Origin of the sequence: Burkholderia sp. WSM2230 (assembly GCF_000472445.1) — a bacterium.
Classification (GTDB): domain Bacteria; phylum Pseudomonadota; class Gammaproteobacteria; order Burkholderiales; family Burkholderiaceae; genus Paraburkholderia.
Genome location: NZ_AXAJ01000023.1, coordinates 1 through 57,384, shown reverse-complemented (window position 1 = coordinate 57,384; position 57,384 = coordinate 1). Strand labels below are relative to the sequence as shown.

Below are 57,384 nucleotides of genomic sequence, written 5' to 3'. Positions count from 1 at the left end.
GCGATGCCCCGCGCGCCGAGCAAGCCGTAGAGGCGCTGATCGCTTCGGCCGATCCGTTGCTGAACGATCTGCATGCGGTGACGGCGGTCTACGAACAGGAAAGCCGGCGGATCGCCCGCATGCAGAAGCGGGAACAGCAACAACTGATCGAGCGGATCAAATCGATCGCGAAGGAAGCGCATATCGTGTCCTTCAACGGTCAGATCGTGGCGAGCCGCACCAACGTGACGGGCCGCGAGTTCGCGGTGGTTGCGGGTGTGATGACCTCGATTACGAAGGAACTGGAGGCTGTGGTGAGCGCTTTCGTGAAGAAGACCGCGTCTGTCTGATCCGCGGGTCGCGGCACACGTCCCGGGCCGCTTCGTATTTTCCGTCAGGCTGAACTGCACGGTCTGCCCATACCATCCTAACCGCGGCTATGCTTGGCGTTTTCGCAAACGTCGGGTCGTGTGCGCACGCACATGATGGTCGCCGTAGGCGCCGCGCTATTCGTCGTGGTGCCGCTGCAAGCCGGTTTTTCGCAGGACAACATGAGTGGTGTGCTGCAAGGGCTCGTGTCGGGCATCGGCTCGAAGTTGAGTTGATGCCGCCGCCGAAAACCCGCATGCGTCCGGCGATGAAGCTCGCGTCGTTGGCTGTGATCGCGCCGGTCCCGCCCACGCCCGGATTATTCGCCTGCAGGTAGGCGGCCGCGATCTGAAGGCCGCCGGTCGCATCCACCACGGTTTCATCATCGTGAGCTCCATATGTTGGTAATGAGCGGGTTACGCCGGGGTTCGGCGTCGCCGCTGCTTTCTGACGAAGCCCGGATCTGCTATTCGGGATACGGCTCGCGTATGAGGCACATCCCTGGATAAACGTGATTTTTTCGAATGTTTGTCCCGCAAATTATTCGCTTGTGGCTTGCAACCGGCACGACAAAAATTCCGTCCATGCACTTTCGCATGAAGCCGGAAACGTCCGGTCATGCGTTTTCCGCACGCAAAAAGATGAAGGAGACGACATGCGAACCGACCGGAACTATGTCAACGGCCGCTTCCTCGAACCGGCCGCCGACGCGGGTTCATCCGACAGTCACGAACTGATCGCCGTCCATAATCCGGCGACCGAAGCGCTGATTGCGCACGTCACGGCAGCGACTCCCGCCGAAGCCCTCGCCGCAGTGGATGCCGCCGCGCTCGCCCAAAAGGCCTGGCGCAAGCTGCCGTCTGTCGAGCGCGGCGCCCGGCTTCACGAGTTGGCCGACGCGCTCACCGAATGCGCGCCGGCCATCGGCGCGGCGCTTGCGCTGGAATCGGGCAAGAGTCTCGCTGATGCGACGAACGAAGCCCTCTACGCCGCACAGATCACCCGCTACCACGCCGAGTGGGCGCGCCGCATCGAAGGCGAGGTGATTCCGAGCGATACGCCCGACGAAAACCTGGTTCTGCATCGTGAACCGATCGGCGTGGTCGCATGCCTGATTCCATTCAACTATCCGGTCTATACGTTCATGCGCAAGGTGGCGCCTGCGCTGATCGCCGGCAACACGGTGGTCGTGCGTCCGAGCAACAACACACCGACCTCGGCATTCGAAATTGCAAAGGCGGTGGAGAAGGCCGGTCTGCCGGCGGGCGTCGTCAACATTCTCGCCATGAACCACGCGACCGCCGAAGCGCTATGCACGCATCCCAAGGTCGGCATGATCACGCTCACGGGCAGCGTAGCGGCGGGCCGCAAGGTGCTCGAGTACTGCAAGGCGAATATCGCGAAACCGTCGCTCGAGCTCGGCGGCAAGACGCCCGCCATCATCGAGGCGGATGCCGACCTGGAAAAGGCCGCGCGCGAACTGGTTGCCTCCAAAACGACGCACTGCGGCCAGCTTTGCACGGCAATCGAACGCGTCTATGTGCACGAAAGCGTGCATGACCGCTTCCTCACGCTGCTCAGGCGCGCGATGGGCGCCGTCGAATTCGGCGACCGCAGCGAGCAGCCTTCGTTGATGGGCCCGCTCGTCAATGAAGCGTCGCGGCAGTCGATTCACGCGATGGTCGAGCGCGCGATCGTGGCCGGCGCGACGCTGGAGACGGGCGGCAAGTTGCCGGCATCGGCGCAACGCAAGGGCTTTTTCTATCCGGCGACGCTGCTGTCGAACTGCCGCCAGGATATGGAGATCGTGCAGGAAGAGACCTTCGGGCCCGTCATGCCGGTCATCAAATATCGCACGCTCGACGAAGCACTCGAGATGGCCAACGACCACCAGTTCGGTTTGTCGTCAGTGCTGTACACCGAGAACTACCGCAGCGCGATGAAGGTCGCCAACGGCATCGAAGCAGGCGAACTGTATGTGAACCGCACGCCGGCCGACCCATATCAGGGCTTTCACGCGGGCTGGAAACGCTCGGGTCTCGGCGGCGATGACGGCAAGCACGGCATGCTCGAATTCACGCAGACCCGTCTTGTCGTCATGAAGTACTGATGTCCCGCGGCGCGCGCCGCGCCGTGCTTGACTGTCTGCAAGGCGCGGCGTGTGTTGGCCTTGCATTCGTCGACCTGCAGCGAAACCGCTGCCATTCATAACAAAACATATTGGAGACCCACGGCCCGCTCATGCGGCGCCGCGTCTCTCAGGAGGCACACATGTCATATCACCCTGCTCGATCCGCTTCGAACCCGGCAGCGCTCGCATTAGACGCCACCCAAGACGAAGCCCAAGCCGCGCTGCAAGCTACCAGAGCGCGCCGCTACACTCAATTGATGTTGCTGGTCCTCGCGGCCGGCGCGATCTATCCGATTCTGTATCTGCGGCAGGTTTATCAGCCGACGATGCTCGAAGTATTCCACATCACCGACAGCCAGCTTGGCTATCTGTACTCGTCGCTCGGCACGATTTTCCTGCTGAGTTACCTGCCGAGCGGCTGGCTCGCGGATCGCATTGCGCCGCGCATGCTGATCTGTTTTTCGCTTATCGCAACCGGCGTGCTCGGGCTCTGGTATTCGACCGCGCCTTCGTTTCAGATGCTGATGCTGATCTTTGGCGGCTGGGGCCTGTCGACCGGCTTGACGTTCTGGGCTGCCGTCATCAAACGGGTGTCGATGATCGCCGGCGCCGACGAACAGGGCCGCTTCTTCGGTTTGCTCGACGGCGGCCGCGGTCTTATCGAGGCGATGCTCGCAACGGTCGCGATCACGCTATTCGCGTGGGCGACGCAGACGAAAGGCGAGTCCGTCGCCGCGGGCTTCCGCATGGTCGTCTATATGTACGCGTTTCTGTGCATCGCGCTGGGTGTCGTGCTCGCGCTCGTCAAAGACCCGCAAGGCGAACAAGGCGCCCGCGCCGCGCATGCCGGGAGCAACGCAAATCGCCGCGGCAACGTGTTCGCCGATCTGGTCACGCTCGCGAAAATCCCGGAGCTGTGGCTGGTGGCGGCCATCGTGTTCTGCGGCTACCAGGTCTTCTGGGCAACGTACAGTTTTTCCGCCTATCTGCATGAAGGCGAGATCGGCCTGACCGTCGTGATGGCCGGCACGATCACCACGCTCAAACTGTGGATGCGGCCTATCGGCGGGATCGGCGGCGGCTTTCTTGGCGATCGTTACTCGAAAGTGTCCGTGCTGGTCATCGCGCTCTTCCTCGCTGCGCTGTCGCTGCTTGGACTGGTGGCCGCGCCGCGTATTGCAAGCCACGTGCTGCTCGTATTCCTCGTGCTGTTCATCGGCATTCTGACCTACGCGATTCGCGGGCTGTACTGGTCGCTGCTGGACCGCTGCAACGTCCCGGTTTCGACGATGGGCCTCGCCATCGGTCTTATCTCCGTGCTCGGCTATTCCCCCGATGTGTTTCTGCCGCTCATCAACGGTTATCTGACGCAGACGTTCCCGGGCGTATTCGGCTATCAGCTGTACTTCGGCTATGTGGCAGCAATGGCGGCGCTGGGCGGCTTTGCCGGGCTCGCGTTGAGAAGCATGCTTAACAGGAAAGAGGTTGCATAAATGAAAGTTGTCTCTCTCGAAACGCATGTGGTTGCCGTGCCGCCGCCGCATCTGGGTGGTATGTACTGGATCTTCGTGAGGCTGAAGACCGAATGCGGCATTGAGGGCGTCGGCGAAATCTATTCGGCGACGTTCCATCCGAAAGCGATGACGCATATCGTCGACGATGTGTTTGCCCGCTATCTGTTCGACAAGGATCCGCATCATGTCGAGCGCCTGTGGCGCGAAGCCTATTCGAGCGGCTTCACGCAACGCCCGGACCTGACGATGATGGGCGTGGTGAGCGGCCTCGAAATGGCATGCTGGGACATCATCGGCAAGGCGGCCGGCAAGCCGGTGTACGAGTTGCTGGGCGGCATGGTCAATCCGCGCTTGCGTTCGTACACCTATCTATATCCGAAGAACGCCCGCGGCGAATACGACTACGACGATCCCGACCTTGCCGCCGAATGCGCCGCTGAAAACGTCAAGCGCGGCTTTACCGCGGTCAAATTCGATCCGGCGGGACCCTACACGGCGTACTCGGGGCACCAGCTGTCGCTGGAAGTGCTCGAGCGCTGCGAGACGTTTTGCCGACGCGTGCGTGAAGCCGTAGGCAGCAAGGCTGATCTGCTGTTCGGCACGCATGGTCAAATGGTGCCTTCATCGGCGATCCGGCTTGCGAAGCGCCTCGAAAAATACGACCCATTGTGGTTCGAAGAGCCGGTGCCGCCAGGTCAGGAAGACGCCATGGCGCAGGTCGCGCGGCATACGAGCATTCCGGTCGCGGCCGGCGAGCGCCTGACCACCAAGTACGAATTTTTCAGGCTGCTGCAAGCGGGCGCCGCGTCGATTCTGCAATTGAACGTGGCGCGCGTCGGGGGCCTGCTCGAAGCGAAGAAAGTGGCGGCGCTCGCCGAGGTGTACTACGCGCAGATCGCGCCACATCTGTATAACGGTCCGATCGGTGCGGCCGCAAGCATCCAACTGGCGGCATGCACGCCGAACTTCCTGATTCAGGAAAGCATCGGCACATGGGACGGTTTTCATGCAGCGGTGCTCAAGAAGCCGCTTCAGTGGGAGGACGGCTACATCATTCCGTCGCGCGAGCCCGGCTTGGGCGTCGAGTTGGACATGGAAGTCGTCGCGCAGCACACGCCTTATACGGGCGAGCGTCTGCATCTGCAAATGGCCGCGCAACCCGCCGACGTGAAAGACCTGACCCCGGCCAGGGGTTGAGCATGCATTCAGCGTCTTTTCAGCATTCAACCGATTGAGCGCCGTCTGGCGACATAGAGCATGAACTACGATTACATCATCGTCGGCGCGGGTTCGGCGGGCTGCATTCTTGCCAATCGCCTGTCGGCGAGCGGCCAATACTCGGTGCTGCTGCTCGAGGCGGGCGGCAAGGACAGTTCGTTCTGGTTCAGGATTCCGGTGGGTTTCACGAAGACCTACTACAACGAAACCTATAACTGGATGTATTACAGCGAGCCGGAAAAGGAGCTCGACAACCGGCCTATCTACTGTCCGCGCGGCAAGGTGCAGGGCGGCTCGGGCTCGATCAACGCGATGATCTATGTGCGCGGTCAGCCGGGCGACTTCGACGATTGGGCGGCGGCCGGCAATTCCGGCTGGGCGTTTCGCGACGTATTGCCGTATTTCCGCAAGCTCGAATCGCATCCGCTCGGCAATACGCCGTACCACGGCGCTGACGGCCCAATCCGCATTTCGCCGATGAAAGACGCGGTGCATCCGATTTGCCACGTGTTTCTGAAAGGCTGCGATCAGGCCGGCTATCAACGCAGCGACGACTTCAACGGAGCGCAGTTCGAAGGCGCCGGCATTTACGACGTAAATACGCGCAATGGCCAGCGCTCGTCCAGCAGCTTCGAGTATCTGCATCCGGCGCTCACGCGCAAGAACCTCACAGTTGAACGCAACGTGCTGGTCAATCGTGTGCTTTTCGAAGGCAAGCGTCGCGCGATGGGCGTGAGCGTCACGCAGAACGGCGCCGCGCGGCGTTTCCTGGCCAACCGCGAGGTGATTTTGTGCGCGGGCGCGGTGGATTCGCCGAAGCTGCTGCAACTGTCGGGCGTGGGCGACCGTGCGCTGCTCGCGAAACACGGCATCGCGACGGTCCGTGAACTGCACGCCGTCGGTCAGAATCTGCAGGACCATCTGTGCGTAAGTTTCTACTACCGCGCGAATGTGAAGACGCTGAATGACGAAATGCGGCCGCTTCTCGGCAAGCTCAAACTCGGGCTGCAATATCTGCTCACACGCAAGGGGCCGCTTGCGATGAGCGTCAATCAGTCGGGTGGTTTCTTTAAAGGCAGCGAGCACGAGACGCGGCCCAACCTGCAGCTTTACTTCAATCCGCTGTCGTATCGCATTCCCAGGAGCAACAAGGCGAATCTCGAACCGGAGCCGTATTCGGGTTTCCTGCTCGCCTTCAACCCTTGCCGGCCGACGAGCCGCGGTTCGATCGAGATTGCGTCGAATCGCGCGGAGGACGCCGCGAAGATTCGCCTGAACGCGCTCAGCACTCAGAAGGATATCGACGAGGTGATTCAGGGTTGCGAGCTGGTGCGCAAGGTGATGGCGTCGCCAGCGCTGAAAGAGATCACGGTCGAGGAAATCTCGCCGGGGCCGCAGGTCGCAACCCGCGAAGGCTTTCTCAAGTATTTCCGCGAGCAGTCCGGTTCGATCTATCACCTGTGCGGCTCGTGCGCGATGGGCGACGATCCGCGCACGTCGGTCGTGGATGCGCGTTTGCGCGTGCATGGTATGGCCGGATTGCGCGTCGTCGACGCGTCGATCTTTCCGAATATCACGTCGGGCAACATCAATGCGCCGACGATGATGGTCGCGGAGAAGGGCGCCGACATGATCCTCGAAGACGCGGCCGCGCACGCCGCGCGCGAGCCTGAGCAGGCGGAGCTGGCTAGCGCCGCTTGAGTGTTCCCGGCGCTCGGTTCAAGGTAGCAAGGACCGCGCGCCGATGCGATCCGCCCGGCGCGTTTTCTTGCGTGCGCAATATCGCGGAACGCGCAGGGCGCTGCGCGTTTTACTACACGTCGCCGAGCGGCACGGCCTCCGAGCCTTCGAAAGAGCGCTCGCCCAGCCAGATTTCCTGTTGAAGCCACGCGCGAAATAGCGCCACATGCGGCAGATCATCCTGCCCGGCCCGCGTGACGAGCCAGTACGACTGGTGGCCGTCGACGTGCACGTTGAGCACCTGCACGAGCCGACCCTCGGCGATTTCGCGCGCGACCATGTGACGGTCGGCAATCGTGACGCCGAGCCCGTCGATGGCGGCACGAATCGCGTGATCGAGCAGATCGAATTCATAACCGCCGCTCGTATCGACATTGTCGATTCCAGCGGCCTTCAGCCAGTGCTGCCACGTGAGGTAGCGCTGATCCGCGCTCGCCAGCACGTGCAGCAGCGTGAATTCGTTCAGATCGATCGACGCGCGGCCGGCCTGGCGCGCGAGCAGCGACGGCGCACAGACGGCGACGTGCCGCTCGTTCATCAACAGACGATTGTCGAAGCCTTCCCACTCGCCGTTGCCGAAGCGGATCGCGCAATCGAGCACGCCGGATTCCGCAAGCTGGTCGTCGATGCGGGTAGACAGGCTCAGTTCGAGGTGCGGATGCGCGTCGCGCAAGCGGCCGAGACGCGGCATCAGCCAGCGGCTCGTGAAGGTGGGCGGCGCGTTGATGCGCAGACGGTTGCGATGCGTCTTTTCCTGGAGGCTGCGCACGGTGAGCTCGATACGGTCGAACGATTGCTGCAGCGCCTGCAGGAGCACGCGCCCCGCAGCCGACAGTTCCAGATGGTGATGATGGCGTTGCAGCAGCGTCTCGCCGATCTGTGCCTCCAGCTGGCGCACCTGCCGGCTGACCGCGCTTTGCGTGACGTTCAGCAATTCCGCGGCGCGCGTGAAGCTGCCTGTGCGGCCAGCCACTTCGAAGGCTTTGAGCGCATTCAGCGCGGGCATTTTGCGTTTCAAGATGTGGGCGCGGGAGAGGGGAGCGCGATGCGCGAAGTGCCCGGTATTTTAGCGCTGCGGCGCGGCCGGCGATGCGCGCGCCGCGGGGTTTTTAGCGGTTTGGGGGTGACGCGCACGGCAACGCGCCGAAAAGTCGACAGCCTTCGGCGAACAGCTTCCCGCAAGCTCGGTTTGCTCTTTTAGTTTGCTTTGGCGCCGGGGCGAAGCGCCGATGTCCGGGCCCGCGCGAGACGTGGAAATCTGAAGCTTCGCAATTGCGTCAAATCTGCCCTCGCGCCCACCGAAAAATCAGTCCGCCGTGCGCCGGTCCGCCAACGCCCTCTCGCAGTCCGACAGAACCTGGCGGACGAGCCGCGCTTGCGGATCGAGTTCGTCAGTGTCGAGAATTTCCTCGACGGCGTCGCGCGCCCAGTCGGTGTCGACAAAACGTGCGTGCCGGCGCGCGATTTCCAGCGCCGTCGCCGATAGTTTTGCAATGGAGAGCCAGTCGGCCTCGCGCGCGCGCCGGTCGAGCCACTTGTGCGCGGCCTGCACGTGGAACGCCGCGTCCGGCCAGTCCTCGTTGAGGTAATAAGCGCCGAGGCTGCCGCACGTGAGCCAGCACAACAGCTCCAGGCGGTCCCGCGGACTCAGGTGGTGGCGTACATCACTCATGGCGACGCTCGCTGCGGTAAAGAGCTTTCCGGGGGAGGCGGCGCGCGGCCGTCCTCCGCATGGATTAACAATATCACGCAGAATTCATCAGCGGCAATTCCCGGGCGTACCCTGGCGCACGCGGCGAGCCGCGCCACGGCGCGCGGGCGCGGCGCCGCTGCCAGCGGGCGCTCGCCGGGCGAGACTCGGCAAAAACCTGCAAAAAGTCAGACCTGAACGAGCCGCGGAATCTGCACGTCCGGATTGACGTCGGCCTCGTAATCGACACCCGCGATCTCAAACCCGAACAGCCGCAGGAAATCCGTCTTGTACCCGGCGAAATCCGTAAGTTCGTAGATGTTGTCGTTCGTCACCTGATTCCACAGCGCTTCCACGCGCTGCTGCACCTCGGGGTCCAGTTCCTTGTAGTCCGCACGCAAGCGGCCTTCGTCGTCGATATGCGGCGCCGCGCCGTACAGGCTGTCCTTGAAGAGCCCATAGACCTGCTCGATGCAGCCTTCGTGCGTGCCTTTCTCCTTCATCACCTTGAAGAGCAGCGAGAGGTAGAGCGGCATCATCGGAATCGCGGAACTCGCCTGCGTGACGACCGCCTTCAGCACCGAAACGCGCGCGTCGCCGCCCTTGGGTGCGAGCTTGGCGCGAATGCCCAGCACTTTCTGGTCGAGGTCCTTCTTGGCCGCGCCGATTGAGCCGTTCCAGTAGATGTCGTGCGTGATCTTCTCGCCGAGGTAGGTGAACGCAGTGGTCTTCGCGCCGTCCGCGAGCACGCCGGCTTCCAGCAGAGCGTCGATCCACATCTGCCAGTCTTCGCCGCCCATCACCGCGACCGTGTGGTCGATTTCGGTTTGCGTGGCCGGTTCGAGCACCGTTTCCTTGATCACTTCCTTGTCGGTGTCGATGCCGCGCAACGTGACGGCGCGGCCCACCGGCTTGAGCGTCGAGGTGAACACCTCGCCGGTTTTCGGATGCGTGCGCTTGGGCGCGGCAAGGCTGTACACCACGAGGTCGACCTGGCCCAGATCGCGCTTGATGATCTCGATGGTGCGCGCCTTGACTTCGTCGGAAAACGCGTCGCCGTTGATGCTGGTCGCGTACAAACCTTCGGCGGTGGCGAATTTCTCGAATGCCGCGCTGTTGTACCAGCCGGCCGTGCCGGCCTTGGTTTCGCTGCCGCCGCGCTCGAAGAACACGCCGAGCGTGTCCGCGCCGCAGCCGAACGCCGCGCTGATGCGCGCGGCGAGGCCGTAGCCGGTGGATGCGCCGATCACGAGCACTTTCTTCGGACCGTTGGCGATAGGACCGCGTGCCTTGACGTAGTCGATCTGTTCCTTGACGTTGGCCTCGCAGCCCGTCGGATGGGTGGAGACGCAGATAAAGCCACGCACGCGCGGTTTGATGATCATGAAGCACCTCTTGTCGGAATTGGCGACATTATAGTGGCCCGCGCCGGCTGCTGGCGCGGCGCGCGGGATCGGCAGTAAGGAGGAGCGGCAGGGCGCAGCGACGAGCAAAACGAGCAGCAACGAGCGGCGAGCGCGCTGCCGGCCGCGCAAAAATCGGCTCGCGCCGCACATCTTGGTACGATTCAGCCTTTTCCCGCAGACGGTAGCCAGTGTGAAGCGCCTTATCTCCCTGATTCTCGAGACACTCGACCGAGGTCTGACCCGCGCGAACCCGCTCGTGGCCGGGGCGCTGTGGCACTTGCGCCATCCGACGCGGCGCGGCCTCTTGAAGGCGTGCGCGGCGCTGCCGTTGCTAGTCGTGCTGTATGTGCTGATCCTGATTCCGTTCACGCCGGGTATCGGCGATATCCGCAAGGCAAAGGTCGAGCAGCCGGCGCGGATTCTCTCGGCGGACGGCAAGCTGCTTGCCGAATTCAAGCCGTCCAACCGCGAGTGGGTCAAGCTCAGGGACATCTCCCCGAACGTGGTCAACGCGCTGATCGCCACCGAAGATCACCGCTTCTATCAGCATTTCGGGCTCGACTGGCGGCGCACCGCATCCGCCGCGCTGCATACGTTTTCCGGCGAGCGGCAGGGCGGCTCGACGATCACGCAGCAGCTCGCGCGCAATCTGTATCCCGACGAAATCGGCCGCGCCCCGACGCTCACCCGCAAGCTGAAGGAAGCGATCACGGCCTTCAAGATCGAGGCGCTCTACACCAAGGACGAGATTCTCGAAACCTACCTGAACACGGTGCCGTTTCTATACAACGCCTACGGGATCGAGATGGCGGCACGCACCTATTTCGACAAGTCCGCGTCGGAGCTGAACGTGCTCGAAAGCGCGACGCTCGCGGGCATGCTGAAGGGCAACAGCTATTACAACCCGGTGCTCAACCCGGAGCGCGCGTTGCAGCGGCGCAATACGGTGCTCGGGCAGATGGTGAAGTTCGGCAAGCTCACGCCCGCCGCTTACGAGACGCTGCGGAAAAAGCCGTTGCGCATCGACTTCGAGCGGCAAACCGAGCCGCCTGGACCCGCGCCGCATTTCGCGCAGCAACTGCGCAAGTGGCTTGCGGCGTGGGCCGACCGCAACGACTACAACATCTATTCGGACGGCCTCGTGGTGCGCACCACCATCGATTCGCGTCTGCAGACCATGGCGACCCAGGCAGTGATCCTGCAGGGCAACCAGTTGCAAGGCATCGCGAATGCGGCGTGGGGCAGCCGCGCCGGTTGTTCCAACGGCAAGGAACTGCTCGCGACGTTCCTGCGCGAAACGCCCGACTACCGCGCCGCGAAAGACGCCGGCCTTTCCGACGACGACGCGCTCAAGCGCGTATCGGCAAACCGCAGTCTCGTGCAGTCGGTGTGCGAATCGAAAACGCGCGTGCAGGCCGATTTTCTGGCAATGGATCCGCGCAACGGCCAGATCAAGGCCTGGGTGGGCAGCCGCGATTTCAGCCAGGATCCGTTCGATCACGTGCAGCAGGCGCGGCGTCAGCCTGGCTCGACGTTCAAGCCGTTCGTCTACGCGGCGGCCTTCGAGGCGGGCGCGAAACCGGGCGACACGCTGCTTGACCAGCCCGTCGCCATTCAACTCGCGGGCGGCGAAGTCTGGCGTCCGAGCGACGAGGACGACCCGACCGAGCGGCCCATCACGTTGCGCGACGGCCTCGCGTATTCGCGCAACCGCATCACCGCGCAACTGATGCAAACTGTCGGCCCCAACAAGGTCGCGCGGCTCGCCCGCGCGATGGGCGTGCGCGACAGCCCGCTCGAGACGGTGCCGTCGCTCGCACTGGGCACGAGCCCCGTCACGTTGAAGGAAATGGTGTCGGCATATGGCACGATCGCCAACCTGGGCGGCTACGTCGAACCGGTGATGGTCACGCGTATCGAGGACCGCAACGGCGAAGTGCTGGCCGACTTCGCGCCCGCGTCGCCGCAGCAGGAACTGCCCGCCGACGCCGCGCGCACGCTGGTCGACGTGATGCGCGACGTGGTCAATCGCGGCACCGGGTCGGCGATACGGGGCCGCTTCGGCGTGCGCGGCGACGTGGCCGGCAAAACCGGGACGACACAGGGCAATGCGGACGGCTGGTTCATCCTGATTCATCCGCAGCTCGTGGCCGGCGCGTGGGTCGGATTCAACGACAGCCGCGTGACCCTGCGCAGCGACTACTGGGGGCAGGGGGCGCATAGCGCACTGCCTATCGTCGGCGATTTCTTTCAGCGCGCGCAGCGCTCGAAACTCGTCGACACGCGTGTGAAGTTCGCCACCGAGCAGCAGCCGGGCTGGTTTGCCGAGCGCTCCGAGCGGCTGCGCGCCTGGTTCCAGCAGTTGTTTCCGTCGAGCTCGCCGCCGGTCAAGCCGCAGGCGCCGATCACGGCGCGCAATACGACGCGGCGTGAGCCTGTCGCCGCTGCTTCGTCTGCGGCGCAAGCCGGAGCTGAGGCGGCGTCGGCTGGCGGGGCGTCCGCAGCGGCGGCTGCGGCGAGCGCGCCGGGCACTTCGGCCGAAGAATCGCGGGCGCTGCCGCCGCTGCTTACGGCGCCCGGCAGCGCTTCAGGTTCGGCTGCGCTCAGCGAGCCGGTCCACGGCGAGGCGCGCGGCGCCGGCACGGCAGCTTCGGCGCCGACGCCCACGCCCGATGACGTAGTGCCGCCCGATGCCGCGGGCGCCGAAAGTCAGCCGGGCGGCGCGGGCACGTCGCCTTGAGGGGGCTGCGCGAATCTTGAGCGTGATTCGAGCGTGATTCGAGCGTGATTCAAACGTGCTTCGAGCGTGATTCAAACGTGCTTCGAAGGAGGCGACCGGGCCTCGAGCAGCCTTCAAGCGGGCTTGGAGCGCCCGCTGAACGTCAAACACGTCCCCGCCACTCGATACTCCGCCACACGCGGCGGCGCGACGTCGTTGCGCTGCGCCGCGCCCGCCGAGGTTTCGACCGATGCGTCGTGATGCAGCAGCAGGGCGGGCCGCGGCCCCCGACCAGTCCCGCGCCTCCCAGACACAGAAGGCCCGCGCCGAAACCGCCCGTGCTGTCCTTGATCCAGCCCATCACGTAAGGTCCGAAGAATCCCGCCAGGTTGCCGAGCGAGTTGATTGCGGCGATGCCGCCCGCCGCCGCTGCACCCGGGACAAACGCGGCGGGCAGCGTCCAGATAACGGGCAGGCAGCCGAAAGTGCCGAAGCCCTTGTTCATCTGCAGCGCCGCGAAGCCGACGTTCACACGGTCCAGGAGGCGATGAAATAACAGACGATCAGGAACGGCACGAGCCTAACCGTTACACGTTTCATGGTACGTGCTTCGAGCTCCATCGATGTCTCCTCCAGTTCATGGTCCGGATGGGTTCAGAAGTTGCCGTTATAGCCTGGTCGCTCGACCACGATTCGGGAAGTGCCTTAAACAGTTCATGCGCGCCAATGCGTGCCTGCGCTATGCGCCGATGCGCGGAGATTGTTCAGGCATAGACAACAGTGTTTTCGAGCCGTGAGGCTGATCTCGCGCGGCAGATTCCGGATAATTCGCTCTGGAAAATAGCGAATCAACCCAACGAGTCCGACCGCACTCAGCGGTCATGGAACGATCGGAACACTCAGGTGCATCATGTTGAATAAGCTTCGCGATCGGGCGCGCATCGCCATTGCGGTGCTCGCGACGGGCGGCGTTCTTGCCGGCTGCGCATCGTCGACGCATGTCGTCGCGACCGATAAACCCGGCACCTACACGGTCGCCGCAAGTGCAACGGGCGGCCGCATGGCATGGGCTCGCGCGCATGGAGAGGCGCTGAACGAGGCGCGCGATTACTGCGAGCGCCTCGGTATGCAGAGCAGCATCAATGAAGAGTCGGTGAGCGGCGTAGCGATGCTGACCACGCACGCTTCTACGGTGAGCTTCGAATGCCATCCGAAGTTCTAGTGCGGAGCGAAACCAGAAAAGGCGAAGAGGGCACGCTTACTTGCGGTCAAAAGTCACGAGCTTGTTGTCGTTCGTGTCCGCCACGAAAATGGCGAGAAGCCGGGCCGGTTCAGTATCGCTCGCGTTTTCGCTGACGGTGTGATGCGCGCCCGGCTTTTCGCTCCAGTGCTCGCCCGCATGAAACACGTGCGCCTCGCCACCGTCGACAGCGCTGCGTATCGCCCCTGACAACACGTACGCCACCACGAACGCCTGCCCATGCCGGTGCGGCGACGACTTGCCGCCCGGCGCGTACTCGACCACGAGCGCGGTCATCTTCTTGCCGGGCACGTTTGCAATGGCTTCGGCAAAGGCGGGCGTAATGGTCTCGTGCGCGGCGGCTGCGTCCGCGGCCTTTACGGATTGCGATGTCAGGAGCATGCCAGCACCGGCAAGCGTTGCGGCGGCAATCAGTGTGCGCGGTTTCATTGTGCGATCTCCGAGTCGATGTCCTGATAGTGTCCGGCGCGCGTGGTGGATGTGGTGGATGTGGTGGATGTGGCGGATGTGGCGTGCATGGCGCTCGCATTGGATGCCAGGTTCGCCCAGTCGGCCGCGACCGCCGACAATTCGTCGCGCGCCCGTTCGAGCGCTTCGGCTCGCGCTTCCTGGTTTGCGAACTGCAACGGCTGTGCATCGACGAAAGTCGGTGTGCGCACGCCGAGAAAACCGAACGCGGCTTTGAGGGCGGGCGTGAGCGCATCCATTGACTCGTACGGCGAGCCCGGGCGCAGGTCCGCACCACGGCTCGTGATGAACAGCAGTTTCTTTCCCGCGAGTTGGCCGACGATGCTGCCGTCGTCCGCATGCGTATAGGTGACGCCAGTACGCGTAATGCAGTCGACGAACGCCTTGAACGTGGACGGCATCGACCAGTTGTACATGGGCATCGCGAATACCAGTGCGTCGGCGGCGAGCACGCGCTTGCACAGTGCATCGGAGGCCGCGAGCCGCGCCTTCATGGCCGGCGTGCGCTCGTGCGGCGCGGCGTATGTCGCAATCGCGAATGCTTCGTCGACGTGCGGCGGCGTATCGACGGAGACATCCAGATAGTCGACTTCGAGGTCCGCGTGCGCGGCGCGCAGACGCTCCAGAAAATAGCGGCTCAATGCGCGCGAGTTGGACCGCTCGCGTTTTGCGCTGGCGTCGACATGCATCAGCTTCATTGTCGGTTTCCTTTCGAGGTGGATGAGTGATGCCAGATTAGTCCGCGGAGTGGCTTTGTGGAATGACCGGTTTTAATGAATTTGGGGTAGCCAGTTGGGGGTGGCATGTTCGGACATCGGTTAAGAGCCGCTACAATGTATTTGGGTGATAATTTATCTTATGTCAAATCCAGGATCCGAACACTCTCACGAACCCCCACGGCTTGCACAAGCGCCCAAAGCTGCCAACTTTCGCCGCCGACCTTTGTCAATCGTTCTCGCGCGCGGCAAAAACTCCGTCTTCGTGAAAAATAATCCAGAACTGAAGTTATCCATCGCACGCCAATTCGGCCGATTGAAACCTTGAAAACAACGATCCACGCTCGCAAAACAAACTTCGAAATACCAAACCCAGAACCATTCATTACGCAACACCCGGCTCGTGTGAATAAACCGCGCTGACACTCCTCGGGAAAGCCCGGAGCCATTTCCCGTCAGAAAAGAATTTGACGGCATCACCGACTCGTATATGCTGGATAACAGGCGATCGTGAAACCCGCGTCGAAATGAAACACGCATCATCTTTCGCGACGCAGCGAATCCACTTCGCAGCGGATAAACACGATCATCCCGACAGGCTGCTTCTTTAAACGCCCCGTGCAATTAAGACAGCCGGTTCAACATGTTCAACGTCGCTAGTCGAGTGTCATCGTGAGAGTCCGTGGCCCTTTGGTGAGATGGAACCGCAGTCAGGCGAGCTGTCCTCGCGCTGACGGCGCCATCGCCATCGCCAACGGCAGCAGCGGCAGCCTTGCGTTCCGCCGCTTTCTGTCCGTCTTCACAATCCTTTCCCGCCGTTCAGTTCGACGTCACAACTCCGTTTCGGCGCGCGCCTTCATCGCGGTGCGCACAGACGAAGTCGCTTCGCTGTTGCCCTAGCGCCTCCCTACTGTTTGCCGTTCGATCCTTCCGTCTGCCAGAACGTGCTCGCCTGAAGCGCGGGTTGGCGCGCGTGCGGCTTTGCGTGACGTCGATCCGTCTCGCACGCGTGCGCCCTGCGGGCCACCGCGGCGGGCGGCGTCGAACGGCGCATCGGATCATCACGCGCGGCGCGTTCCGTTGACGGCGATCTCCTGCCCTGCTTCGATGGCTTGATGCGGCGCCTGCGGCCGCGCACTGCGCGCTAGTGCGGCGCGCGGTCTGGATCAATGCCTTGCCGCATTCGCGGCTGGATAAACACGTCTATTCGTTATGCGAAATAAACCTCTGGCAGGCATGCGCTTTCAGCCGCGATTTTTCGTGCGTTCGGCGATGCCTGCCGCGAATGGATGCGCGCGCAGGCCTGACATATCGCGGCATCCGCTACTGCTCAAAGCTAACGGTAGCGCAACAAATAGAGAGAAAGATCATGCATGACATCGACGATTTTCTGAAGAAGAACCACGTCACCGAAATCGAGGCGATCATTCCCGACATGGCGGGAATCGCGCGCGGCAAGATCATCCCGCGCAGCAAGTTCGAATCGGGCGAATCCATGCGCTTGCCGCAGGCGGTGATGATCCAGACCGTCACCGGCGACTACCCCGACGACGGCACGCTGACCGGCGTCACGGATCCGGACATGGTGTGCGTTCCCGACTCCACCACGATCCGCATGATCCCCTGGGCCGTCGACCCCACTGCTCAGGTGATTCACGATTGCGTGCACTTCGACGGCACGCCTGTCGCGATCTCTCCACGCCGCGTATTGCGCCGCGTGCTGGAGCTGTACCGTGCGAAGGGCTGGAAGCCCGTCATTGCACCTGAGCTCGAGTTCTATCTGGTCGATATGAACAAGGACCCGGACCTGCCCTTGCAACCGCCGATTGGCCGCACCGGGCGTCCCGAGACGGGACGTCAGTCGTATTCAATAGAAGCCGTCAACGAGTTCGATCCGCTCTTTGAAGACATCTACGAATACTGCGAGGTGCAGGAACTGGAGGTCGATACGCTGATTCACGAAGTGGGCGCCGCGCAGATGGAAATCAACTTCATGCATGGCGATCCGCTGAAACTCGCGGACAGCGTGTTCCTCTTCAAGCGCACCGTACGTGAAGCCGCACTGCGTCACAAGATGTACGCGACTTTCATGGCCAAGCCAATGGAAGGCGAGCCTGGCTCGGCCATGCACATGCATCAGAGCCTCGTCGACGAAGAAACTGGTCACAACCTTTTCACCGCCGCGGACGGCAAACCGACGTCGCTTTTCACGAGCTATATAGCCGGCCTGCAGAAATACACCCCTGCGTTGATGCCGATTTTCGCGCCGTATATCAACTCGTATCGGCGGCTGTCGCGCTTCATGGCGGCACCGATCAACGTGGCGTGGGGCTACGACAACCGAACGGTGGGTTTTCGCATTCCGCATTCGGGGCCTGCGGCGCGGCGCATAGAAAACCGCATTCCGGGCGTGGATTGCAACCCCTATCTGGCGATTGCAGCGACGCTCGCGGCGGGCTATCTGGGCATCACGCAACGACTCGACGCGACCGAACCGCTGCTCAGCGACGGCTATGAACTGCCGTATCAGTTGCCGCGCAATCTTGAAGAAGGCCTGACGTTGATGAGCGCATGCGAGCCCATTGCCGAAGTACTCGGCGAAAAGTTCGTGAGAGCCTACCTCGCATTGAAAGAGACCGAATATGAAGCGTTTTTCCGCGTGATCAGTTCGTGGGAACGCCGGCATTTGCTGCTGCACGTCTAATGCAAACAAAGCAAACCTGGAGAGCACAATGAGCTACAGAACCGAAGAAGTCGCCTACGTGCAGCCGGCACAGTCTGCCGCGAGGTTGCACGTCGAACAGCAACGCAGTACCGCTGAGTTCCGCGCGCTCGACGCCGCGCATCACATTCATCCGTTTTCGGATATGGGCGCGCTCAACCGCAGCGGCAGCCGCGTAATCGTCAAAGCGCACGGTGTTTACCTGTGGGACTCGGAAGGCAACAAGATTATCGACGGCATGGCCGGCCTGTGGTGTGTGAACGTCGGATACGGACGCAAGGAACTCGCCGATGCCGCCTACCTGCAGATGCAGGAATTGCCGTACTACAACACGTTCTTCAAGACCACTCACCCGCCGATCATCGAATTGTCGGCGCTGCTTGCCGAACTCGCGCCGGAGCCGTTCAATCACTTCTTCTATTGCAACAGCGGTTCGGAAGGCAACGACACCGTGTTGCGCATCGTCCATCAGTATTGGGCCACGCAGCGCAAGCATTCGAAGAAGGTCGTGATTTCGCGCAGGAACGGCTACCACGGCTCGACGATCGCGGGGGCCACGCTTGGCGGTATGGGCTATATGCATGAGCAGATGCCCTCGAAAGTCGAGAACATTGTCCACATCGACCAGCCGTATTTCTTCGGCGAAGCTGCAAGCCATCAGACGCCCGAAGAATTCGCGCTGGCTCGCGCACAGCAACTTGAAGCGAAGATCCTCGAAACAGGCGCTGAAAACGTAGCCGCGTTCATTGGCGAACCGTTCCAGGGCGCGGGCGGCGTGATCTTTCCGGCGCCGACCTACTGGCCGGAAATTCAGCGTATCTGCCGCAAATACGATGTGTTGCTGGTCGCGGACGAAGTAATCGGCGGCTTTGGCCGAACAGGAGAATGGTTCGCTCATCAGCACTTTGGCTTCGAGCCCGATCTGATGACGCTCGCGAAGGGGCTCACCAGCGGCTATGTGCCGATGGGCGCCGTCGGCGTGCATGATCGCATCGCGACGGCGATTATCGACAACGGCGAATTCAATCACGGTCTCACCTACTCCGGGCATCCAGTCGCGGCGGCCGTGGCGGTGGCAAACCTCAGGTTGCTGCGCGACGAGAAGATCGTCGAGCGCGTCAAGATGGATACGGGGCCCTACTTCCAGAAGCAACTGCGCGACACCTTCGCGAATCATCCGATCGTGGGCGAGATTGCCGGCGCCGGACTCGTGGCCGGAATACAACTCGCGGAACAGCCGTCGGCGGGCAAACGCTTTGCGAACGGCGGTGATGTGGGCGCCCTCTGCCGCGACTTCTGCTTCAATGGCAATCTCATCATGCGCGCAAGCGGCGACCGTATGCTGCTGTCGCCGCCACTTGTCATCAGCAGGCAGGAAATCGACGAGATTGTCGCGAAGGCAAAAAGCGCCATTGACGCCACTGCACGACAACTCGGCATGGCATAACGGTGTGCCCGATCCGGCACGCGCGCAGCGGTGGTTCGCGCGCATTGCCGGTTGTCCTGCAAACGCCTGCTTCATGTCATGATGGCAAAGGTTCGGCTTTACCGAAGTTTAACTTCGCAATTGGCAGGTTTATACGATACGGATATTGCCGCAGACTGGGACCATCTTCAACACGGACATCGTCCGCAAAAGGACCCGATCATGCGAGCCTATCCGCGTAACAGCAAAGAAGCAGCAGCACGTATCGTCGCACTTGCCCTCACTTCAGACGGCTACGTATGCAGCTCGGAGGAACGGGCGCTCGAGAAGCTGAACATAGCCGGCGAACTTGGCCTCGCGCCCGCGCAATTCGCACAGATCGTACAGGCGCTTTGCGAGGATCGCTCGATCGCGCAGCTATCGTGCGTGCCTCCCATGGGCTGCCTCGACACTGCGCTGCTCACCACGCTGATCGACGAGATCGACGATCCCGCGCTGCGCCGCAAGGTCATTCGCCTGTGCGTCGCGGTGACGGTAGCCGACGACTACCTGGCGGACGGCGAAATCGCCCTGCTCGCCGCAGTGTTCGACGCATGGGGACATGAACTGAGACCCGCCGCGAGCCGCCATGGACTGCCGTCGCGTGTATTGCGTGACTATGAGCGCGCAGTGGCCACCACCTGAGACGCCAGCGCGTGATGCTGGCCACGGCGCGAGCGGATGGCGTGAATCTCTTCGATCACGCCCTCCGCGCGACCCAACGGACGCAAGCCGCGCAGCAGCGATAGATCGTCCGCCCCGAGTTCCGCGAGTGGAAACACGCCGAGGCCGCGCGCGGCGAAGACCGCCATCAGCGCGCTGTCCTCGAACTCGCCGACAACGCGCGGCCGGATGCCCTGCGAATCGAACCAGCGGTCAAGCCGCGCGCGCAACGCGGCATGACGCGTAGGCAGAAGCACCGGAATCTCGGCAAGACAGTGCGGAAAGCCCGCTCTCGCGGATTTGCGGACGATTTCCGCCGGACCATACCAGTCGACCGGCGCGCCCACGAGCCGCTGGCTCACCACGCGCAGATCGGAATTGTGCGGCGCGGGCTGACAGGCGAGCACCAGATCGAGCCGATGTAGCGCGAGCTCGGACAATAGCTGTGCGGGCTCGCCCTCGTGACACAGGAGCCTGAGCGACGGCGTGCCCAGCACAGGCGCGAGAAGCGCGTGAGCCGCGAGCTTGGAGATGCCGTCGGAGAGACCCACGGCAAGCCGGGCAACACCTTCGCCGCTCGCCTCGTTCATGTCGTCGAGCAGCGCCTCGCCGAGCTGAAAAATCTGTTCCGCGCGGCTGAACGCCGTCTCGCCGGCTTCGGTCATCGTCACGCCGCGGCCGGCCGGCTTCAGCAGCTGACGCCCAATGGATTTTTCAAGCTCGCGCACCTGCGCGCTGATTGTCTGAACCGCCATATCGAGCCGCTCGGCCGCGCGCGCAAAGCCGCCCTCCTTCACGACGATCCAGAAATAATACAAGTGGCGATAGTTGAGCATGGTGTGATCGACAGAAATTGAGGTTCGAAAAAACCGATCTGTCGCTCAGCTTAACACTGGTTTATCCGATTCATGCGCCGGGCGATCATGATCGCTATTCCATCGTTTATCTCATCCACTCGCTCCGAACTCATGGACACTCTGCTCGCACTCGTTGCCGACCCCACCGCATGGGTAGCGCTCCTCACGCTTGTCGTGATGGAGATCGTGCTGGGCATCGACAACCTCATCTTCATCTCGATCCTCAGTAACAAGCTGCCGCAAGCGCAGCGCGCGCGCACACAGCGCCTCGGCATCATGCTCGCACTGGTGTTGCGGCTGGGGCTTCTCGGTACGGTCGCGTGGATCGCGCAGTTGACCGCGCCCGCGATCACGCTGTTCGGCCACGCATTCTCATGGCGCGACCTGATTCTGCTGGGCGGCGGTCTCTTCCTTGTATGGAAGGCGACGCGTGAAATGCACCAGCACGTGGCGCACGCGCATGGAAACGCGGAACGCAGCAGCGCCGGCAGCACCGTGCAATTGACGGTGGCGGGCGCGATCGGCCAGATTCTGCTGCTGGATATCGTGTTCTCGGTCGACAGCATCATCACGGCTGTCGGCATGACAGATCACATGCCGATCATGTTCCTTGCTGTCATCAGCGCGGTCATGGCGATGCTGTTCGCCGCGCGCCCGCTGTCGCAATTCATCGACCGTAATCCGACTATCGTGACGCTGGCGCTGAGCTTCCTGCTCGTGATCGGCATGACGCTGATCGCCGAGGGCTTCGGAACGCATGTGCCGAAGGCTTATATCTATGTGGCCATGGCGTTCTCCGCGTTTGTCGAAGCGATGAACATGCTGACCCGGCGCAGGATATCCTCCAGGCCCCACCGGGCGATGGAGAGCGGGAACAGCGAAGCAGACAACGCATAAGCCGTCGCGAAGGACACGAAATCCACGTGCGCGCGCTCTTCGAAACGCTCGCAACCCTGCGCGAGTCTGAACGCACGAGCGGCGCACCGGCGAAGCTGACGAATCCGGCGCAGCCGGACACGCGTCGCCGCACCGCGCGCAAAGACAACCCCAGTGTTGCGCGGGTCGATCACCCAGCGTGAGCGTCACGCTTGAATTAGTACGGTATCCGGATTATTTTTCGCTTCGTTGCGTTTCGCCGTTCGCCGCTGTCGCGCGCTGTCGCCCGCCATCGGCCGTCGCATCGTCCGCCGCCGCATCGCCGTTTTTCGCCGTCAGCACCGCGGGCATCGACGGATTTTCCGGCTGCGTGTAGCGCTCCTGTACGGCCGCCTTGATCCGCGCGAGGCTTTCGGCTGCATCGAGCGAAGCGTCCTGCTCGATCTGCCGCGCCTGCGCCGCGAGGTCCGGGTCGCCGATCTCCTTTTCGAACCAGCGCGAATAGTCGCCCCGCTCGCGGTGATACTGCCACGTCGGCGCATCGACACCTTCTGCAATCTCGACGAACAGCACGAGATTATGAGCACGCAGATTCAGTACGTGCTCGGGCCCGCGGAAATAGAAACTGCGCTCCGGAATCAGCAGCCCTTCTGCGTATTTGCGCCGGTGCCTGAGCCGATGCTTGCTGCCCGGCTCGAGCCGGATCACGCCTTCAGGCGCCGGCGAGTCGAGGCGCCATAACAACGCCTGGCCCGTTTCCAGCGCGGTTTCCTGAAGCTGCGGCTCTGGCTTTCCTGCGGCTTTCGCGAGTTCCTGCACGGCCTTGCCGGCGCTCGGGCCCATCGCGAGCAGCAGGTTCACCTGGCGCAGGAACGTGCCGTCCAGTTGCTGCGGAGACACGGTGATTGCGAGCGCTGTCTCCAGGGTCTGCGGAATGGTCTGGCTCGCACCCGCCCATCCGGCCGGAAACAGATGATGCGCCTCGTCGAACACGAGCCAATGCGGCCGCCCGGTTCGCATCCGCAACTGCTGCACCTCGAGCAGCAACGAAGCGCAGAACGCCGGCCGCTCGGCCAACGGCACGCGCAGCAGATTGACGGCCACCGCCGAACGCGGAGGACGCAGCAGCAGTTGCACGACTTCGTCGATGAGCGGCGCAGTGTGCGCATCGCCGACCACGATTGTGTCGTCGTCATTCTGATAGTCGCCTTCGGGGTCGATGATGCACAACTGCAGATGCATTCCCGCAAGGCGTTCGAGCAGACCCGCGCACGCGGTCGACTTGCCGCATCCAGATTCGCCCGCGAGCAGCACGACCGAACCGTGCGCGGCGCAGTACAGCTCCGCGGGTTCGCCGGCGTCGCCGGATTCGCGAGCATGCCCGATCAGCACGCGGCTGCGCTGCGCCCTGCTCGCACGTTCGCGCAGATCGTCCTTGACCAGCGCGTCGACCAGTTCCGCGACACCCGCGCCCGCTGCCTGGCTCGTGACCATATCGGCGTGTTCCTTGAGCGCCGGCAGCGCATTGGCGACCGCCACCGAAAAGCCGCACGCATCGAGCAGCGCATGGTCGTTTTCCGCGTCGCCTACGCCCGCCACATTGAACGGCGACAGCGCAAGTTCGTCGAGCGCCTCGCGCAAACCGCTTGCTTTAGATATGCCCGGCGACACGATCATCACCGCCTCGCCGTTGAAGATGATCTGCAGACCGAGGCCCAGATCGCGAATGACTGCGAGCGCGATCTGCTCGGCGGGCTTCATCGTCGCGACCAGCGTCTCGCTGACGCTGAAGTGGCGCAGGCCGCGGCTTCGCAATTCGTCGACGAACGCCGGCGGCGGCGGCGGAGCCAGCAGGCGCCGCGTGCCCGTGGACGGCGTGTACAACACGCCGCCGTTTTCCGCGACGACTCGCGAAAACAGATCGAGCCGCGGACAGATCTCGAGCAGGTCGTCCATCTCGCGGCCGCTCACGAGGATCGGCTGGCGGCCCGAGGCGCGCAGGCGTTCGAGCGCGTCCCACGTCGCATCGGCGACGCGTCCGTCGGACGCGAGGGTGTTGTCGTAGTCGGTCGCAAGGGCAAAAAATCGCATGGAAAGCGCTCCGTGGTCCCCGTTCGTTTCTCTGGTTTCGCCGTGTTTCAGCCGGCCTGCAGCGGTTGCGCGTCGCGCACCATCGCTTCGTAAATGTGGATGTATTGATCGACCATGCGCTCCACCGTGAAGCGGCGCTCGAAGGCCGCCCGGCACGCGGCGCGGCTGATACTGTCGAGCTTCGCCAGCGCGTCCACGGCTTCGTCGACGGAATCAACCAGGAAGCCCGTCACGCCATGTTCGACAATTTCACGCGCCGCGCCGTGATCGAATGCGATCACCGGCGTGCCGCACGCGAGCGCCTCGATCATCACGAGGCCAAACGGCTCCGGCCAGTCGATCGGAAACAGCAACGCGCGCGCTTGTCCGAGGAAATCGTTCTTGCAGGCATCGTCCACTTCGCCGCAATACTCGACATGCGGCATCTGGAAGAGGCCCGCGATCTCCTCTTCGAAATAGGCGCGGTCGCCATTGTCGATTTTCGCGGCGATGCGGATCGGCAGACCCGCGCGCCGGGCAATGTCGATCGCGCGGTCGGGCCGCTTGACGGGCGCGATCCGGCCGAGAAAGGCCACGTAATCGCCGGGCTTTTCGTGAAAGCGCAGCAGATCCGCGGGCAGGCCGTGATGAACGGTGGCGCGCCAGTCGAGCCACGGCAGCGGCGCACGCTGCGCGTTCGAGATCGACACCAGCGGCATGTCGGCGAACTGCCGGTAAAGCGTGCTCAGGCCCGGCACGTCGAGCCGCCAGTGCAAGGTGGTCAGCGATGCGCAGCGCAAACGCCGGGCGAACGGAAAGCTCGCGTAGTCGGTATGAAAATGCACGACGTCGAATTCGTCCGCGCGCTGCACCACTTCCTCGAGCATCGCGAAATGGAACGCCTGCGGATCGGCGCTGTCTTCAATCAGGCGAATCGCGCAGTCGCTGCCCGAGACGAGCCGCGCTCGCGTGCGTGAGTCGCCGCTCGCAAAGAGCGTCACGTCGTGGCCTCGCGCGACGAGACCGTCCACGAGCCATGCGACCACTCTTTCGACGCCGCCATACGCCACCGGCGGCACCCTCTCGTACAGCGGCGAAACCTGCGCGATACGCATGCCGTGCTCCGTTCGACGAACCGATGCGAGACGCGCCGCATGGTGCATGCCCGCCAATGTCGCGCGTGAGCCGCGGCAGTTTTCGCGGATGGAAAAATGTACAGGCCGGCAATGAAATTAAGCGTACCGCTCTCTGCGTGGTGAGCGGGCGCCATCGGCTTGCACGGAGCGCTAACTGATCGGGCCGCTGTAGCCGTCGGCGGGCGCCGCCGGCTCCGCGCCCTCGGCGCGCTCGACGTGTTCGTCGATCCACGCCGTCGCGCGCTCGCGCGCGAATTCGAGCGCCTCGTGCTCGTCGACGAAATCGCGATGAAACTCCATGTCGTGCGTGTCGTCGCCCGAACTCACGCTGCCTGGCGTGACCTCGATCCTTGCATGCGCGACGATCGTGCCGCCGTCGACGCCAGCCGTCAGATGAACGATGCACCCTCCGTATTCGAAATCCATGATGCCCTCCCGCGTGTCGTGGTTATGCCGCGCGTTGTGCCGGTTGCGGCTAGCTGCTGCCGGGCGCGTTGCCGGCCCCCTCGGGGCTGTCATCGCCGATGTCTTCCGCGGCGCGGCGCCCCTTGCTCGATTGATCGACGGCGGGCGGCGGCGCCGCCTCGCCCGCTTCGCCTTCGGCTTCGATTTGCGCCTGAGCGCGCGCCCAGTAATCGTCGGCTCGTCCTTCCGGCGAGCCGTCGCTTTCCCACAATTCGTATGCGCGCTTGCGGATGCGGTCCTCTACGGTGGGTTCGCCCGGCAGGCCGTCCATGGCAATCTCCAAACGTTCGTTGTCAGTCGAAAGGCGCGCACGCGATGCGCCGCCGCGCCGTCAGGCGAGCAAAGCGCGTTCCTATGGGCAGTACGTGCGGCGCGTGGGTGTATGAGCGTGTGTTTGCGTGAAGCGGCACGGCAGGCACAAAGACGCGGTTGCGTTCGCCCCCTCAAATCCGCCAATCTGGCCGCGTTCGCGCACGAGAATGTGCGGGTTTGCCCGCAGCCGGCGCGTCACAGGGCAAAATACGGGTTTTGCGCGTGCATCGCGCCGCTTGTGACGGGCCGGTCCGCCGCCGCTGCCGGCGCCGCCGGCTTTCGCCAAAGAAGCATCGCCCTCGGGCGCCGTTGCTGTTTTCGCCTGGCGCGCCCGCTCCCGGACACAGGACAGCTCGTCCTTTAACAGAGCATCTCAGGAGCATTTATGAACGATTCGAACCCATCCTTCCTCGGCAGGATCACGCTGGCCGTCAGCGCGTTTTTCCGCATTCTCGCCGACGGCGACTTCGCCGCCGCGGTATTGCGCGTGCGTGACGGCGGCGCGCCTGTGCAAACCGCGACGCAAACCGCGACGCAAATGCCAGCGCCCTCGCCCTCGCCTGCAGCCGCACCGAAGGCTGCGCCCGCGCCCGCACTGAAAGAAGCCAGCCCGGACGCCGCATTGCAACTGCTGGGTCTGCTGCAACGCGACGCGCGCTTCATCGACTTCGTCGAGGAAGACATCAAGCGTTTCAGCGACGCCGATATCGGCGCCGCCGCGCGCCTCGTGCACGAAGGCTGCCGCGCGACGCTGCGCGAGCACTTCACGATCCGCCCGGTGCGCGACGAAGCCGAAGGCAGCCGCGTCACGCTGCCGGAAGGTTTCGATGCGAGCGCGATCCGCCTGACGGGCAACGTCGTCGGCAAGGCGCCGTTTGTCGGCAGCATCAGTCACCGTGGCTGGCGCGTCGACGAAGTGCGTCTGCCGAAGCTCGCGGAAAGCCATAACGCAAAAGTGATCGCGCCGGCCGAGGTGGAACTATGAGCGGCGCGCGTTATTCGATCGGCATCGACCTGGGCACGACGCACTGCGCGCTGTCCTATGTCGATACCACCGCGAGCGACGGCGAAAAGACCACGCTGACGGTGCTACCCATCGCGCAGTTGACGGGCCCCGGCGCAATCGCCGATCTCGATCTGCTGCCCTCGTTCCTGTATCTGCCGCACCCCGACGAACTGGGTTCCGGCGATCTCTATCTGCCGTGGACCGGCGAGCGGGACTTCGCGGTCGGCGAATTCGCGCGCAGCCGCGGCGCGGCGACGCCGATCCGGCTCGTCTCCAGCGCGAAAAGCTGGCTGTGCCATCCGGGCGTGGACCGGCGCGCGGCGATCCTGCCGAACGATGCGCCGCCCGAAGTCGCGCGCGTCTCGCCGCTCGAAAGCTCGGTGCGCTATCTCACGCACATGCGCGAGGCGTGGGACCACGCGCATCCCGACGCGCCGTTTCGCGAGCAGGACATCACGGTGACGATTCCTGCCTCGTTCGACCCGGCCGCGCGCGAGCTGACCGCCGAAGCCGCCGAGGCCGCCGGCTATGGCCGCATGACGCTGCTCGAAGAACCGCAAGCCGCGCTCTATAGCTGGATTCAGAAGAGCGGCGGCCAATGGCGCAAACAGGTCAAGGTCGGCGACATCATCCTCGTGGTCGACGTGGGCGGCGGCACGACCGACCTCTCGCTGATCGCGGTGGTGGAGCGCGAGGGCAATCTCGAACTGCATCGCGTGGCGGTCGGCGAACACATTCTGCTCGGTGGCGACAACATGGACCTCGCGCTCGCGCACGTGGTCGCGCGCAAACTGGCGGCGCAAGGCACCCAGGCCGACGCGTGGCAACTGCGCGCGCTCACCTACGCATGCCGCACGGCGAAGGAAACGCTGCTCAGCGACCCGACCACCGATACCGTGCCGCTCGTCGTGCCGAGCCGCGGCTCGAAGCTGATCGGCGGATCGATTCGCACCGAACTCACGCGCGCCGAGTTGACGCAGACGATTCTCGAGGGCTTTTTCCCGCAGGTGGAGAGCGCCGCGCGGCCGGTGAGCCGCACGCGCGCGGGCCTCACGCAGCTCGGCTTGCCGTATGCGCAGGACGCGGGCATCACGCGGCATCTGGCGGCGTTTCTCGGCAAGCAGGTCGGCGCGCTCGCGGACTTGGAAGGACTGCGCCCCGGCACGACCGAGGCCCCGGCGCGCGAGGCGAGCTTCCTGCATCCCACGGCGGTGTTGTTCAACGGCGGCGTGTTCAAGTCGACGCTGCTCGTCGAGCGGATCATGGGCACGCTCAACGGCTGGCTCGCCGCGGAAGGCGCGGCGCCGGCGCGCCTGCTCGAAGGCGCGGATCTGGATCTGGCCGTCGCGCGCGGCGCCGCCTATTACGGCTACGTGCGGCGTGGCCAGGGCGTGAGGATTCGCGGCGGCACCGCGCGGGCCTACTACATTGCGATCGAATCGGCGATGCCGGCCGTGCCCGGAATGGAGCCGCCCATTCAGGCGCTGTGCGTCGCGCCGTTCGGCATGGAAGAAGGCACCGAGGCGGAATTGCCCGCGCAGGAGTTTGGGCTGGTGGTCGGCGAGCCGGTGCATTTCCGCTTCTTCGGCTCGTCGGTGCGTCGTCAGGATCAGGTCGGCACGCTGCTCGACTTCTGGGGACCCGACGAACTTCAGGAACTCGAAGAAATTCAGGCGACCCTGCCCGCGTCGGGCCGCACGGCCGGCGAGGTCGTCCCCGTGAAGCTGCACGCGCGCGTGACCGAAGCGGGCACGCTCGAACTGGAAGCCGTGCCCCGCGGCACGGATGAGCGCTGGAAAGTCGAATTCGACGTGCGCGGCAACGTCAATGCATGACTGACATGAAGCGGTACAGCGTCGGCATCGACCTCGGCACGAGCAACACGGTGCTTGCGTATGCAGAGGCCGGCTCGCGCGAAGTTCGCGTGTTCGGGATCGAACAGCTTGTTAGTCCCGGCGAGGTTGCCGCGCGGCCGCTTCTGCCCTCGGTGCGCTATCACCCGGCGCCGGGCGAGCTCGAGCCATCTGATCTGCAGTTGCCGTGGAGCGCGGCGCCAGCTGCTGCTCGACGCCCCGCGAACGCTGACGAAGCAAGCGGTTTGGGGCAAAACGCCGGTCGGTCGGGCGCGGGTGAGCGAGCGGACAAGCACGCAAGTGAGCAGGCCGCTGCTGGCGCAGGCGGCTCCACCGCCCCTCTCCGAGGTGCTGACGACGCGCCACCCGTCGTAATCGGGAGACTTGCGCGCGTGCTTGGCGCGCAAGTGCCGGGGCGCCTCGTGACGAGCGCGAAAAGCTGGCTCTCGCATGCGTCCGTCGACCGCGTCGCGCCGATCCTGCCTTGGGGCGCCGCCGACGAGGTCCATAAAGTCTCCCCAGTCGAAGCCAGCGCGAGCTACCTCGCGCATGTGCGGGCGGCATGGAACCAGCGCTTTCCGGAGGCGCCGCTCGAACATCAGGACATAGTGCTGACGGTCCCGGCCTCGTTCGACGAAGGCGCGCGGGCTCTCACCGTTGAGGCGGCGCGCATGGCCGGGCTGCCCGCGCTGCGGCTGCTCGAAGAACCGCAGGCGGCGTTCTACGACTGGCTCTTTCATCATCGCGAACGGCTTGCCGAAGAACTCGCTCACACGCGTCTCGTGCTGATCTGCGACGTCGGCGGCGGCACCACGGACCTCACGCTCATCGAAGTGAGCATGGCCGATGGCGAGCCGCAACTCACGCGTATCGGCGTGGGCAACCATCTGATGCTCGGCGGCGACAACATGGACCTCGCGCTCGCGCATCTGGTCGAAGCGCGGCTGTCGGGCGGCGGCGAGCGCGCGCGTTTGTCGGCGGCTAGCCTGTCGCAACTGGTCGAGCGCTGCCGCGGCGCGAAGGAGCAGTTGCTCGGAGCGGACGCGCCCGAGTCCGCGTCGATCACACTGCTTGGCGCGGGCTCGAAGCTGATCGGCGGCGCGCGCACCGCCCAGATCACGCGCGAAGAAGTGGAGCGCGTCATCGTCGACGGATTCTTTCCGGACGTGGCATCGCACGAACGGCCTGGGCGGCCGCGCGGCGCGATCGTCGAGTTCGGCCTGCCCTATGCGACGGATGCCGCCGTCACGCGCCATATCGCGGCTTTTCTGAACCGCTTCGACGCGCAGTCGCGCAAGGCGCTGGGTTGGAACGACGGCGACGCCAGCGCGGGCGTTGCCGTGCGTAGTCATGATGCCGACGCTCCCGCCGTTGCGAACGCTGTCTCGACCGCCGGCGCGGCGAGCGACGAGCCGTCCCCGCTTCCCGTACCCGACACGCTGCTTCTGAACGGCGGCGTGTTCCGCGCACAGCCGTTGCAGCAGCGACTCGCCGACACCTTGGGCGCGTGGCGCGGCGAGCCGCTTAACGTGCTGCACAACGACAATCCCGACGTCGCGGTCGCGCGCGGAGCAGTTGCCTACGGCCTCGCGCGCGCGGGCGGCGCGCCGCGAATCGGCGGGGGCTCGCCGCGCAGCTATTTCCTCGTGCTCGACGATACTGCGCAGGTCAAGCGTGAAGCGCGCGGAGCGCACGAACCGCATGAAGCGCCGCCCGCGCAACGCGGCATCTGCCTGCTGCCGCGCGGCACCGAGGAAGGCCACGAAATTCTGATCGCGGACCGCACGTTCGCGCTGCGGCTCGGGCATCCCGTGCGTTTTCACCTCGTGTCGTCGAGCGCGGACACGGCGTATGCGCCCGGCGAACTCGCGGACCTTGCAAGCGGCGACTTTGTGCGCCTGCCGCCCATCGCGACCATCGTTGCGCCGCGTGGCGCGGGCAGTGCCCGCGAGCGAGCGGTGCGCATCGCGACCTCGCTCACCGAGGTCGGCACGCTCGAAGTGCACTGCATCGACCGGGACAATCCCGCCGAGCGTTGGCTGCTCGAATTTCAGCTGCGCAGCGAGCACGCCCAGGTGAACCTCGCGGATGATGCGGCGACCGTGCGGCATCCGCGGCTCGACCAAGCCATCGAGCAGATCGACCGCTCGTTCGGTGCGCGCTCGCAAAACGTCGATAAAAAAGAAATCAAACGCCTGCGCTCGCAGCTCGAACATCTGCTCGGGCCACGCGAGACGTGGAACAGCGCGCTTTTGCGCGAGCTGTTCGGCGCGCTGTGGGAACGCGCCAAGCGGCGCCGCCGCTCGGCGGATCATGAGCGGCTCTGGCTGAATCTGGCCGGCTATTGTGTGCGCCCGGGCTTTGGCTATCCGCTCGACGAATGGCGCGTCGAGCAACTGTGGTCGCTATTCGACGACGGTATTCAGTACGTCCAGGAAAGCCAGGTCTGGTCCGAATGGTGGACGCTGTGGCGCCGCGCCGCGGGCGGCCTCGACGAAAGCGCCCAACTGCGCGTGCTCGACGCGATGACCTATCTGCAAACGGCGGCGCAGTCGCGTCACAAGCTGCCGTTCGACGTGTCGAAAACCGGCATCGCCGATATCGTTCGCCTGAGCGCGTCGCTCGAGCGTATTCCGGTGGAACGCAAGGTCGAGCTCGGTGAATCCGTGCTCGCGCGTTTGCTGAAGCCTAACGAGAACCATCAGAGCTGGTGGGCTGTCGGGCGAATCGGCGCGCGCCAGCCGTTTTATGGCAGCGCGCATAACGTCGTGCCGCCCGAGGTCGCCAGCCGGTGGCTCGACGCGATTCTTGCGCTCGACTGGAAGAAAGTCGATCCGGCCGCGTTTTCCGCCGTGCAGATCGCGCGCATGACAGGCGACCGTTCGCGCGATCTGCCGGACGACACGCGCCATGCTGTCATACGCAGGCTGGAAACGACGAACGCGCCGCGCGCGTGGATTGCGATGGTCAGCGAAATCATCGAGCTCGACAACGCGGATGAGGGGCGCGTGTTCGGCGAGTCGCTGCCGGCAGGATTGAAGCTGATTTCGGACTGAGCGGTTCCGGCGAGGCATGGTTGATTGGGCCGCTGATGCCACGGTGCATTTTGCAACTCGCTATGGAGCGCCGACGTAAGCTCCCAAAACGGTGATGCAGGAGACCTACGACGGCGCTCGATCAACTGTGCGAATTACTGGGCAAGCAACACTGGTGGAGGGGCCCACGAGCCGTCGATCATCCCGGTCTTAGGCCAATAGGCCCGCAGGTATAGCGAGAACGGTGCTCCGTCCGGTGCTGGTAGCCAGTTAGTCTCCCTCCCGGCGCCGGGTGAATCGGCCTGCACGTAGATCGTCAGTGAGCCGTCGGCATTGAACTTCAGATTGCGGTTCTTGGTGCCTAGCGAGTAACGCTTAAGGCGGTTAGGTACAAAAAAATGAGCGCTGTCGTACATGGTCAGCGACCAGAAGCCGTCGACGGGCGGGGTCTGGCCTTTGGGGAATGTGACCACATAGCGATTGGCGCCGGAGAGCCGCTGTCCGTTGGCATCGAGGTCCTGGTACAGGTACTTCGTTTCTGTCGGCGCATTGACGAGTATGTTCGACTTGGCGACCGCCGTGCGGGTGAAGTAGTCGGTGCCGAATGAGGCGTTGTTTCCAGTCGAGGTCCAGTGATTTCCCGATGGCCGGCCCCAGTTGCGGAACTGCAGCAGCGGATCAATGAGCTCGCGCTCCGTTTTGACCGCTTCATCAATCATCGCACGCTTGAGTGCAGGATCATCCTTCGCTGCGGCGAGCACGGCATTGATCTGCGCGTAGCGCGCCTCTTCGCCCGGCAATGGTGGCGAGTCCTTCAACACGAGGGGCAATTCATCAAAAAACTTCTCCGGCACGACCCATTTCGTCTCGCCGGAACTGTCATCTCCGGTGGGCGATCGAAGCGCGGGTAGCTGGCTCCAGTCATGACGCTTGGGCTTGCCGTCGAATTCGGATAACGGGTAAATGTCGATCCCCGCAATTGCAGGCTGAATTGCGGCGCGATCCTCCGCATTGTCGTCCATGAATACCCGCGGGACCACGAAGGCCGTGTTGGTGCTGGACCGGAATACTTTCGTAATGCCGGCCGGGACCTTGCCGTTCCAGTCCGGGCCGACCAGCAGATAGAATCCCGGCCGCGTGCCGTACATTGCGCCTAGCTGCGCGAAGCTGTCGGTTCGCGTATTCACGATCTGGTAAACCCAGAAGCGGGTCCCAAAATCAGGAACCTGCACTACGACGGGTGTCTCGTCCAACGCTGCAATTCCCGCGCCGTAAGCGACGTCCTGATTCGGACAGGCAACCCATCGCTGCTCCGGCTGGATGTAGTCGTGCAGCATGGCGAGCCGGTTCAGCGGCGCGTAGGGAACCGTGCCGTTCATCAGCCCGACTTTTGGTGCTTGCTTGAACGCGAGCCGGCGGTTGTAGATGTTGACCATCGGCCACGCCCAAAAATATGTGTCGCGCGCGACCATCCGGGCGTAGGTCTCGGTGATCCGGACACTCGCATCCGGTCCACCAGGCATCGCCTCGTTCCAACCGGGCGATGGCGACATAGCACCAGCATGCCCCGCGCTGGCAACGGTCAGTAATGCGGCGCAAACGGCGGCGACAACAAGTTTTTTCTTGGTATTCACAATCGCTTCCTTTTTCAGAGAGAGCCAACATTGGCTCTGTTGGTGCGCCCAACCAGGAAAAAGTAGATAGTAGACGCCGTTGACTACGGTCCAGCGGACCATAGTTTCAAAACGCAAGTCCATGTCCGACCGGCAGCCGCCTGCCGGTCAGTACGGCGAACGTAACGATACTCACTTGTAGCGGGCAATTGGACCCCCCCTTTTTGGGGGGGGCGCAGACATCAGGTGCGACTGTCCCGTGCACGCGGGCAGTCGTCGGAACAAGAACTTGCAAAAAAAAAGCGGCACCCGAAGGCGCCGCTTGCATCCACTTCATGGCTCTTCCCAAAGAGCCAACGCTTTCTTATCGCGCCCCGCCGCTCGCGATCAGACTTTCGCCGGTCAACCAGCGAGCGTCGTCGGATGCGAGGAAGGTGACCACATCGGCGATATCGTCCGGCTGGCCGATACGCCCAAGCGGCGTCGTGCTGAGCGCCCACGCTTCGAGGTCCGAACCGATGATGCCCGCGCTATGCGTGCCTTCGGTCGCGACCATGCCCGGGTTCACCGAGTTCACACGGATCTTGCGCGGCCCGAGTTCCTTCGCGAGCACGCCGGTAATGCCGTCCACCGCGCCCTTCGTCGCCGTGTAGACCGCGCTGCCCGGCGGCGTGATGCGGCTCACCACCGAGCTCACGTTGACAATGCTCGCGCCTTCGCCGAGATGCTTGACCGCTGCCTGCGTGACGAGCAGCAAGCCGAGCACGTTCACATTGAAGTGCTTATGGAAGTGCTCTTCGGTGATGTCGTCGATCGGCGCGAATTCGTACACGCCCGAGTTGTTGACGAGGATGTCGAGGCGGCCATACGTTTCGACGGCACTGTCGATAATGCCTTTCGCATCGGCGGCTTTCGATACGTCGCCCGCCACCGCCACCGCCTTGCCGCCCGCGGCGGTGATCGCGGCGACCACCTCGTCCGCACCGGCTTTGCTCGACGCATAGTTCACCACCACTGAGGCGCCTTGCGCAGCCAACGCCTTCGCGATCGCGGCGCCGATACCTTTCGATCCACCTGTTACGACTGCAACCTTACCTGTGAGCTTGCTCATGATCTGTGTCCTTGGATTGGTTAGCGCCGGCATGCTGCCACGGAGATTCGCGGCATTCACGCTGCATCAGCAAAACGCTGCAAGGCGCTGGCACTGCAGACACTTTATGCATCGCCGAAGCGCGGATAAAGCGGCTTCAGGCGAATAGATACGTCAAGGGAGGTGAACAATCGGCAAGCTCGATCCGCGCCGGCGGGTAGGCGAATCTGCGACAGCACGCGCTGCGGCACACTTCGCGGCACATTCAGCACTTGCGCTGCAGCGCGATATGCACGGCGATGCTGAGCAGCACCGCCAATGCACCTAAAGTATCCAATGCAGCAGACAACACGATCGTCTCCTTCGTAGTGGAAGCTACTCATGCTTCAGGAACGATTGCCTGGCTCTTCGATTAAAGGACTTTTGCTACGAATCGGCAATTGCGCGAGCGGCCGCGGGGGGCCGGGGCGAGCAAAGCAACCGCCGGCGAGGCGCGCCGTCAATAGAGCAATCTGCCGACGACAAGTCCGCATGCCGAGGTGGACAATGCTTCCTCCCGGCCACCGCACCGAATGCCTATGAAAGCGCAGCGTCCGCGTCGTTCTCCGCAGTTTCCTCGGGATTCGCTCCATGCCGAGTGGCGCGAACATATGCTGCCTTATATCGTCGTCGCCGCCGTGGCCGCGCTGGTCGTCACGCTGATCGTGTGGCTCGTCGACCCGGCGCCACCGAAAACCATCACGCTGAGCGCAGGCCCACACGACAGCTCGTTTGTCGTCGCCGCCGATCAATACAAAAAGATCCTCGCGCAAAACGGCATCACGCTAAACGTGCTGGAATCCGACGGATCCGTGCAGAACCTTCAGCGGCTGCTTGACCCCAAACAGCATGTCGACCTCGCGCTCGTGCAAGGCGGCGTGGCGAACGGACTCGATACGGCCTCGCTGATGTCGCTCGGCAGCGTGTTCTATGTGCCCGTCGTGGTGTTTTATCGCGGCACCGGCGTGACGCAGCTGTCGCAGCTCGAAGGCAAACGGATCGCCGTGGGCCGCGAAGGCAGCGGCACGCGCCTGCTCGCGCTGCAACTGCTCGATGCGAACGGCATCCTTCCTGGCGGGGATACAACGTTTGTGCCGAGCGACGGCCTGCAAGCGGCCACACAACTCGTCACGGGCGAAGTCGACGCGGCCATCCTCAGCGGCGATTCCGCGACCCGCGGGCTGATGCTGCGCCTGCTTCGCGTGCCCGGCATTTCGGTGATGAATTTCGACGAAGCCGCCGCCTATACGCGGCTCTTTCCTTATCTGGATCAGATCGATCTGCCGCCCGGCGTGCTGGATCTGCGGCGCAAGATTCCGCCTGAAACGGTGCATCTGATCAGCCCGACGGTGGAGCTCGTCGCGCGGACCAATCTGCATCCGGCCATCTCCGACCTCCTGATCGAAGCGGCGCAGGAAGTGCACGGCATGCCTGGCCTGTTGCAGCGCGCCGGACAGTTTCCGAGCCCGGTCGCCCACGAGTATCAGATCAGCGAAGACGCGCAGCGCTATTACCGCACCGGCAAGAGCTTTCTATACCGGACGCTGCCGTTCTGGCTCGCCAGCATTGGCGACCGCACGCTCGTCCTGCTGCTGCCGGTGGCCGTGCTGCTCTTTCCGGCGATGCGGCTGATTCCGGCGCTGTACCGCTGGCGCGTGCGTTCGCGCATCTATCGCTATTACGGTTCGCTGATTGCAATCGAGCGCGGCGCGCTCGCGCAAACGACCGGCGAAGAGCGCGCGCGGCTCTTCGCGGAACTGGATCGGATCGAGGAATCGCTGAATCGGCTGCGCATGCCCCTCGCTTATGCCGACGCGTTCTATGTGTTGCGCGAACACGTCGGCTTCGTGCGCGGCCGGCTTGGCGCTGGGACGCGCTGAACGGCCACCGGACGTTTCAGGTGGCCGGCACGGCGCAGGCTCTCAGGCTTCGGGAGTGGCGGGAGCCGCTTGGGAGAGGTTGGCGGATTGAGCAGGAGCTTTGTCGTCAGGCGACGCATCCGCCGCGCCGGTTTGCGGCTGGCTGTCGTGGCCTGCTTGCGCGATGGGCTGCGCAGCCTGCTGCGAGGCGGCTTGGGTGGCCTGTTGCGAACCTTCTTGCGAGGCGGCTGCTTGTGGCGCTTGCTGCGTAGCTTCTTGCGTGCCGTGCTGCGAAGCGTCTTGCGAACCTTCCTGTGCACCCGCAGCGTCCTTCGGCATTTCCTTCTGCCCATCCGCCGATGCAGCCGCCGCGGCCTTCGCGCTTTTCGCCGCGCGATGCGCCTGCAAGCGCTGTGCGCCCGCCGCTTCCTGAGCCGTGACCTTGCCGGCTTCGGCGCCCGTCAGATCGACGCGTGCGGCGCCTTCCACGAGAGACTTCCAGTAGCGGCTGCCGCGGCACCACGTCTTGATCGCGTCGCGCAACTCGGCTTCGCTCAGCGACAGTTCCTTCGCATGCACGACGAGGTCTTCGAAGATACCGACCTTCAGCGGCAGCTTCGGCGCTGGATTCTTCGGAAACGCATTCGGGAAGCGCTTTTGCAGACGCCCAATGGACTTCACCACCGGATCGACCGGCCTTGCGTCTGCTGCGGGCGCCGCTGCGGCCGCCCCACGGCGCGGCTGCGACGGCTTACCGGCAGGCCGCGCGCCTGGCTTTGCACCGGAGCCCGCGCCCGCGCGGGGCGTCGCGGATTTGCCAACGGACTTGCCGTCGCTTCTGGCGTCGCGCCTTGCCTCCGACCTGCCCTCGGGCCTCGCGCCGGATTTGCCATCGCCCTTGGCGGCGGGCGCAGCCTGCGCGCGTGCCGCGGCCAGTTGCTTCTTCAGTTCAGCGAGTTGTTCGAAACCCATAGCGCACAACCAATCGAGAAAGACGAGATTGTAGCAGCGCGCGGTAAGACGTTCGTGACGGCATTGCAACGCCGTCCGGGCCGCGGGCGGGAGTTTGGCATCGGCTTGCGATCACACTGTGGGACGCACCGTTCGCCGTTAGCCCTCGAATACATCGGCAAAGCCGCCGACTTTTACGCGCAGCTTTCGGATCGCCCGAGCCACGTTCGGCGAAAGCAGCGCCGCCAGTTCCTCGGCGTGCAAGTAGTCGCGCATGCCGTCAGTCAACGCGCGCTCGCCCGCAACGGCAGGGTGGCAGTAAATTTCGCCGACTCCGTCAGGCAGCGAGGCAAGCGCCGCAAGCCACGCGGCTTCGTCCATGCGGCCGCTGCGGGCAATTCCGACCACATAGTCGTTGTGAGCGATCCCCGCGCGGTCGAGCCGCGCCCTCACCTGCGCGATCCAGGGCCTGAGCCACAGCGGCGCATTTGCCTCGAACGGCAGGCGCATCGCCTTCATGCCGAATTCGCGGCCGATCTCGAGGATCAAACCAAGCACTGTTGGATGCAGATGAAAATGCTTGTGCGTATTCACATGGTCGAGCGCGAGTCCCGTCTCTGCGAACGCCTCGAACTGCGCGCGAATTTCCCGCGCGAGCTGCTCGCGCACGTGCGGCAGAAGGAAGAACCGCACGCCGTCGCGAACCATGTCGTTGCCGAATCGGCCATGCTCATCGACCAATGCGGCGATGCCGGCGCGCGGCATGACCGCATCTCCGTCCGCGAGCACGAGGTGAAGACCCACGCGCAAGCGCGGCAACGCGCGGGCCCTCTGTACTGCATCGATCGCCGCCGGCGCGCCGACCATCAGGCTCGCCGCCGCGAGCACGCCGTCGCGATGCGCCTGTTCCACCGCGAGATTGACGCGCGGGTGCAAGCCGAAGTCGTCGGCGGTGACTATCAGCGCGCGCGGGCGCAGCGCTTTGGCATTCGATGCGTGCGGCTCGATGCCGTGCGGATCAGCGGCCATCGGACGCCTCCATGACCTCAATCACCTGCAGCGACCTTGCGCGCGCCGTCGCATGTCCGCTTTCGAGCGGGACGCGCGCGCCGCGCCACACCACGTGCGAACCGAAGGCACCCGCGAACCATTGCAACAGCAGCAACGTATCGCGCAACGGCACGAGCGGCAGATCGCGCCAGAACGCGCGCGCGAACGAATCCGCGGCTGTTCCCGGCAACGCGCGCTGCAATGCGATCTGCTGACGCACGGCGCGCGCATGCAGCAGCAGGCGCGCCGCGACGCCCACCGCTGTCGCGCCGGCGCCGACGAGCGCAGCCGGGCCATGCGGCCCACCATTTGCGCCAGCCGCGAGCGCACCGGTGAGACAGCCGCTCGCCACGAGCCACGGCGTTGCAAACGTAATGAACAGGAATGCGAAGCCGAGCGGATTCACCGAACGGATGGTCCGCAGCCACCGCGTCTCGCGCTGCCATAGCGCGGCCAGCGTCGGCTCGATCACGTCGGTGGCCACCATCACGCGCGAGAGCACGGTTCGCAGCCCCTGCGCCCGCACGTGCTCGGCGAGCCAGTAGTCGTCTGCGAGACAGTTCCTGAGGGCCTCGAAGCCGCCGATGCGCTCGAGCGTCGCGCGCCGCAGCGCAAGCGTCGCGCCGAAGCCGAAGCGGCGCGAGCCGGCCATATGCGCGACGCGCACCGAAGGCGCGAACCATTCGTTGATGAAAAGCGCACCCACTCTCGACCAGAAGCCGCCCACGCCTCGCGCGACATACAGACACGTGAGCACGCCGATGCGCGGGTCGGCCAGCGGCGCGGCGATACTGTGCAGATAATCCGCTTCGACTGCGATGTCGCTGTCGGCAATCACGATCACGTCATGGCGCGCGCGCTTCGCCATGTTGATCAGGTTGCTTACTTTGCGATTGGCGCCATGCACGTGCGTATCGACGACGAGTTCGATATCCAGCGCCGGATAGGCGGCTTGCAGCCGGTGCACGACCGCGATGGCAGGGTCGTCGGGAGAAGACACGCCGAGCACGAGCTGGAACTGTGCGTGGCGCTGCTCGCAAAAGCTCGTCAGGTTTTCATAGAGACGCGGCTCGGTGCCGCACAATGGCTTCAGCACGGTCACGCTGGTCTGCGCGAACGGACAGAACGAGGGTGAGCCGGCTGTCTGCAGTTCCGCGCCATGCACGAGACTGGCGGGCTCGACTGCGCGAGCAGCTTGCATAAACCGGCCAAAGCGGAATGCCGCGCCGCGGCGCAGTGTGAAGAACGGCATTGCGACCGCTGCCGCGAGTGCATACAGCGACGCGCCGACGCAGCCCGCGAGCACGGCCCATTCGCATACTGTCAATGCGTGCGCAGCCATGGCTGGGTTCCGTCAGTGTTTGTTCAGGACGAAAGGCTTGCCCGCGAGGCGCAGATGGAGAATCACAAGCCAGCGTCGTGGGCAGTCGGGTGCGACCGCGACGCGCTGCGCGTATACACCGGCCTCGCTCACATAGCGGTCGGCCACGGCAAGCCTGAATGCCGCGTGGCCCAATTGGCGCGCAACGATTACGCCGCCTGCCATCATGGCGAGCGCAGCGAGCCGGAAAGAGGCAGAGACGAACAGATGCTGTGCGCCGGGCAGCATCGCCACGGTTATGCACGCAAACACGTCGGCGACAAGAGCCGTAAGCGAAGCCACCATCAGGTGGGCGCGCAGCATATCAGCGGTGACTGGCTTCATGGCTTCGTACCGTGGCCTGATGAAAGCATCCTGCGGCTCGGGGCGCGCGGCGAGTGCCGACTCTTGACGCATCCCCGGCACGAACAGAACGGCCACCGGCCGCATGCATTCCATCGATGTACTTACGATCGCGTTTCGAAAGCCCGACAACGAAAGGCGATGCTGCGTGCTTATGTCATTGCTGCGACAGTAAGCTTTTAACGAGCGATAGTATCGAGTCAAGCTGAAGGAAACCTTAAGCAAAGATACTGTGCAAAGCAACACATGACCGGCATGGTTAAACTGCGAGGCTGCGGCCTATGCGCTCGCATTACGCTGGCACGATGCCCTCCCCCAGCGATAGAAACATCTAACGGAATTGATGCCTCATGCGTGTACTCCTCGTAGAAGACGACGACCTGATCGGCTGCGGAATAGAAGCCGGTTTGCGCCAGGCAGGCTTCACCGTCGACTGGGCGCGCGACGGCCACAAGGCCAGTCTCGCGCTCGACACCACGAGCTATGCGCTCGTCGTACTCGATCTCGGCCTGCCGCGCGTACCCGGCATGGAACTGCTCAAGCGCCTGCGCGACGCCGGCAAGGACGTGCCGGTGCTCGTGCTGACCGCGCGCGGCACGGTGGTCGACCGCGTCGGCGGTCTTGAAGCCGGCGCCGACGATTACCTCGGCAAGCCGTTCGACCTGACCGAGCTGATCGCGCGCTGCCGCGCATTGCTGCGACGCGCGCAAGGGCGCAGCGTCGAATTGATCCGCTATCGCAATCTGTCGGTGAACCCGGCGGCGCAGGCCGTTGAGGTGGGCGGCCGGCGCGTGTCCCTCACGTCGCGCGAATGGGCCATCCTCATGCAATTGCTGACGAACCAGGGCATTCCGCAGTCGCGCTCGCGTCTCGAGGAAAGCCTGTATGGCTGGCAGGAAGAAATCGAAAGCAATGCGATCGAGGTGCATGTGTCGAACCTGCGCAAGAAGCTCGGCGCGAATCTCATACGCACCGTGCGCAATATCGGCTACGTGGTGGAGAAGGAATGATGGGCGCATCCATTCGGCGGCGACTCATGCTGCTGGTGCTCGGCAGCATCGCGTTCGTGTGGGCGATCGCGCTCGCGTCGAGCTATCGTCAGGCCACGCGGGAAGTCGCGGACTGGGAGCAAGCGCGTCTCGCAGAACTCGCCCAGATGCTGGCGCTCCTCGATCAGTCGAATCTCAACACTCTCGCGAACGCGCGCATCGACGTGCGCGAAGAAGAAAGAGGCGGCGAAACCGGTGCGAACGACACCGACGACGACGACTCGCTGCCGCGCGATGCCTTCTTCCAGGTGCGCACGCGCGACGGCAGGGTGATCGCGGGCAGCCCGCCGCTGCGCGCGCTCGGCGCATGGGACTTGCCCGTGCCGCCCGTCACGGGAGCGCAGGACATGGTGCTCGCCGGCCAGACATACCACTCGTTCACGCTGCGCGATACGGCGCTCGGCCACACGGTGCGCGTGTTCGAACAGGCCAATACGCGCAGCGACCTCGTGAGCGGGGTCGCGAGCCGCATCGCGCGCCCCGCGCTGATCGCCCTGCCGGTGCTTGCACTGCTGGTGTGGTCCAGCATCGGCTGGAGCCTCGCGCCGCTGCGCATGCTCTCCGACGCGATCCGCGCGCGCGACATCAACCGCCTTGAGCCTGTCGATATCGGCCACGCACCGACCGAAGTGCGCCCGCTCGTCGACGCGATCAATCAGCTGCTCTCGCGCCTGTTGCATTCGCTCGAACGCGAACGCGCGTTCACTGCCGATGCCGCGCATGAACTGAAGACGCCCTTGGCCGCGATCAAGGTCCAGGCGCAAGTCGCACTCGCGGAGCCCGACCCGGCACGCCAGCGGCTCGCCATGGAACGCGTCGTGCAGGGAGTGGATCGCAGCGCGCGGCTCGCCGAGCAATTGCTGCTGCTCGCGCGTCTGGACATGCATGAAAAGTTGTCGAAGGCGCCGCTCGCGCCCGGCGCGCTCGCAAAAAACGCTTTGCTGGCGAATGCGGGCAGCGCGCAGCAGAAAGACATCCACGTGACACTGCACTGCGACATGCGCGCCGAGATCGACGCCGAGCCTGTGCTGATCGGCATTCTTTTCGACAATCTGCTGGATAACGCGATCAAGTACGGCAATATCGGCGGGCGCGTCGAGGTCGCGGTGCACACCGCGCAGAATCCAGCGCAAGACCGCGTCCTGGTGAGCGTGCGCGATAACGGCCCGGGCGTGGCGCCCGCCGATCTGCATCGCCTGACGAACCGCTTCTTTCGCGCAACGGGCAACCAGGCGACCGGCAGCGGCCTTGGCCTTTCTATCGTCGCGCGCATTGCAGAACACTTCGGGGCAACCGTCCAGTTAGGCACGGGCCTCGAGGGGCGCGGACTCGCCGTCGAAGTTTCGTTCCCCGCCTATGCCGCCGCGCCGGCCGAGCAGCTGAAGCCCGCCGCCTAGCGGCGGTTTGTCTCGCCGCCGACCGTGCTTTGCGCGAGTTCCACCTGCGCCGGGCCGCGCTCCGGCGGATGGCCGGCGCCCGGACCCGCATCCGGGCGGCCACGGGTCTGCGCGGCCCGCGCGGCGGTCTGCGCCGGCGCACGGTTCGCCGCTTCGGCAAACTGCCACGCAATCAGGCCTGGCACGAACATCAGCAGATCGCGAATCCGCCGCGCGCCGGCAAGAGCCAGACAGGTGGACGGGTCGAGGCCCAATGCGCCGCCGATCAGTATGAAACCGCCTTCCTGCACGCCAAGGCCGCCCGGCACGAAGAATGCCGCACTGCTGATGGCCTGGATCAACGACTCGATCACCACGGCTTCGACCAGCGTGACTTGCGCGCCGAGAAAATACAACGCGAGCCAGATCTCGAGCGAGGTCAGGAAGCACTGCAGCGGCTGCCAGAAGAACAGATAGCGCAGCACCGCGCCACGACGCCGCCAGATCAGCTTGATCGATTGATCTATTTGCGCGGACTGTCCGACGAGCGCAGCCAGCTTGCCGCTCGTCATGTGATTGAGCACGCGCGTCATGCGCTCGAACGGGCTGGCGTGCTGCACGAGCGCAAACAATACGAGGAGCGGCGTCAGCACGACCACGCCCCACGCAAGTTGCCCGGCGAGCCGCAGCGTGCCGGAATGCGCATGCGCAAACAGAAAGCCGATCCCGACCATCGTGAAGAGCAACTGGCTGATCACGGTCAGCTGCATATCGGCGATGATGCTTGCCACCGCCGTCGAAGGCCGCACGCGCCAACGTCTGAGCATGCGGAACGACACGACCTCGCCACCGATGCGCGCGACCGGCAGCATGCTATTGACGGATTCGCGCACCCACACGAGGTGCAGCATGTCGAGCACACTGGGCCGGTTTGCGCCGCGGATCAGCGAGCGCCAGTCGCAGGCATTGGCGAGCATCGGCAGGATGTGCGCAAGTGCCGCCAGGACGAGGCCCGCGCCGGCGGCCCGCAGCGCGCCGAGCACTGCCGTGGGATTGTCCCGCCAGACGAGCCAGAGCGACGCAACGAGTCCCGCCAAAGCGGCCACGCGGCCGAGGTGCCTGATCATGCGCAGATCTCACGCGCGCGCATGGCGCAATGGATTTGCCAGTCGTGGTTCAATTCGGAAAACGTGCCCGTCATTGCTGCCTAACCTGCTCTTTTACTCTTGTTTCGTCGCTTGTTCCGTCGCTTGTTCCATCGTTTCAGCGCCATTTGCGCGCAGCTTGCTGGCTCTGTCTTTCACTCGTCCGGCGCGGCCGACAGCAGCCCGTCGCCGTCCACCTTGAAGCTGAAGCCGCGCCATATCACGCGCGAAGACCAGAAGCTCGCGACAAAGATCGAAAACGACACGATATCCCATATCGGCAGCAGCCATAGCCCGCCATGCGTGCGTCGCAATGCGCGATCCGCGCTGAACTTCAACGCAAAGCGCGCAGACACCGCAAGCGCCGCAATCAGCCACGCCCATCGTGCGCTGCCGGAGAACGCCGCGGCCAACAGCGCCAATGCAAGCGGATGCATCAACACCGAACCCAGGTGGCCGAGCGGATCGACGCTGCGAATGGTGCGACTCCAGCGCAGCTCATGCGAGACCAATTGCGCGGGGCTCGCCTCGACGCACGCGTGCGAGACGGCAAGCGGAGGAATCGACACCTTCTGGCCGAGTGCGCGTACCGCCTCGCCAATCGCATGGTCTTCCGCCAGATGACGCACGAAGGGCATGAAACCGCCTATCTTCTCCAGCGTGGCGCGCGTCATCGCAATGGTCTGTCCAAAGCATGGCCGCGCCAGGCCAAGCGCGAGACCGGTTACGACACCTGGCAGAAACTGATAGTGGGTCGCCGCGGCCGACAGGCGCGGCCAGAAGCCGGGATCCGGCTCTCCGCGGTACACGCAGGTCACGAGCCCAACGCCCGGCCGTTCCAGTTCGCCGACGATGGTCCGCAGATAGTCCGGCCCGACGCCGACGTCGCTGTCGGCGAACACGAGCACGTCGTGCCGGGCGTGCGGCAGCATGTTGATGATGTTGCTGATCTTGCGGTTCGGGCCGTACAGAGAACTGTCGGCGATCACGCTGATGTCCGCTTGCGGATGCAGCCGGCGCAGTTCGTCGACGGCTTGCAATGCGGGGTCCATCGCGTCGTGGACGCCGAACAGAAACTGCACCGGCCCGGCATAATTCTGCTCGCAGAAGGTCGACAGATTATGCAGCAGCGCCCACTCACTGCCATGCAGCGGCTTCACGACCGTCACCGGCGGACAGCGATTCAGCTCGGCAACCGGGCGCGCGAAGAAGCGCCCGATCAGTACGCTCGCCAGCATCGTATAGCCGATGCCGAGCACCGCGCAGGCGGCGCACGCATACGCACATGCATGAGCACAAGCGTTGGCGGCCCAAAGCGCGCCGTTCACGCCTCGTGTGCGCGCAGAAAGCGGAAAAACTCGACACCTTCACGCAAGCGCCGTTTCATCATGTCCCAGCTTGTCAACATCTCGCGCAGAATTTCCCAGATTTTCGACGGACGGAAATAGAAGCGCTTGTAGAAGTTTTCGAGCTGGTGATAGATCTCTTCGCGCGACAGATGCGGATAGCCAATCGCCGCAAGCTGAACACCTTCCTTGCTGACGAGGTTGATGACCTTGTTTTCTTCGAGCCAGCCGTTTTCGACCGCCTGGTCGTAGAGGCGCGTGCCCGGATACGGCGCGGCGAGCGACACCTGAATAGTGTGCGGATTGATCTCTTTCGCGTACTCGATCGTCTTCTGGATCGTCTGCTGCGTTTCGCCCGGCAGACCCAGAATGAACGTGCCGTGAATCTTGATGCCGAGCTTGCGGCAGTCTTCACTGAAACGCCGCGCGATGTCCGTGCGCAAACCCTTCTTGATGTTCAGCAGGATCTGATCGTCGCCGGATTCGTAGCCGACCAGCAGCAGGCGCAGGCCGTTTTCCTTCATGATCTTGAGCGTCGAATAAGGCACGTTGGCCTTCGCGTTGCACGACCAGGTCACGCCGAGCCTGCCGAGACCGCGGGCGATCTCTTCGACGCGCGGCTTGAAGTCGGTGAAGGTGTCGTCGTCGAACATGATCTCCTTCACTTCGGGCATGTTGTCGCGAATCCACTTCACTTCTTCCAGCACGTTCTCGACCGAACGCGTGCGGTAGCGGTGCCCGCCTACGGTCTGCGGCCACAGGCAGAAGGTGCACTTCGAGCGGCAGCCGCGTCCGGTGTAGATCGACACATACGGATGCTTCAGATAGCCGATGAAGTAATTGTCGATCTTCAGATCGCGCTTGTAGACCGGTGCGACGAACGGCAGTTCGTCCATGTTCTCGAGGATCGGACGCGCTGCGTTGTGCTCGATCGAGCCGTCGGCGGCGCGATAGCTGAGCCCGAGAATCTGCGCGAACGGTTTGCCCGCGGCCACTTCCTGGCAGGTGAAGTCGAATTCCTCGCGGCAGACGAAGTCGATTGCCTCACTCGCCGTCAGCGAATTGTGCGGGTCCACGGCAACCTTCGCGCCGACCATGCCGACCAGAAGCGAGGGCTTGCGCTTTTTCAGGTCTTCCGCGAAAAGCGCGTCGGTGGGAAAGGACGGCGTGCTGGTGTGGATGACGACCAGATCGTAGTGCTGCGCGATGTCGAGCGTTGCATCGACGGACAGGCCGTCGGCGGGCGCATCCAGTACACGGCTGTCGGGAACGAGTGCGGCGGGTTGCGCAAGCCACGTGGGATACCAGAACGAGCGGACTTCACGCTTGGCCTGGTAACGCGAACCCGCGCCACCATCGAAGCCGTCATACGACGGCGCCTGCAAGAACAGAGTTTTCATGGATGCTCCAGCAAGCCTTATACGGGCGCTCTGTGTTTTGTGTCGAAGAACTGTCGGAACGGCCGCCCGCCGGGCGGCGAGCGAAGAAATATGTTCGCGCAGATGGTACGGAGCAAAGCTGAAGGAAACCTTAAGCAAAGGCTGCGCGCAGGCCCTGCCGCGCAGGGACTCACCGGAGCATTACTACAAGGCTTCGTTATGCTTACTAATTACCTCGCAAGTTGTGTAAGCAACGGAGTTAGCGCGCAACGACATGCCGCGCCCACTCCAGCCAGCCGAGATTGAGCGCGGCGTTCACCGCGACACCGAGCGCCGACGCAATCGCCGCGATCATGGTCCAGAAAGCGGAGCGGCGCGCGGCGCTCGCGGAGGTGTGCGCGGCGTCGGCTGCATCGCGCGACGCGCTCGCGGCCGCCTGCGCGACATGTGCCGAAGACTCCATCTGCGCGAGCGACTTCAACGCGAAGCCTCGCTGCTCGTCCGCTCTCGCTTCTTCTTTTTCTAACACATAGCGATGACAGAACGGCGTCAGCGGAGCATCGGGACGGTGCGCGGCGAAGTACCTCGCATAGGCTTCGCCGCCGTTGGCATCGATTTCCTGATAAGCGGATTGTTTGTCCACACGAGCCTCGCCTGCGCGCCGCGCGGCGCGAGAAACGGCTGCCGCTCCGCCCGTCCTAGATAGGCTTGATATCCGCCGCCTGTTTTCCCTTCGGCCCCTGTTTCACTTCAAAGCTGACCTTCTGGTTTTCCTGCAGCGATTTGAAACCCTCGGCGCGAATTTCCGAGAAATGGGCGAACAGGTCTTCACCTCCGTCGTCCGGTGTGATGAAGCCAAAGCCCTTCGCGTCGTTGAACCACTTTACTGTACCGGTAGGCATGTCGATTCCTCATGTGCATCTGGTTGACTGGGACTGCCGCTCGACTGTACGCCTCTTCAGGCGACGGCGCTTCGGCCGGCCCGCCATGCGCTAATCCTTGTCGTTGTCGTGCAGGCCGGGGCGGCAGCCCCGATTACATACGACGCAAGATACGTGCCGCGCCTGTCGCGAATCGCGCGGCCGCCGGTGCGTTTGGGCGCAATCAGATAAGATGTTTTGTTATCGGCAGTCCATTCCCGGCCACGCGCGCCCTGGCCGCGCCTTCGTCAATATTCAGGCGCCGCGCAGCCTGTCGTTTTCTTTCTTACAGGAACAAGCATGGCAATTTCGAGCTATACCGATACCCGACTTCTCATCAACGGCGAGTGGTGCGATGCCGCGAGCGGCAAGACCATCGACGTTCTCAACCCCGCCACCGGCCAGGTCATCGGCACGGTCGCCCATGCCGGCATCGCCGACCTCGACCGCGCGCTCGAGGCGGCCCAGCGCGGCTTCGAAGCATGGCGCAAGGTGCCCGCGCACGAGCGCGCCGCGGTGATGCGCAAGGCCGCCGCGCTGGTGCGCGAGCGCGCCTCGGACATCGGCCGCCTGATGACGCAGGAACAGGGCAAGCCGTTTGCGGAAGCGAAGATCGAAGTGCTGGCCGCGGCGGATATCATCGAATGGTTTGCCGACGAGGGCCGCCGCCTGTATGGCCGCGTGGTGCCCTCGCGCAATCTGGCGGCGCAGCAGCTCGTGCTGAAGGAGCCGATCGGCCCGGTCGCCGCCTTCACGCCGTGGAACTTCCCGGTCAACCAGATCGTGCGCAAGCTGAGCGCGGCGCTCGCGAGCGGCTGCTCGTTCCTCGTGAAGGCGCCGGAGGAAACCCCGGCGTCGCCGGCGGGCCTGTTGCAGGCTTTCGTCGAAGCCGGCGTGCCGGCCGGCACCGTCGGCCTCGTGTTCGGCGATCCGGCGGAAATCTCCAGCTACCTGATCCCGCATCCGGTGATCCGCAAGGTGACGTTCACCGGCTCCACGCCGGTCGGCAAGCAACTGGCCGCGCTCGCCGGCGCGCACATGAAGCGCGCCACGATGGAACTGGGCGGCCACGCGCCTGTGATCGTCGCTGAAGACGCCGACGTCGCGCTCGCCGTCAAGGCAGCGGGCGGCGCGAAGTTCCGCAACGCGGGCCAGGTGTGCATTTCGCCGACGCGCTTTCTCGTGCACAACAGCATCCGCGAAGAGTTCGCCGCCGCGCTCGTCAAGCACGCGGAGAGCCTCAAGCTCGGCGACGGTCTCGCGGAAGGCACGACGCTCGGGCCGCTTGCCAACGCACGCCGTCTGACGGCCATGAGCAAGGTGCTCGACGACGCGCGCAAGACCGGCGCGAAGGTCGAGACGGGCGGCGAGCGCGTCGGCTCCGAAGGCAACTTCTTCGCGCCGACGGTGCTGACCAACGTGTCGCTCGAAGCTGACGTGTTCAACAACGAGCCGTTCGGTCCGATCGCCGCGATCCGCGGTTTCGACAAGCTGGAGGAAGCGATCGCGGAGGCCAACCGCCTGCCGTTCGGCCTTGCCGGCTACGCGTTCACGAAGTCGTTCAGCAATGTGCATCTGCTGTCGCAACAGCTCGAAGTCGGCATGCTGTGGATCAACCAGCCCGCCACGCCGACGCCGGAAATGCCGTTCGGCGGCGTGAAGGATTCGGGCTACGGTTCGGAAGGCGGGCCGGAAGCAATGGAAGCGTATCTCGTCACGAAGGCCGTGACGGTGATGTCGTCCTGAGGCATGGAGGCGCGCTCGGGCACTGCGGATTCACGCAAGCAGCGCCTGAGCGTGACCAGCCTGGCAGTTCAAGTCCGCGAGTTTCGGCTCGCGGACTTTTTTTGCCTTCCTCTTTCTCATTGAGCCGCGCCGGCCGGCCACACAGTTGAACTGCGCGTTGCGTCAAACTTAGCGCCCCGCCCCAGCCCGACTGCTTACCCCTCAGCATCCTCACACATGCGCATCGCTCTCCTTCAGCGGGGCCGTCGCCGGAGTCGGCAAGCCTTCGCGCAGCGCCCCGCTCGCCTGGTACCGGCGCACCCATAGCGCAGTCAGCATCGGTACCAGAATCGCGGTCACGAGACAGGCGGTCGCAACCATCGCTGTCGCGGCCGGCACGAGCGGCCTGAAGCCCGGAATCATCTCGCCGATGATCGCCGGGTTGGCCACCGCCGCGCCGGCCGTCGACGAAGCCGCAAGGCCCGCCGCGCCATTGCCGCCCGCAATCCAGCGGTCGGCGAGAATCAGCGGAATGCCCGTCACGACGATAACCGCGAGGCCGAGCAGCACGCCTGCCATGCCGCTCTTCGCGATCACGGCGAGGTCGATGCCGTTGCCGAGCGCGAAGCCGAAAAACGGAATCAGCGGATGCACACAGCGGCCGAAGAACTCGCGCAGATCGCTGTCGATATTGCCGAGCGCGAAACCGATCAGAAACGGCAGCACCGCGCCAACAAAAAGCCGCGGCTCGAAGAACGCGACGCCCGCCGCGCCCAGAATCATCATGCTGACAAGCGGCCCCGACTCGACCGACATCAGCACGAATGCGCCGGCCTCCTCTTTGGTGCCGTACTGCTGCATCACCGCGGCGTAGAGACCGCCGTTGGTCATGTCCATCGACGTGGTGATCGCGAGCACCGAAAGCCCGGCGAAAAGCCCCGCCTTGATGCCGTCCACCGGAATGAAATGCGACGCCACGAGGGTGGCAATCCACGCGACCACCATCTTCGTGACCAGCAGCGTGCCGGACTTGCGCAGCACCGTGCCGGTCGCTCGCAGGTCGATCGTCGCGCCCATGCAGAAGAACCACACCGCGAGAATCGGCACGGTGCCGGCGATCAGTCCATTGGTGAACGAGCCGAAATACTTGCCCGCGCCGGGCGCGAACGTGTGGACGCAGGCGCCCAGCAGCAGCGGCACGAGCATCAGGCCGCCAGGAATGCGGTCGATGGCCTTCTTGAGCTTCATTGTCTCCTCCGTGGATTTGGCGTCCGCTTGTCCGTGGCGCCGTCTTGCGTAAGCACCGGTCTGGCGCCGGCTGCTCCCTTTCGGCGCAATATAGCATCGTGTTAGGAACGCCGTTCCGTATTTTTGCGCCGATATCGTCATCGTTTACCCGGTCATTTATTGCTTGGGTGTGCTGCGCGGCGCGCGTCGCAATTTTTTGTGGACCACTGTTCCGGAAATATGAATAACACGCTACAGTCGAGCCCATACGTTCGCCGCCTTGAGCCCGCGGCGAAGCGGTTCATCCACCGGAGACAACACCATGGAAGCAACCCTGCAAGTGAGGCAAGCCGTCAACAGCGATTACGCGAAGGCGCTCGATACCGCCGGATTGCGCAAGGAGTTCCTCATCGACCAGGTGTTCGAGCGCGACGCGCTGCGGCTCACCTATAGCCACATTGACCGCATCATCGTGGGCGGTGTGTGGCCGGCTACGCGCGCCGTCGAAGTGCCCGGGTCGCTCGGCAAGTCCATCGGCGTGAACTATCTGCTCGAGCGGCGCGAGCTGGGCGCGATCAACATTGGCGGCGCCGGCTGGGTCGACGTGGACGGCATGCGCTACACGGTGCGCAACGAGGAGGCGATCTACATTGGCCGCGGCGCGCAGGCGGTGGCCTTCGGCAGCGAGGATGCCGCGCAACCGGCGAAGTTTTACCTGAACTGCGCGCCCGCGCACGAGTCGCACCCGACCCGCACGATCTCGCTCGCTGAAGCATCGCCGCAAACGCTCGGCGATGCCGCGACGGGCAACCGCCGCACAATCTACAAGTTCATCGTTCCGGAGGTGCTGCCCACCTGCCAGTTGTCGATGGGCATGACCAGGCTGGAACCCGGCAGCCTCTGGAACACGATGCCCTGCCATACGCACGAACGGCGCATGGAGGTGTATTTCTATTTCAATGTCGCCGACGACGCCGCCGTCTTTCACATGATGGGCGAGCCGGACGAGACGCGGCACATCGTCGTGCATAACGAGCAGGCTGTGATCTCGCCGAGCTGGTCGATTCATTCGGGCGTCGGCACGCGGGCCTACACGTTCATCTGGGGCATGGTCGGCGAGAACCAGGTGTTCAGCGACATGGACCACATCGCGGTGCAGGATCTGCGCTGAATGCTGAGCGTTGGGCGTTGGGCTTTGAGCGTTGAGTCTGGCCAGCATTGGCCTTGCGCTACCAACGGTCCGCCAGCGGCCCTCCGCCTACAGGAAACAGACGACATGGGTTTCGACATTGTGAACATCTCTGCCACGAACCGCTCCGCGTCCCATCCCTTCGATCTCAGCGGCAAGGTCGCCATCGTCACCGGCAGCAATACGGGACTGGGCGCCGGCATGGCGCTCGCGCTTGCCGAGGCGGGCTGCGACATCGTCGGCGTGTCGCGTGCCGATGCCGGCGAGACGCCCGCGCGCATCGCAGCCGCCGGGCGCAGATTCGCGGACGTGCGCGCCGACCTTGCCTCGATCGCGCCCGTGGACGACATCGTGCGCGCGGCCGTCGAAGCCTTTGGACGCGTCGACGTACTGGTGAACAACGCGGGCATCATCCGCCGCGAAGACGCACTCGATTTCAGCGAGAACGACTGGGACTCTGTCATGGACCTCAATCTGAAGAGCCTGTTCTTTCTTGCGCAGGCGGCCGCGAGGCAGTTCGTGCGGCAGCAAGGCGGCGGCAAGATCATCAACATTGCGTCGATGCTGTCGTTCCAGGGCGGCATCCGCGTCGCCTCCTACACGGCGTCGAAAAGCGGCGTGCTTGGGCTTACGCGGCTGCTTGCCAACGAATGGGCCGCGCAGCGCATCAACGTGAATGCGATCGCGCCCGGCTATATGGCCACGGCGAACACGGCGGCGTTGCGCGAAGACGCGCAGCGCCACGACGAAATCCTGAACCGCATTCCCGCCGGCCGCTGGGGCGCGCCGGACGATCTCGCAGGGCCGGTGGTATTTCTCGCCTCGTCCGCGTCGGACTACGTGCATGGGCATACACTGGCAGTAGACGGCGGATGGCTCGCGCGCTGACTCGGCAGAAGGCGCGAGACGCGGTATGCTCGCGGCGTCCGCGAAAATGCGGCACGCAATTGAGTTCGATCAGGAATCACGGAAATGGCAGCAAGCAGCAGACAACAGCGCAAGGACGACTCCGCGGCCCTCGCGCACGACGCGGACTGCGTCGAATCCGGCAGCGAGAAAGGCGAATCGGCTTCGTCGATTGGCCGCGTCTTTGCGATTCTCGGCGCAATCGGCGACAGCGGACAGATCGGCATCAGCGAACTGTCGCAGCGGCTCGGCATGTCGAAAACCACCGTGCATCGCGTCGTGCAGACGCTCAAGGCGCTAGGTTTCGTGACGCAGGAAGTGGAGACCGAGCGCTACCGTCTGACCATTCGTCTGTTCGAACTCGGCGCGAAGGCGCTGGAAAGCGTGGATCTCGTGCGCGAAGCCGACGTGGAAATGCGCCGCATCGGCCAGTTGACGCGCGAGGCAGTGCATCTCGGCGCGTTCGACGAAGACGCGATCATCTACATTCACAAGATCGACGCCGATTACGGGCTGCGCATGCAGTCGCGAATTGGTCGGCGTAATCCGCTTCACAGCACGGCGATCGGCAAGGTGCTGCTCGCCTGGATGGACCCGGCCGACGCGCGCGAGGTGCTGTCTCACGTCGACCTCCGCAAGTCGACGCAGAAGACGCTCTCGTCAGCCGAGGCGGTGCTGAGCATTCTGCCGCGCGTTCGCGAGCAGGGCTACGGCGAGGACAACGAGGAGCAGGAAGAAGGCTTGCAGTGTCTCGCGGTACCGGTGTTCGACCGCTTTGGCCGCGTGATCGCCGGCTTGTCGATTTCGTTTCCGACCATGCGTTGCGGCGCCGACACGAAGTCGCACTACGTAGCGCTGCTGCGCGAATCGGGCCATGCGATCTCGACGCGGCTCGGCTATCGCGAGAAGGCCGCGCCGCAGCACGCGGCGGCGGAGCCTGGTTGAGCGTGTGCTGCTGGTGGACTGCGGGCGCCTCGTGTCGGGCTGCCCGGCAGTCGTTCGGACTACTCAGGCCGTCAAGGCAGCATGCGCTGCAAGACGTCGTCCTTCAGCACGAAGCGGTGAAACAGCGCGCCCGCCACGTGCAACCCGATCAGCGCCAGCAGCACCCACGCAAGATAACCGTGGATGTCGCCCATCTCATGGCCGACACTCGAGCCTACCGGTGAGATCGACGGATAAGGCAACACGCCGAAGAGCTTGACCGTCCAGCCGCGCGACGACGCATTCGCCCACCCGAGCACGGGCACGACAACAAGCGCCGCATACAGCAAGCCGTGCGTAACGTGCGAGACGATTCGAAAAAATGGCGACAACGATGCCGGCGCCGGGCGATGCGTCACCCGCCAGACGATTCGCAGCACGACGGCCGCGATCAGCGCTGCGCCCACACCGAGATGCCAGGCGATCAACCCTTCCGGCAGCGTGCCCTTGTGAATGTCGGGCATGGTCCAGCCGATCACGAACTGGGCGGCGACCAGCAGGACTATCAGCCAGTGAAGAAATCTGGCGACGCCGTTGTAGCCCGTCGTATAACGGCGCGAATTCGTATCCAGCGATTGCATGTTCATGGGACGTTTCGTCTCTCTCGTGGTATTGGGGGAGCGCGGGTCGCGCCAGCGTGCGAGCCGGTATGGTACCCGGCGAATATTAATAGAAGTTGAACCGCACAAGCCGAACCGAGGCCGGACCGTTTGCCGCGTGAGCCGGAATGTCGCAAGAAGGTCGGCGCAAAGCGCCAGTCTGCAACCGAATGTATCCGTACGGCGTGCGCCACGCAGCGCGCATGGCCGGCGTTTTTCTGGCGCGCGCAACGTCGCGCCTTTGTATAGCGGCGGTTGGCGCGAGACGCATGCATGCGTCGTTTTCACAACGCGCTCAACGGTTTGTCCGTCCGATGCACCGCGTGGCGGCTTTCGCCGCCCTTCTCATGCGTCCTCGCCTGCGTGCGTTGCGCGACAGCACGTCGCGCGATGCGCCCGACACGTCCTGTTACACACGAACACAACGGTAATGCCGCCTCTCAGTAGAGTTCGGGTCAACAGGAAAGAGGAGCATTGTCATGAAACGAATTCTCGCATTGGTCATTCTCGCGGCAACACTCGGCATGGGATTGAGCGCGTGCATCGTGGTGCCCGAAGGCGGCTATCACGACCATTATCGTTACCACGACCGTTACTGATCCGGGCTGATGCCGCACGGTCCACACTCGACTATCTGAACGCGGGAATCAACAACATGAACTCATCACGAAACCGCTTGCTGTCCATTGCTATCGTCGCCGGTGCTGGCATCGGCGTGTCGTCCGTCGCGCTCGCTCATGTCGATGTCGGCGTGAATATCGGCGTGCCGGGTGTCGTCTATGCTCCCGAGCCGGTCTATGCCCCGCCGCCTCCACCCGTGTATGCGCCGCCGCCTCCCGTGGTGGTGGTGAGCCCGGGCTGGTACGGCGATCGATACTACGACGGCCGCCGCTACTGGGAGCGTCGCGAATGGGAAGATCGTCATCGCGAACGCGAGTGGCACGACGCGCGCGGTCCGCACGGAGACTGGCGCGGCCACGGCGAGTGGCACGGTCATGGTGGTGATCATTGACGATGGTGACGCCATCGACGGCGTACGCACCGCGTCAACGGATCTGACAATCGTGCCGCGCCGGTTTTGCCTATGCGTCGGCACCTTGCAGGAGCGACATATTGGTACGCACTGACCCACGACGAGTCACCGCGCAGATCGACGGCATCCTGATCTGCGCGGAATACAGCGAGCAGACCGGCCAGTTGTGTCTGCGCCAGGACGGCGCGCTCGTTCGCGAATGGTTTCCACCGCACTCGTGGATCGCGATTGCGTCCGTGGCAGGCGCGCGGCATTGGGGCACGCGCCCAACCGACGACGACCTGCTCGCGTTACTGCGCAACGAAATGACCTTGTTGCGCTCGCCGCAAGCAGATGCAATTCAGAAATAACAAAGCGCGCGGCGCATGATGCGTCGCGCGCTTTGGAGGTCGCGCATCAAACGCCTTTTGGCTAGCGCTCACCGCGCGTTGTAAACCGGCGGCGAGTAGGAACTGAACGTGATATCACCACCGCGGCCTGCCTGCCATGTGCCGTGGCTGCCTGAACCGTAGCCGCTGTCCGCGGTTCGCACGGAGTCCTGCTGACCGGCGGCTGCACTGCGGACAGCTTCTGTGCCCTGCTCCGCCGTTTGTCCCGACGTCTGCGCAATCGAAACAAGCGGCGCGCCCAATACGACGGCAACAGCAACAGCGCGAATAAGCGATTTCATTTGACCACCTCCGGTTCTGTCTTTTATCCGTGCCGCGAGCGGGATTCGTTCGCAGCGGTGAAGGCAGTGTAGGTGCGTCGTAGTAGCCGATAAATCCGCTAATCCTGAATTCACTGTTGCTGTTGCACCGACAATCGCAGGCGGCCTCGCTCGCGCTCAGTCCTGAGGCACGGCCACGCCGACGTAGTTCTCCGCCATCACGGTGGCCGCCGAACGCGACGTGGTCACGTATTCGAGTTCAGCCACCTGAAGCTGCTGCTCGAACGGCGACGCGCCTTCAACGCGATGCATCATGCTCGTCATCCAGTACGAGAAATGTTCCGCGCGCCAGATGCGCTTGAGCGCCGTTTCACTGTAACGCTCGAGCAGATCGGTGCGATTCTCGACGTAGAAGGCGTTCAATGCCTTCGTGAGCAGACGCACGTCGGCGACGGCGAGGTTCATGCCTTTTGCGCCGGTCGGCGGCACGATATGCGCTGCGTCGCCCGCGAGAAAGAGCCGGCCATGCTGCATGGTCGCCGATACGAAGCTGCGCATGCCGACAATGTTCTTCTGGAAGATTTTGCCGTCTACCACGTGCTGGCCATCGTGCGAGTCCACGCGTGCGTGCAGTTCGGCCCAGATGCGGTCGTCGGACCAGTTGTCGACGGAATCCTTCGGATCGCACTGGAAGTACATGCGCTGCACGTTGGGCGAACGCGTGCTGATCAATGCAAAGCCGCGGTCGTGCCGCGCGTAAATCAGTTCATCCGACGAAGGCGGCCCTTCGCATAGGATACCGAACCATCCGAACGGGTACACCCGTTCATAGTCGCGGCGCAATGCCTGCGGAATCGACGCGCGCGAAACACCCTGCGAGCCGTCGCAACCGATCACGAAATCGCATTGCAGCTCGCATGCTTCGCCTTCGTGGCGATAGCGGATTGAAGGCTTGTCGGTGTCGATGCCGTGCAGCGACGTTTCCGATACGCCAAAGCGCAACGCACCGCCCGCTGCGACCCGCGCCGCGACCAGGTCCTTGATGACCTCGTGCTGCGCATACACGGTGATGGAGTGCCCCGTGAGTCCAGTGAGATCGATCCGCCGACGCTTGCCTTCGAACGCAAGCTCGAAGCCGTGATGCAGCGCACCTTCGGCCTTCATGCGCTCGCCGACGCCTGCCTGGGTCAGCAGATCCATCGTGCCCTGCTCGAGCACGCCGGCGCGAATGGTCGATTCGATCTGCTCGCGCGTGCGCGTTTCCAGTACGACCGACTCGATACCGCGCAGATGAAGAAGATGGGAAAGCAGCAGGCCCGCGGGCCCTGCACCGATAATGCCAACCTGAGTGCGCATGATGTGTCTCCTGAGTGCAAGTTTGATTTGCCTCAAGTTTGACAATCGGGCCAGCTATCGCGCAACGCGATATCGCGGATAGGCTGTATTGTGTATCGAGATAAGGAGGTTGCATGGCGAAGCTGATTCGGCGCGGCCAATGCGATGTCACGCCCTGCTGACGGCGCTTGCAGCGAGGAGATGGTCGATCCGTCCCGATCGCGTGCAGGTCAGGTACTCAAGGTAAACCCCGAGCGAGCGCACGCGTTCGAGTTCATAGCGTTCAGCCAAGAAACAACCGATAAACCGGATTCTGCGTCTCTTCCCAATACGGATAGCCGAGCGTCGCGAGGAAGCGGTCGAACTCCGCGTTGTCGGTTTCCGGCACCTGGATGCCGACGAGAATCGAGCTGTAGTCCGCGCCCTGGTTCCGGTAATGGAAGAGACTGATGTTCCAGTCCGGCGCCATCGACGAAAGGAACTTCATCAGCGCGCCCGGCCGCTCGGGAAACTCGAAGCGGAAGAG

The 57,384-nt window shown here is 63.9% G+C and carries 48 protein-coding genes and 4 pseudogenes (1 of these 52 only partly in view); 24 read left to right on the top strand and 28 right to left on the bottom strand.

The features are described from left to right. Positions 1-329, top strand: the 3' end of a protein-coding gene (locus A3AC_RS0128060; RefSeq protein WP_025602836.1) for a type IV pili methyl-accepting chemotaxis transducer N-terminal domain-containing protein. The gene continues 379 nt to the left of window position 1, outside the view; 329 of the gene's 708 nt are visible here — the last part of the coding sequence; the start codon falls outside the window, past its left edge; its stop codon occupies positions 327-329. Between the two features lie 120 nt (positions 330-449). Continuing rightward, positions 450-569 (top strand): annotated as a pseudogene (locus A3AC_RS30280) (MgtC/SapB family protein); the annotation flags it as partial. A gap of 4 nt (positions 570-573) precedes the next feature. Here A3AC_RS30280 and A3AC_RS31140 read toward each other — a convergent pair. Beyond that, positions 574-705 (bottom strand): annotated as a pseudogene (locus A3AC_RS31140) (porin); the annotation flags it as partial. A gap of 298 nt (positions 706-1,003) precedes the next feature. Between A3AC_RS31140 and aldA the strand changes: the two are divergent. From aldA to A3AC_RS0128030, 4 genes are all read left to right on the top strand, one after another. After that, entirely contained in the window at positions 1,004-2,458 is a 1,455-nt protein-coding gene (aldA, locus tag A3AC_RS0128045) for an aldehyde dehydrogenase (RefSeq protein ID WP_025602834.1), read from the top strand. 161 nt (positions 2,459-2,619) lie between these two features. Then, complete coding sequence (locus A3AC_RS0128040) at positions 2,620-3,972, top strand: MFS transporter (RefSeq protein ID WP_025602832.1); 1,353 nt, start codon at positions 2,620-2,622, stop codon at positions 3,970-3,972. Next, positions 3,973-5,190, top strand: coding sequence for a mandelate racemase/muconate lactonizing enzyme family protein (locus tag A3AC_RS0128035; protein WP_025602830.1), 1,218 nt, complete (start codon positions 3,973-3,975; stop codon positions 5,188-5,190). Between the two features lie 60 nt (positions 5,191-5,250). Further along, the gene (locus A3AC_RS0128030) at positions 5,251-6,912 is read left to right on the top strand and encodes a GMC family oxidoreductase (protein ID WP_025602828.1); all 1,662 of its coding nucleotides are present in this window, start codon (positions 5,251-5,253) and stop codon (positions 6,910-6,912) included. 112 nt (positions 6,913-7,024) lie between these two features. Here the strand turns inward: A3AC_RS0128030 and A3AC_RS0128025 are convergent, their stop codons facing one another. The 3 genes from A3AC_RS0128025 to fabV all read right to left on the bottom strand — a co-directional run bounded on the left by A3AC_RS0128025 (position 7,025) and on the right by fabV (position 10,026). Then, positions 7,025-7,957 carry a LysR substrate-binding domain-containing protein gene (locus A3AC_RS0128025; protein ID WP_025602826.1) on the bottom strand — a complete coding sequence of 311 codons (933 nt, stop codon included), beginning with the start codon at positions 7,955-7,957 and terminating at the stop codon, positions 7,025-7,027. A 300-nt stretch (positions 7,958-8,257) separates the two neighbouring features. Next, positions 8,258-8,623, bottom strand: a complete 366-nt coding sequence (locus A3AC_RS0128020) for a hypothetical protein (RefSeq protein ID WP_025602825.1) — start codon at positions 8,621-8,623, stop codon at positions 8,258-8,260. A 206-nt stretch (positions 8,624-8,829) separates the two neighbouring features. After that, positions 8,830-10,026: an enoyl-ACP reductase FabV gene (fabV, locus tag A3AC_RS0128015; RefSeq protein WP_025602823.1), complete on the bottom strand. Its 1,197-nt coding sequence runs from the start codon at positions 10,024-10,026 to the stop codon at positions 8,830-8,832. Positions 10,027-10,237: 211 nt separating this feature from the next. On the opposite strand from fabV, the gene A3AC_RS0128010 reads away from it, so the two are divergent. Beyond that, positions 10,238-12,787, top strand: coding sequence for a penicillin-binding protein 1A (locus tag A3AC_RS0128010; protein ID WP_025602821.1), 2,550 nt, complete (start codon positions 10,238-10,240; stop codon positions 12,785-12,787). Between the two features lie 113 nt (positions 12,788-12,900). Here the strand turns inward: A3AC_RS0128010 and A3AC_RS0128005 are convergent. After that, positions 12,901-13,262: pseudogene (locus A3AC_RS0128005) on the bottom strand (hypothetical protein); the annotation flags it as partial. 414 nt (positions 13,263-13,676) lie between these two features. Between A3AC_RS0128005 and A3AC_RS0128000 the strand changes: the two are divergent. Next, positions 13,677-13,988, top strand: a complete 312-nt coding sequence (locus tag A3AC_RS0128000; protein WP_025602818.1) for a hypothetical protein — start codon at positions 13,677-13,679, stop codon at positions 13,986-13,988. A 36-nt stretch (positions 13,989-14,024) separates the two neighbouring features. Here A3AC_RS0128000 and A3AC_RS0127995 read toward each other — a convergent pair whose 3' ends face one another. Together A3AC_RS0127995 and A3AC_RS0127990 are read right to left on the bottom strand one after the other, a co-directional pair. Further along, on the bottom strand, positions 14,025-14,456 hold the full coding sequence (locus A3AC_RS0127995) for a cupin domain-containing protein (RefSeq protein WP_025602816.1): 432 nt from the start codon (positions 14,454-14,456) through the stop codon (positions 14,025-14,027). Then, the gene (locus A3AC_RS0127990; protein WP_025602815.1) at positions 14,453-15,193 is read right to left on the bottom strand and encodes an FMN-dependent NADH-azoreductase; all 741 of its coding nucleotides are present in this window, start codon (positions 15,191-15,193) and stop codon (positions 14,453-14,455) included. The genes A3AC_RS0127995 and A3AC_RS0127990 overlap by 4 nt, the downstream gene beginning before the upstream one ends. Positions 15,194-16,580: 1,387 nt before the next feature. Here A3AC_RS0127990 and A3AC_RS0127975 point away from each other — a divergent pair. The 3 genes from A3AC_RS0127975 (at position 16,581) to A3AC_RS0127965 (ending at position 20,043) form a co-directional block, all read left to right on the top strand. Next, on the top strand, positions 16,581-17,915 hold the full coding sequence (locus A3AC_RS0127975) for a glutamine synthetase family protein (protein WP_025602811.1): 1,335 nt from the start codon (positions 16,581-16,583) through the stop codon (positions 17,913-17,915). 28 nt (positions 17,916-17,943) lie between these two features. Beyond that, positions 17,944-19,380 (top strand): aspartate aminotransferase family protein, encoded by a 1,437-nt coding sequence (locus tag A3AC_RS0127970; protein ID WP_025602810.1) that lies wholly within the window; start codon positions 17,944-17,946, stop codon positions 19,378-19,380. A 201-nt stretch (positions 19,381-19,581) separates the two neighbouring features. Continuing rightward, complete coding sequence (locus tag A3AC_RS0127965) at positions 19,582-20,043, top strand: hypothetical protein (protein WP_025602808.1); 462 nt, start codon at positions 19,582-19,584, stop codon at positions 20,041-20,043. On the opposite strand, the gene A3AC_RS0127960 is transcribed toward A3AC_RS0127965, so the two are convergent. Further along, the gene (locus tag A3AC_RS0127960; protein ID WP_025602807.1) at positions 20,016-20,897 is read right to left on the bottom strand and encodes a LysR family transcriptional regulator; all 882 of its coding nucleotides are present in this window, start codon (positions 20,895-20,897) and stop codon (positions 20,016-20,018) included. The two genes, A3AC_RS0127965 and A3AC_RS0127960, sit on opposite strands and share 28 nt — an antisense overlap. Positions 20,898-21,029: 132 nt before the next feature. Here A3AC_RS0127960 and A3AC_RS0127955 point away from each other — a divergent pair, with 132 nt between their 5' ends. Beyond that, positions 21,030-21,815: a TerC family protein gene (locus A3AC_RS0127955; protein WP_025602805.1), complete on the top strand. Its 786-nt coding sequence runs from the start codon at positions 21,030-21,032 to the stop codon at positions 21,813-21,815. A 213-nt stretch (positions 21,816-22,028) separates the two neighbouring features. Here A3AC_RS0127955 and A3AC_RS0127945 read toward each other — a convergent pair whose 3' ends face one another. The 4 genes from A3AC_RS0127945 to A3AC_RS0127930 all read right to left on the bottom strand — a co-directional run bounded on the left by A3AC_RS0127945 (position 22,029) and on the right by A3AC_RS0127930 (position 25,736). Further along, positions 22,029-23,885, bottom strand: coding sequence for an HAD family hydrolase (locus tag A3AC_RS0127945; protein ID WP_025602803.1), 1,857 nt, complete (start codon positions 23,883-23,885; stop codon positions 22,029-22,031). A gap of 47 nt (positions 23,886-23,932) precedes the next feature. Then, positions 23,933-24,979, bottom strand: coding sequence for a glycosyltransferase family 4 protein (locus A3AC_RS0127940; protein WP_025602801.1), 1,047 nt, complete (start codon positions 24,977-24,979; stop codon positions 23,933-23,935). Between the two features lie 171 nt (positions 24,980-25,150). Next, positions 25,151-25,426 (bottom strand): hypothetical protein, encoded by a 276-nt coding sequence (locus A3AC_RS0127935; RefSeq protein ID WP_025602799.1) that lies wholly within the window; start codon positions 25,424-25,426, stop codon positions 25,151-25,153. Positions 25,427-25,475: 49 nt separating this feature from the next. After that, complete coding sequence (locus A3AC_RS0127930; protein ID WP_025602797.1) at positions 25,476-25,736, bottom strand: DUF2934 domain-containing protein; 261 nt, start codon at positions 25,734-25,736, stop codon at positions 25,476-25,478. 426 nt (positions 25,737-26,162) lie between these two features. Between A3AC_RS0127930 and A3AC_RS0127925 the strand changes: the two genes are divergently transcribed. Genes A3AC_RS0127925 through A3AC_RS0127915 form a run of 3 tightly spaced genes read left to right on the top strand, consistent with a single transcriptional unit; the run spans position 26,163 to position 31,692 of the window. Then, positions 26,163-26,762 (top strand): DUF2760 domain-containing protein, encoded by a 600-nt coding sequence (locus tag A3AC_RS0127925; protein WP_025602795.1) that lies wholly within the window; start codon positions 26,163-26,165, stop codon positions 26,760-26,762. Next, a complete protein-coding gene (locus A3AC_RS0127920; RefSeq protein WP_025602793.1) occupies positions 26,759-28,618 on the top strand; it encodes an Hsp70 family protein in 1,860 nt (619 codons plus the stop codon). Before A3AC_RS0127925 ends, A3AC_RS0127920 begins: the two co-directional genes overlap by 4 nt. Further along, the gene (locus A3AC_RS0127915; RefSeq protein ID WP_025602791.1) at positions 28,615-31,692 is read left to right on the top strand and encodes an Hsp70 family protein; all 3,078 of its coding nucleotides are present in this window, start codon (positions 28,615-28,617) and stop codon (positions 31,690-31,692) included. Before A3AC_RS0127920 ends, A3AC_RS0127915 begins: the two co-directional genes overlap by 4 nt. A gap of 134 nt (positions 31,693-31,826) precedes the next feature. On the opposite strand, the gene A3AC_RS0127910 is transcribed toward A3AC_RS0127915, so the two are convergent. Further along, the gene (locus A3AC_RS0127910) at positions 31,827-33,305 is read right to left on the bottom strand and encodes a DUF1254 domain-containing protein (RefSeq protein ID WP_025602789.1); all 1,479 of its coding nucleotides are present in this window, start codon (positions 33,303-33,305) and stop codon (positions 31,827-31,829) included. 343 nt (positions 33,306-33,648) lie between these two features. Then, positions 33,649-34,395 (bottom strand): glucose 1-dehydrogenase, encoded by a 747-nt coding sequence (locus A3AC_RS0127905; RefSeq protein ID WP_025602787.1) that lies wholly within the window; start codon positions 34,393-34,395, stop codon positions 33,649-33,651. 557 nt (positions 34,396-34,952) lie between these two features. Between A3AC_RS0127905 and A3AC_RS0127900 the strand changes: the two genes are divergently transcribed. Next, a complete protein-coding gene (locus A3AC_RS0127900; protein ID WP_025602785.1) occupies positions 34,953-36,293 on the top strand; it encodes a TAXI family TRAP transporter solute-binding subunit in 1,341 nt (446 codons plus the stop codon). Between the two features lie 42 nt (positions 36,294-36,335). Here the strand turns inward: A3AC_RS0127900 and A3AC_RS0127895 are convergent, their stop codons facing one another. The 4 genes from A3AC_RS0127895 to A3AC_RS0127880 all read right to left on the bottom strand — a co-directional run bounded on the left by A3AC_RS0127895 (position 36,336) and on the right by A3AC_RS0127880 (position 39,978). Continuing rightward, a complete protein-coding gene (locus A3AC_RS0127895; RefSeq protein ID WP_025602783.1) occupies positions 36,336-37,244 on the bottom strand; it encodes a ProQ/FinO family protein in 909 nt (302 codons plus the stop codon). A 138-nt stretch (positions 37,245-37,382) separates the two neighbouring features. Beyond that, positions 37,383-38,252, bottom strand: a complete 870-nt coding sequence (gene hpnK / locus A3AC_RS0127890) for a hopanoid biosynthesis-associated protein HpnK (RefSeq protein WP_025602781.1) — start codon at positions 38,250-38,252, stop codon at positions 37,383-37,385. Beyond that, positions 38,242-39,615, bottom strand: a complete 1,374-nt coding sequence (gene hpnI, locus A3AC_RS0127885; RefSeq protein WP_025602779.1) for a bacteriohopanetetrol glucosamine biosynthesis glycosyltransferase HpnI — start codon at positions 39,613-39,615, stop codon at positions 38,242-38,244. Before hpnI (A3AC_RS0127885) ends, hpnK begins: the two co-directional genes overlap by 11 nt. Before the next feature lie 12 nt (positions 39,616-39,627). After that, positions 39,628-39,978 carry a hypothetical protein gene (locus A3AC_RS0127880; RefSeq protein WP_025602777.1) on the bottom strand — a complete coding sequence of 117 codons (351 nt, stop codon included), beginning with the start codon at positions 39,976-39,978 and terminating at the stop codon, positions 39,628-39,630. 368 nt (positions 39,979-40,346) lie between these two features. Here A3AC_RS0127880 and A3AC_RS0127875 point away from each other — a divergent pair, with 368 nt between their 5' ends. Together A3AC_RS0127875 and A3AC_RS0127870 are read left to right on the top strand one after the other, a co-directional pair. Then, a complete protein-coding gene (locus A3AC_RS0127875; protein ID WP_025602775.1) occupies positions 40,347-41,006 on the top strand; it encodes a response regulator in 660 nt (219 codons plus the stop codon). Continuing rightward, positions 41,003-42,442 carry an ATP-binding protein gene (locus A3AC_RS0127870; RefSeq protein ID WP_025602773.1) on the top strand — a complete coding sequence of 480 codons (1,440 nt, stop codon included), beginning with the start codon at positions 41,003-41,005 and terminating at the stop codon, positions 42,440-42,442. Before A3AC_RS0127875 ends, A3AC_RS0127870 begins: the two co-directional genes overlap by 4 nt. On the opposite strand, the gene A3AC_RS0127865 is transcribed toward A3AC_RS0127870, so the two are convergent. The 5 genes from A3AC_RS0127865 to A3AC_RS0127845 form a co-directional block, all read right to left on the bottom strand. After that, entirely contained in the window at positions 42,439-43,548 is a 1,110-nt protein-coding gene (locus tag A3AC_RS0127865; protein WP_025602771.1) for a lysylphosphatidylglycerol synthase domain-containing protein, read from the bottom strand. The two genes, A3AC_RS0127870 and A3AC_RS0127865, sit on opposite strands and share 4 nt — an antisense overlap. A gap of 173 nt (positions 43,549-43,721) precedes the next feature. Beyond that, entirely contained in the window at positions 43,722-44,894 is a 1,173-nt protein-coding gene (gene hpnI / locus A3AC_RS0127860) for a bacteriohopanetetrol glucosamine biosynthesis glycosyltransferase HpnI (protein ID WP_025602769.1), read from the bottom strand. Next, positions 44,891-46,312, bottom strand: a complete 1,422-nt coding sequence (gene hpnJ / locus A3AC_RS0127855) for a hopanoid biosynthesis associated radical SAM protein HpnJ (RefSeq protein WP_025602767.1) — start codon at positions 46,310-46,312, stop codon at positions 44,891-44,893. The genes hpnI (A3AC_RS0127860) and hpnJ overlap by 4 nt, the downstream gene beginning before the upstream one ends. Positions 46,313-46,550: 238 nt before the next feature. After that, positions 46,551-46,934, bottom strand: coding sequence for a hypothetical protein (locus A3AC_RS0127850; protein WP_025602765.1), 384 nt, complete (start codon positions 46,932-46,934; stop codon positions 46,551-46,553). A gap of 55 nt (positions 46,935-46,989) precedes the next feature. Further along, the gene (locus A3AC_RS0127845) at positions 46,990-47,193 is read right to left on the bottom strand and encodes a cold-shock protein (RefSeq protein WP_013339388.1); all 204 of its coding nucleotides are present in this window, start codon (positions 47,191-47,193) and stop codon (positions 46,990-46,992) included. 318 nt (positions 47,194-47,511) lie between these two features. Between A3AC_RS0127845 and A3AC_RS0127840 the strand changes: the two genes are divergently transcribed. Beyond that, positions 47,512-48,957: an NAD-dependent succinate-semialdehyde dehydrogenase gene (locus A3AC_RS0127840; RefSeq protein WP_025602764.1), complete on the top strand. Its 1,446-nt coding sequence runs from the start codon at positions 47,512-47,514 to the stop codon at positions 48,955-48,957. A gap of 210 nt (positions 48,958-49,167) precedes the next feature. Here the strand turns inward: A3AC_RS0127840 and kdgT are convergent, their stop codons facing one another. Beyond that, positions 49,168-50,184 carry a 2-keto-3-deoxygluconate transporter gene (gene kdgT, locus A3AC_RS0127835; protein WP_025602762.1) on the bottom strand — a complete coding sequence of 339 codons (1,017 nt, stop codon included), beginning with the start codon at positions 50,182-50,184 and terminating at the stop codon, positions 49,168-49,170. Positions 50,185-50,497: 313 nt separating this feature from the next. Here kdgT and kduI point away from each other — a divergent pair, with 313 nt between their 5' ends. The 3 genes from kduI (at position 50,498) to kdgR (ending at position 53,203) form a co-directional block, all read left to right on the top strand. Beyond that, complete coding sequence (gene kduI, locus A3AC_RS0127830) at positions 50,498-51,334, top strand: 5-dehydro-4-deoxy-D-glucuronate isomerase (RefSeq protein ID WP_025602760.1); 837 nt, start codon at positions 50,498-50,500, stop codon at positions 51,332-51,334. 105 nt (positions 51,335-51,439) lie between these two features. Beyond that, a complete protein-coding gene (gene kduD / locus A3AC_RS0127825) occupies positions 51,440-52,240 on the top strand; it encodes a 2-dehydro-3-deoxy-D-gluconate 5-dehydrogenase KduD (RefSeq protein WP_025602758.1) in 801 nt (266 codons plus the stop codon). An 84-nt stretch (positions 52,241-52,324) separates the two neighbouring features. Next, a complete protein-coding gene (gene kdgR, locus A3AC_RS0127820; protein ID WP_025602756.1) occupies positions 52,325-53,203 on the top strand; it encodes a DNA-binding transcriptional regulator KdgR in 879 nt (292 codons plus the stop codon). A gap of 71 nt (positions 53,204-53,274) precedes the next feature. On the opposite strand, the gene A3AC_RS0127815 is transcribed toward kdgR, so the two are convergent. Beyond that, a complete protein-coding gene (locus tag A3AC_RS0127815) occupies positions 53,275-53,829 on the bottom strand; it encodes a cytochrome b (protein WP_198018040.1) in 555 nt (184 codons plus the stop codon). A gap of 667 nt (positions 53,830-54,496) precedes the next feature. Here A3AC_RS0127815 and A3AC_RS0127800 point away from each other — a divergent pair. Together A3AC_RS0127800 and A3AC_RS0127795 are read left to right on the top strand one after the other, a co-directional pair. Beyond that, entirely contained in the window at positions 54,497-54,853 is a 357-nt protein-coding gene (locus A3AC_RS0127800; RefSeq protein ID WP_025602748.1) for a hypothetical protein, read from the top strand. Positions 54,854-54,954: 101 nt separating this feature from the next. After that, positions 54,955-55,224, top strand: coding sequence for a hypothetical protein (locus A3AC_RS0127795; RefSeq protein ID WP_025602746.1), 270 nt, complete (start codon positions 54,955-54,957; stop codon positions 55,222-55,224). A 68-nt stretch (positions 55,225-55,292) separates the two neighbouring features. On the opposite strand, the gene A3AC_RS0127790 is transcribed toward A3AC_RS0127795, so the two are convergent. From A3AC_RS0127790 to A3AC_RS29575, 3 genes and pseudogenes are all read right to left on the bottom strand, one after another. Continuing rightward, on the bottom strand, positions 55,293-55,544 hold the full coding sequence (locus A3AC_RS0127790; RefSeq protein ID WP_025602743.1) for a hypothetical protein: 252 nt from the start codon (positions 55,542-55,544) through the stop codon (positions 55,293-55,295). Positions 55,545-55,700: 156 nt separating this feature from the next. Continuing rightward, positions 55,701-56,879 carry a 4-hydroxybenzoate 3-monooxygenase gene (locus tag A3AC_RS0127785; RefSeq protein WP_025602742.1) on the bottom strand — a complete coding sequence of 393 codons (1,179 nt, stop codon included), beginning with the start codon at positions 56,877-56,879 and terminating at the stop codon, positions 55,701-55,703. Positions 56,880-57,141: 262 nt separating this feature from the next. After that, positions 57,142-57,384 (bottom strand): annotated as a pseudogene (locus A3AC_RS29575) (threonine ammonia-lyase, biosynthetic); the annotation flags it as partial.

Coding starts and splice junctions, on each gene's coding strand:
- A3AC_RS0127925 (WP_025602795.1), top strand. CDS start 26,163: ATGAACGATTCGAACCCATCCTTCCTCGGCAGGATCACGCTGGCCGTC.
- A3AC_RS0127815 (WP_198018040.1), bottom strand. CDS start 53,829: ATGAACATGCAATCGCTGGATACGAATTCGCGCCGTTATACGACGGGC.
- A3AC_RS0127995 (WP_025602816.1), bottom strand. CDS start 14,456: ATGAAACCGCGCACACTGATTGCCGCCGCAACGCTTGCCGGTGCTGGC.
- hpnJ (WP_025602767.1), bottom strand. CDS start 46,312: ATGAAAACTCTGTTCTTGCAGGCGCCGTCGTATGACGGCTTCGATGGT.
- A3AC_RS0127845 (WP_013339388.1), bottom strand. CDS start 47,193: ATGCCTACCGGTACAGTAAAGTGGTTCAACGACGCGAAGGGCTTTGGC.
- A3AC_RS0127960 (WP_025602807.1), bottom strand. CDS start 20,897: ATGCTCAACTATCGCCACTTGTATTATTTCTGGATCGTCGTGAAGGAG.
- hpnI (WP_025602779.1), bottom strand. CDS start 39,615: ATGGCTGCGCACGCATTGACAGTATGCGAATGGGCCGTGCTCGCGGGC.
- A3AC_RS0127840 (WP_025602764.1), top strand. CDS start 47,512: ATGGCAATTTCGAGCTATACCGATACCCGACTTCTCATCAACGGCGAG.
- A3AC_RS0127785 (WP_025602742.1), bottom strand. CDS start 56,879: ATGCGCACTCAGGTTGGCATTATCGGTGCAGGGCCCGCGGGCCTGCTG.
- A3AC_RS0127790 (WP_025602743.1), bottom strand. CDS start 55,544: ATGAAATCGCTTATTCGCGCTGTTGCTGTTGCCGTCGTATTGGGCGCG.
- A3AC_RS0127905 (WP_025602787.1), bottom strand. CDS start 34,395: ATGAGCAAGCTCACAGGTAAGGTTGCAGTCGTAACAGGTGGATCGAAA.
- A3AC_RS0128035 (WP_025602830.1), top strand. CDS start 3,973: ATGAAAGTTGTCTCTCTCGAAACGCATGTGGTTGCCGTGCCGCCGCCG.
- A3AC_RS0127975 (WP_025602811.1), top strand. CDS start 16,581: ATGCATGACATCGACGATTTTCTGAAGAAGAACCACGTCACCGAAATC.
- kdgT (WP_025602762.1), bottom strand. CDS start 50,184: ATGAAGCTCAAGAAGGCCATCGACCGCATTCCTGGCGGCCTGATGCTC.
- A3AC_RS0127915 (WP_025602791.1), top strand. CDS start 28,615: ATGACTGACATGAAGCGGTACAGCGTCGGCATCGACCTCGGCACGAGC.
- A3AC_RS0127800 (WP_025602748.1), top strand. CDS start 54,497: ATGAACTCATCACGAAACCGCTTGCTGTCCATTGCTATCGTCGCCGGT.
- fabV (WP_025602823.1), bottom strand. CDS start 10,026: ATGATCATCAAACCGCGCGTGCGTGGCTTTATCTGCGTCTCCACCCAT.
- A3AC_RS0127970 (WP_025602810.1), top strand. CDS start 17,944: ATGAGCTACAGAACCGAAGAAGTCGCCTACGTGCAGCCGGCACAGTCT.
- hpnK (WP_025602781.1), bottom strand. CDS start 38,252: ATGGCCGCTGATCCGCACGGCATCGAGCCGCACGCATCGAATGCCAAA.
- kdgR (WP_025602756.1), top strand. CDS start 52,325: ATGGCAGCAAGCAGCAGACAACAGCGCAAGGACGACTCCGCGGCCCTC.
- A3AC_RS0128040 (WP_025602832.1), top strand. CDS start 2,620: ATGTCATATCACCCTGCTCGATCCGCTTCGAACCCGGCAGCGCTCGCA.
- A3AC_RS0127930 (WP_025602797.1), bottom strand. CDS start 25,736: ATGGACGGCCTGCCGGGCGAACCCACCGTAGAGGACCGCATCCGCAAG.
- A3AC_RS0127945 (WP_025602803.1), bottom strand. CDS start 23,885: ATGCGATTTTTTGCCCTTGCGACCGACTACGACAACACCCTCGCGTCC.
- kduD (WP_025602758.1), top strand. CDS start 51,440: ATGGGTTTCGACATTGTGAACATCTCTGCCACGAACCGCTCCGCGTCC.
- A3AC_RS0127940 (WP_025602801.1), bottom strand. CDS start 24,979: ATGCGTATCGCGCAGGTTTCGCCGCTGTACGAGAGGGTGCCGCCGGTG.
- A3AC_RS0128025 (WP_025602826.1), bottom strand. CDS start 7,957: ATGCCCGCGCTGAATGCGCTCAAAGCCTTCGAAGTGGCTGGCCGCACA.
- aldA (WP_025602834.1), top strand. CDS start 1,004: ATGCGAACCGACCGGAACTATGTCAACGGCCGCTTCCTCGAACCGGCC.
- A3AC_RS0127935 (WP_025602799.1), bottom strand. CDS start 25,426: ATGGATTTCGAATACGGAGGGTGCATCGTTCATCTGACGGCTGGCGTC.
- A3AC_RS0127955 (WP_025602805.1), top strand. CDS start 21,030: ATGGACACTCTGCTCGCACTCGTTGCCGACCCCACCGCATGGGTAGCG.
- A3AC_RS0127875 (WP_025602775.1), top strand. CDS start 40,347: ATGCGTGTACTCCTCGTAGAAGACGACGACCTGATCGGCTGCGGAATA.
- A3AC_RS0128000 (WP_025602818.1), top strand. CDS start 13,677: ATGTTGAATAAGCTTCGCGATCGGGCGCGCATCGCCATTGCGGTGCTC.
- A3AC_RS0127990 (WP_025602815.1), bottom strand. CDS start 15,193: ATGAAGCTGATGCATGTCGACGCCAGCGCAAAACGCGAGCGGTCCAAC.
- A3AC_RS0127965 (WP_025602808.1), top strand. CDS start 19,582: ATGCGAGCCTATCCGCGTAACAGCAAAGAAGCAGCAGCACGTATCGTC.
- A3AC_RS0128030 (WP_025602828.1), top strand. CDS start 5,251: ATGAACTACGATTACATCATCGTCGGCGCGGGTTCGGCGGGCTGCATT.
- A3AC_RS0127880 (WP_025602777.1), bottom strand. CDS start 39,978: ATGAAGCCAGTCACCGCTGATATGCTGCGCGCCCACCTGATGGTGGCT.
- A3AC_RS0127900 (WP_025602785.1), top strand. CDS start 34,953: ATGAAAGCGCAGCGTCCGCGTCGTTCTCCGCAGTTTCCTCGGGATTCG.
- A3AC_RS0127870 (WP_025602773.1), top strand. CDS start 41,003: ATGATGGGCGCATCCATTCGGCGGCGACTCATGCTGCTGGTGCTCGGC.
- A3AC_RS0127865 (WP_025602771.1), bottom strand. CDS start 43,548: ATGATCAGGCACCTCGGCCGCGTGGCCGCTTTGGCGGGACTCGTTGCG.
- A3AC_RS0127895 (WP_025602783.1), bottom strand. CDS start 37,244: ATGGGTTTCGAACAACTCGCTGAACTGAAGAAGCAACTGGCCGCGGCA.
- A3AC_RS0127920 (WP_025602793.1), top strand. CDS start 26,759: ATGAGCGGCGCGCGTTATTCGATCGGCATCGACCTGGGCACGACGCAC.
- A3AC_RS0128020 (WP_025602825.1), bottom strand. CDS start 8,623: ATGAGTGATGTACGCCACCACCTGAGTCCGCGGGACCGCCTGGAGCTG.